This is a genomic window from Comamonas badia DSM 17552, from assembly GCF_000484635.1.
In the GTDB taxonomy this organism is placed as follows: Bacteria; Pseudomonadota; Gammaproteobacteria; order Burkholderiales; family Burkholderiaceae_C; genus Comamonas_C; species Comamonas_C badia.
Genome location: NZ_AXVM01000010.1, coordinates 1 through 48156 on the forward strand (window position 1 = coordinate 1; position 48156 = coordinate 48156).

At 65.9% G+C, this 48156-nt stretch carries 48 protein-coding genes and 2 pseudogenes; 24 read left to right on the forward strand and 26 right to left on the reverse strand.

Annotation, left to right across the window (positions count from 1 at the left end; translation table 11 throughout):
• Positions 1 to 53: 53 nt before the first annotated feature.
• The 13 genes and pseudogenes from K320_RS0116330 to K320_RS0116390 form a co-directional block, all read right to left on the reverse strand.
• Positions 54 to 326 (reverse strand): VirB3 family type IV secretion system protein, encoded by a 273-nt coding sequence (locus K320_RS0116330; protein ID WP_024539894.1) that lies wholly within the window; start codon positions 324 to 326, stop codon positions 54 to 56.
• Positions 323 to 709, reverse strand: coding sequence for a TrbC/VirB2 family protein (locus tag K320_RS0116335; protein WP_024539895.1), 387 nt, complete (start codon positions 707 to 709; stop codon positions 323 to 325). Before K320_RS0116335 ends, K320_RS0116330 begins: the two co-directional genes overlap by 4 nt.
• The gene (gene trbB, locus K320_RS0116340) at positions 706 to 1755 is read right to left on the reverse strand and encodes a P-type conjugative transfer ATPase TrbB (protein WP_029696260.1); all 1050 of its coding nucleotides are present in this window, start codon (positions 1753 to 1755) and stop codon (positions 706 to 708) included. Before trbB ends, K320_RS0116335 begins: the two co-directional genes overlap by 4 nt.
• Positions 1752 to 2216, reverse strand: a complete 465-nt coding sequence (locus K320_RS0116345) for a ribbon-helix-helix protein, CopG family (protein WP_024539897.1) — start codon at positions 2214 to 2216, stop codon at positions 1752 to 1754. The genes trbB and K320_RS0116345 overlap by 4 nt, the downstream gene beginning before the upstream one ends.
• Positions 2213 to 4219, reverse strand: coding sequence for a conjugal transfer protein TraG (locus K320_RS0116350; protein WP_024539898.1), 2007 nt, complete (start codon positions 4217 to 4219; stop codon positions 2213 to 2215). Before K320_RS0116350 ends, K320_RS0116345 begins: the two co-directional genes overlap by 4 nt.
• Before the next feature lie 243 nt (positions 4220 to 4462).
• Complete coding sequence (locus K320_RS0116355) at positions 4463 to 4690, reverse strand: EexN family lipoprotein (protein WP_013519655.1); 228 nt, start codon at positions 4688 to 4690, stop codon at positions 4463 to 4465.
• Positions 4691 to 4703: 13 nt separating this feature from the next.
• Positions 4704 to 5630, reverse strand: coding sequence for a LysR family transcriptional regulator (locus tag K320_RS0116360; RefSeq protein ID WP_013519656.1), 927 nt, complete (start codon positions 5628 to 5630; stop codon positions 4704 to 4706).
• A gap of 191 nt (positions 5631 to 5821) precedes the next feature.
• Positions 5822 to 7804 (reverse strand): esterase/lipase family protein, encoded by a 1983-nt coding sequence (locus K320_RS0116365; protein ID WP_342667238.1) that lies wholly within the window; start codon positions 7802 to 7804, stop codon positions 5822 to 5824.
• Between the two features lie 115 nt (positions 7805 to 7919).
• Positions 7920 to 8954: pseudogene (locus K320_RS0116370) on the reverse strand (bifunctional enoyl-CoA hydratase/phosphate acetyltransferase); the annotation flags it as partial.
• On the reverse strand, positions 8887 to 9450 hold the full coding sequence (locus K320_RS0116375; RefSeq protein ID WP_013519659.1) for a universal stress protein: 564 nt from the start codon (positions 9448 to 9450) through the stop codon (positions 8887 to 8889). The pseudogene K320_RS0116370 and the gene K320_RS0116375, both read right to left, overlap by 68 nt.
• Before the next feature lie 68 nt (positions 9451 to 9518).
• Positions 9519 to 10265, reverse strand: a complete 747-nt coding sequence (phbB, locus tag K320_RS0116380; protein ID WP_024539901.1) for an acetoacetyl-CoA reductase — start codon at positions 10263 to 10265, stop codon at positions 9519 to 9521.
• A gap of 10 nt (positions 10266 to 10275) precedes the next feature.
• Complete coding sequence (locus K320_RS0116385) at positions 10276 to 10719, reverse strand: hypothetical protein (protein WP_013519661.1); 444 nt, start codon at positions 10717 to 10719, stop codon at positions 10276 to 10278.
• 107 nt (positions 10720 to 10826) lie between these two features.
• Entirely contained in the window at positions 10827 to 12584 is a 1758-nt protein-coding gene (locus tag K320_RS0116390) for a PHA/PHB synthase family protein (protein ID WP_015912935.1), read from the reverse strand.
• 321 nt (positions 12585 to 12905) lie between these two features.
• Between K320_RS0116390 and K320_RS0116395 the strand changes: the two genes are divergently transcribed.
• The 15 genes from K320_RS0116395 (at position 12906) to K320_RS0116465 (ending at position 29895) form a co-directional block, all read left to right on the forward strand.
• Positions 12906 to 13514: a TetR/AcrR family transcriptional regulator gene (locus tag K320_RS0116395; protein WP_013519663.1), complete on the forward strand. Its 609-nt coding sequence runs from the start codon at positions 12906 to 12908 to the stop codon at positions 13512 to 13514.
• Between the two features lie 62 nt (positions 13515 to 13576).
• The gene (locus tag K320_RS0116400) at positions 13577 to 14002 is read left to right on the forward strand and encodes a hypothetical protein (RefSeq protein ID WP_425294492.1); all 426 of its coding nucleotides are present in this window, start codon (positions 13577 to 13579) and stop codon (positions 14000 to 14002) included.
• Positions 14003 to 14029: 27 nt separating this feature from the next.
• Complete coding sequence (gene hlyD / locus K320_RS0116405) at positions 14030 to 15070, forward strand: secretion protein HlyD (RefSeq protein WP_013519665.1); 1041 nt, start codon at positions 14030 to 14032, stop codon at positions 15068 to 15070.
• Position 15071: 1 nt separating this feature from the next.
• Positions 15072 to 16844, forward strand: coding sequence for an ATP-binding cassette domain-containing protein (locus K320_RS0116410; protein WP_013519666.1), 1773 nt, complete (start codon positions 15072 to 15074; stop codon positions 16842 to 16844).
• Positions 16841 to 18010 (forward strand): ABC transporter permease, encoded by a 1170-nt coding sequence (locus K320_RS0116415; protein ID WP_013519667.1) that lies wholly within the window; start codon positions 16841 to 16843, stop codon positions 18008 to 18010. Before K320_RS0116410 ends, K320_RS0116415 begins: the two co-directional genes overlap by 4 nt.
• 4 nt (positions 18011 to 18014) lie before the next feature.
• On the forward strand, positions 18015 to 19133 hold the full coding sequence (locus tag K320_RS0116420; RefSeq protein WP_013519668.1) for an ABC transporter permease: 1119 nt from the start codon (positions 18015 to 18017) through the stop codon (positions 19131 to 19133).
• Positions 19130 to 20779, forward strand: a complete 1650-nt coding sequence (locus tag K320_RS0116425) for an efflux transporter outer membrane subunit (protein ID WP_024539902.1) — start codon at positions 19130 to 19132, stop codon at positions 20777 to 20779. Before K320_RS0116420 ends, K320_RS0116425 begins: the two co-directional genes overlap by 4 nt.
• Entirely contained in the window at positions 20776 to 21927 is a 1152-nt protein-coding gene (yiaY, locus tag K320_RS0116430) for an L-threonine dehydrogenase (protein ID WP_013519670.1), read from the forward strand. The genes K320_RS0116425 and yiaY overlap by 4 nt, the downstream gene beginning before the upstream one ends.
• 53 nt (positions 21928 to 21980) lie before the next feature.
• Entirely contained in the window at positions 21981 to 22190 is a 210-nt protein-coding gene (locus tag K320_RS0116435) for a YgaP family membrane protein (RefSeq protein ID WP_013519671.1), read from the forward strand.
• 7 nt (positions 22191 to 22197) lie between these two features.
• Entirely contained in the window at positions 22198 to 23610 is a 1413-nt protein-coding gene (locus K320_RS0116440) for an MBL fold metallo-hydrolase RNA specificity domain-containing protein (protein ID WP_024539903.1), read from the forward strand.
• Positions 23607 to 24473, forward strand: coding sequence for an LOG family protein (locus K320_RS0116445; protein ID WP_013519673.1), 867 nt, complete (start codon positions 23607 to 23609; stop codon positions 24471 to 24473). Before K320_RS0116440 ends, K320_RS0116445 begins: the two co-directional genes overlap by 4 nt.
• On the forward strand, positions 24470 to 25669 hold the full coding sequence (locus K320_RS0116450; RefSeq protein WP_013519674.1) for a lipid A deacylase LpxR family protein: 1200 nt from the start codon (positions 24470 to 24472) through the stop codon (positions 25667 to 25669). The genes K320_RS0116445 and K320_RS0116450 overlap by 4 nt, the downstream gene beginning before the upstream one ends.
• A gap of 60 nt (positions 25670 to 25729) precedes the next feature.
• Complete coding sequence (locus K320_RS0116455) at positions 25730 to 26191, forward strand: cytochrome c (protein WP_024539904.1); 462 nt, start codon at positions 25730 to 25732, stop codon at positions 26189 to 26191.
• A gap of 39 nt (positions 26192 to 26230) precedes the next feature.
• Positions 26231 to 27439 (forward strand): acetate/propionate family kinase, encoded by a 1209-nt coding sequence (locus K320_RS0116460; RefSeq protein ID WP_024539905.1) that lies wholly within the window; start codon positions 26231 to 26233, stop codon positions 27437 to 27439.
• 83 nt (positions 27440 to 27522) lie between these two features.
• On the forward strand, positions 27523 to 29895 hold the full coding sequence (locus K320_RS0116465) for a phosphoketolase family protein (protein ID WP_024539906.1): 2373 nt from the start codon (positions 27523 to 27525) through the stop codon (positions 29893 to 29895).
• 91 nt (positions 29896 to 29986) lie between these two features.
• Here the strand turns inward: K320_RS0116465 and K320_RS18795 are convergent.
• The 5 genes and pseudogenes from K320_RS18795 to K320_RS0116490 all read right to left on the reverse strand — a co-directional run.
• Positions 29987 to 30377 (reverse strand): annotated as a pseudogene (locus K320_RS18795) (DUF3363 domain-containing protein); the annotation flags it as partial.
• A 30-nt stretch (positions 30378 to 30407) separates the two neighbouring features.
• Positions 30408 to 30887 (reverse strand): hypothetical protein, encoded by a 480-nt coding sequence (locus K320_RS0116475; protein WP_013519678.1) that lies wholly within the window; start codon positions 30885 to 30887, stop codon positions 30408 to 30410.
• Positions 30888 to 31010: 123 nt separating this feature from the next.
• The gene (locus tag K320_RS0116480; RefSeq protein WP_013519679.1) at positions 31011 to 31472 is read right to left on the reverse strand and encodes a Spy/CpxP family protein refolding chaperone; all 462 of its coding nucleotides are present in this window, start codon (positions 31470 to 31472) and stop codon (positions 31011 to 31013) included.
• A complete protein-coding gene (locus K320_RS0116485) occupies positions 31469 to 31936 on the reverse strand; it encodes an anti-sigma factor family protein (protein ID WP_013519680.1) in 468 nt (155 codons plus the stop codon). The genes K320_RS0116480 and K320_RS0116485 overlap by 4 nt, the downstream gene beginning before the upstream one ends.
• A gap of 15 nt (positions 31937 to 31951) precedes the next feature.
• The gene (locus K320_RS0116490; protein ID WP_013519681.1) at positions 31952 to 32506 is read right to left on the reverse strand and encodes a sigma-70 family RNA polymerase sigma factor; all 555 of its coding nucleotides are present in this window, start codon (positions 32504 to 32506) and stop codon (positions 31952 to 31954) included.
• Between the two features lie 258 nt (positions 32507 to 32764).
• Here K320_RS0116490 and K320_RS0116495 point away from each other — a divergent pair, with 258 nt between their 5' ends.
• The 9 genes from K320_RS0116495 to K320_RS0116535 all read left to right on the forward strand — a co-directional run bounded on the left by K320_RS0116495 (position 32765) and on the right by K320_RS0116535 (position 41407).
• The gene (locus K320_RS0116495; protein ID WP_024539908.1) at positions 32765 to 33175 is read left to right on the forward strand and encodes a PepSY domain-containing protein; all 411 of its coding nucleotides are present in this window, start codon (positions 32765 to 32767) and stop codon (positions 33173 to 33175) included.
• A 29-nt stretch (positions 33176 to 33204) separates the two neighbouring features.
• Positions 33205 to 33681: a DUF2271 domain-containing protein gene (locus tag K320_RS0116500; RefSeq protein WP_013519683.1), complete on the forward strand. Its 477-nt coding sequence runs from the start codon at positions 33205 to 33207 to the stop codon at positions 33679 to 33681.
• 10 nt (positions 33682 to 33691) lie between these two features.
• Positions 33692 to 35899 carry a PepSY domain-containing protein gene (locus K320_RS0116505; RefSeq protein ID WP_024539909.1) on the forward strand — a complete coding sequence of 736 codons (2208 nt, stop codon included), beginning with the start codon at positions 33692 to 33694 and terminating at the stop codon, positions 35897 to 35899.
• On the forward strand, positions 35880 to 36857 hold the full coding sequence (locus K320_RS0116510) for an FAD:protein FMN transferase (protein ID WP_024539910.1): 978 nt from the start codon (positions 35880 to 35882) through the stop codon (positions 36855 to 36857). The genes K320_RS0116505 and K320_RS0116510 overlap by 20 nt, the downstream gene beginning before the upstream one ends.
• Before the next feature lie 98 nt (positions 36858 to 36955).
• On the forward strand, positions 36956 to 37465 hold the full coding sequence (locus K320_RS19375) for a hypothetical protein (RefSeq protein ID WP_013519686.1): 510 nt from the start codon (positions 36956 to 36958) through the stop codon (positions 37463 to 37465).
• Positions 37466 to 37603: 138 nt separating this feature from the next.
• On the forward strand, positions 37604 to 38179 hold the full coding sequence (locus K320_RS0116520; protein WP_013519687.1) for a cytochrome b: 576 nt from the start codon (positions 37604 to 37606) through the stop codon (positions 38177 to 38179).
• A 138-nt stretch (positions 38180 to 38317) separates the two neighbouring features.
• A complete protein-coding gene (locus K320_RS0116525; protein WP_168727965.1) occupies positions 38318 to 39040 on the forward strand; it encodes a Crp/Fnr family transcriptional regulator in 723 nt (240 codons plus the stop codon).
• 110 nt (positions 39041 to 39150) lie between these two features.
• Positions 39151 to 39381: a heavy-metal-associated domain-containing protein gene (locus K320_RS0116530; RefSeq protein WP_013519689.1), complete on the forward strand. Its 231-nt coding sequence runs from the start codon at positions 39151 to 39153 to the stop codon at positions 39379 to 39381.
• A gap of 106 nt (positions 39382 to 39487) precedes the next feature.
• Positions 39488 to 41407 (forward strand): heavy metal translocating P-type ATPase, encoded by a 1920-nt coding sequence (locus K320_RS0116535; protein ID WP_024539912.1) that lies wholly within the window; start codon positions 39488 to 39490, stop codon positions 41405 to 41407.
• Positions 41408 to 41601: 194 nt separating this feature from the next.
• On the opposite strand, the gene K320_RS0116540 is transcribed toward K320_RS0116535, so the two are convergent.
• The 8 genes from K320_RS0116540 to K320_RS0116575 all read right to left on the reverse strand — a co-directional run.
• Positions 41602 to 43587: a relaxase/mobilization nuclease and DUF3363 domain-containing protein gene (locus tag K320_RS0116540; protein WP_024539913.1), complete on the reverse strand. Its 1986-nt coding sequence runs from the start codon at positions 43585 to 43587 to the stop codon at positions 41602 to 41604.
• A 460-nt stretch (positions 43588 to 44047) separates the two neighbouring features.
• A complete protein-coding gene (locus tag K320_RS0116545; RefSeq protein WP_024539914.1) occupies positions 44048 to 44635 on the reverse strand; it encodes a S26 family signal peptidase in 588 nt (195 codons plus the stop codon).
• On the reverse strand, positions 44632 to 45177 hold the full coding sequence (locus K320_RS0116550; protein WP_024539915.1) for a DUF2840 domain-containing protein: 546 nt from the start codon (positions 45175 to 45177) through the stop codon (positions 44632 to 44634). The genes K320_RS0116545 and K320_RS0116550 overlap by 4 nt, the downstream gene beginning before the upstream one ends.
• Entirely contained in the window at positions 45174 to 45458 is a 285-nt protein-coding gene (locus tag K320_RS0116555; RefSeq protein WP_024539916.1) for a hypothetical protein, read from the reverse strand. Before K320_RS0116555 ends, K320_RS0116550 begins: the two co-directional genes overlap by 4 nt.
• The gene (parA, locus tag K320_RS0116560) at positions 45455 to 46093 is read right to left on the reverse strand and encodes a ParA family partition ATPase (RefSeq protein WP_024539917.1); all 639 of its coding nucleotides are present in this window, start codon (positions 46091 to 46093) and stop codon (positions 45455 to 45457) included. Before parA ends, K320_RS0116555 begins: the two co-directional genes overlap by 4 nt.
• Positions 46094 to 46382: 289 nt before the next feature.
• Complete coding sequence (locus tag K320_RS0116565; protein ID WP_024539918.1) at positions 46383 to 47240, reverse strand: replication initiator protein A; 858 nt, start codon at positions 47238 to 47240, stop codon at positions 46383 to 46385.
• Positions 47241 to 47266: 26 nt separating this feature from the next.
• On the reverse strand, positions 47267 to 47548 hold the full coding sequence (locus K320_RS0116570) for a helix-turn-helix transcriptional regulator (protein ID WP_003107109.1): 282 nt from the start codon (positions 47546 to 47548) through the stop codon (positions 47267 to 47269).
• A gap of 83 nt (positions 47549 to 47631) precedes the next feature.
• Positions 47632 to 48156: DUF2285 domain-containing protein (locus tag K320_RS0116575; protein ID WP_024539919.1), on the reverse strand; the 525-nt coding region annotated here is incomplete at its 5' end.

Here is a 48156-nt window from a genome sequence, read left to right on the forward strand (position 1 = left end):
AGCAAGGCCGGGCGCTGGCGATATTCGGCGAGGTTCAGCATGGCGGTGTCCCCTCACACGTCCAGCAGCGGGCGGTGCTTGATGTGCCGGGCGAACACGGCCATGAACTGCGGATCGACGCGCGCTCCCCACACCGCCAGCGAATGGCCGACGATCCAGAGCACCACGCCCGGAATCCACAGGTGCAGCCCCAGCCCGACAGCGGCGGCCAGCGTGCCGTTGGCGATTGCCACGGTGCGCGGTGCGCCGCCCAGCAAGATCGGCTCGGTCAGCGAGCGGTGCAAAGGCACCTCGAACCCGGCCGCGAAGGTATCCGGGCTCTTCATACGACAGCCCCACCGGAGAAACTGAAGAACGACAGGAAGAAGCTCGAAGCGGCGAAGGCGACGCTCAAGCCGAACACGATCTGGATCAGCTTGCGAAAGCCGCCCGACGTGTCGCCGAAGGCGAGCGCGAGGCCCGTGGCGATGATGATGATGACCGCGACGATGCGCGCCACCGGCCCCTGGATGGATTCGAGGATGGATTGCAGCGGCCCTTCCCAGGGCATCGAGGAGCCGGCAGCCTGCGCAGTGCCCGCAAGCAGCAGCATGAAGGCAGCGAGCATCAAGCCTTGCATGGCCGGGCGAGCCAGGCCATCCAACCGCGCGGGACTGGAGCGGCGGGAAAGCGGATTTACAGAAATACGGAAAGCATCAACGTGCGTCATGGCAGTTCTCCAGAGTTGTCAGGGGACAGAGAAGAAAGGTCGGACTGCGGCAGCAGCTCGGGAAACGGTGTTTCCAGCGCATCCGCCAGTTGGTAGCCCACGCCGTCGAAGCCATTGAGGCGGGCAATGCTCTCGATGCGGCGCTTGCGCCCGCGTCCGGCGATGTGGATCACCACGTTGACCGCCTCGGCGATCAGCGCACGGGGCGGATTCACCGCCACTTCGAGAATCAGTTGCTCCAGGCGCAGCAGCGCGCCGAGCGCGGAACCGGCGTGGATCGTGGCGATGCCGCCGGGATGACCCGTGCCCCACACCTTGATAAGATCCAGCGCCTCGGCGCCGCGCACCTCACCCACGACAACGCGATCCGGGCGCAGGCGCATGGACGAACGCACCAGCTCCGTCATGGACACCACGCCTGCGCGCGTGCGCAGCGGTACGTGGTCGCGGGCCGCGCATTGCAGCTCCACCGTATCTTCGAGCACAAGCACGCGGTCGCCCGTGGCGGCAATCTCAGCCAGCAGCGCATTGGCGAGCGTGGTCTTTCCGCTGCTGGTGGCGCCGGCGATCAAGACGTTCTGCCGCTCGCGCACGGCGCGAACGAGAAAGCCCGCCTGGGCGGCGGTCATCATCCGGTCGATGATGTACCGCTCCAGCGGGATCACGCCGATGGCCCGCTTGCGCAGCGCGAAGGCTGGCCCCGGCGCGGCAGACGGCAAGATGCCCTCGAAGCGTTCGCCGGTTTCAGGCAGTTCGGCCGACAGCAGCGGCTGGCCGCGATGCACTTCCGCGCCGACGTGGGCGGCGACAAGGCGGATGATTCGCTCGCCATCGGCCTCGGACAGCTCCACGCCCATCGGCGCGCAGCCCGAGGACAGGCGATCAATCCATAGCGTCCGGTCGGGGTTGAGCATGATTTCCACCACGTCCGGGTCTTCGAGCGCGGTGGCGATCAGCGGCCCCATCGCCGTGCGTAGCATCTGGATCCGGCGGTCCAGCGAAGTGGCGGTCATGGACTGCCCTTCAATGGAAATTCGGGCGCTCATGACGCACGCTCCCACGCCTGCGCGTCCGCTGCCGCGTCCTCCATCCGCATGGGGTCGGGATGTAGTTCCTCCACCACGTCGCGCACCAGGCTGCGCCCGCGCAGCAGGTGGCGACCCAACTGCTCCACGAACTGCTCGAAGCGCGCCTTGCCCTGGGCGCGTGCAGCGTCCTGATGCGCTTCAGGTACGGGCGTGCTCACCGTGAGGAAGTAGCGGATGAACAGCGCCAGCGTTTCGATCTGGATGTTCTGGTCGCGCTCCATGCGCTCGGCCTGGCGCGACAGGCGATCCAGCCGCTTGGCAATGGCCGCCTCGCGCTGGTCGGCAGCATCTGGCGACAGCCACGATGCGAGCGCCGCCGCGACGATGGACGACTTGGAAACGCCTTTCTTGGCGGCCAGCTCGTCCAGGCGCTTGGCGTGCTCCGGCTGGATGAACAGGTTGAGGCGGTAGTGGCTCATAGCTCGATTCCGTCGTTGGGGTTCAGCGATGCCAGCCGGGCCGTGCGCTGCATGGCTGGATCAAGCTGGCGAGGAAGGGGAAGCGGCAGGTCGTCGTCGTCGAGCAGCGCGAGGTCGGCCGCAGGCGCGGCCAGCTCGGGGGCATAGGCAACGACTTCGGAGAGTTCGGGCTGACGGCGCGGGCCACCGTCGTCGGCTGAACCCAAGTTCTCCAGGCCATCGACGGATGCCGTGGCCGGCGCGGCGGGCACGGCGGGAATCGCCAGCGCGCTCCAGTCGTCAGGCCGCGATGGCGGGGCGTCGGCGTACTGCCCGCCTGCCAGCACGAGCGGTGGGAGCACGCGGCGCTTGAAGTTGCTGTCCGCGTAGTAGCGCAGCTTCTTGGCCTTGATGGGCGCCACGCCGGACACCATCACCACGGCTTCGTCGGGCGGAAGCTGCATCACTTCGCCCGGTGTCAACAGCGGGCGCGCGGTTTCCTGGCGTGACACCATCAGGTGGCCCAGCCACGGCGCGAGCCGGTGGCCCGCATAGTTGCGCTGCGCGCGCAATTCAGTGGCCGTGCCCAGCGTTTCGGAAATGCGCTTGGCCGTGCGTTCGTCGTTGGTGGCGAACGTCACGCGCACATGGCAGTTGTCGAGGATCGAATGGTTCTGACCGTAGGCCTTGTCGATCTGGTTGAGCGACTGCGCGATGAGGAAGCTGCGGATTCCATACCCCGCCATGAAGGCCAGCGCCGTCTCGAAGAAGTCCAGGCGCCCCAGCGCTGGGAACTCGTCAAGCATCAGCAGCAGCTTGTGGCGGCGCATGATGCCGTCGCTGCCGTCGAGCGATTCGGTGAGGCGCCGCCCGATCTGGTTGAGGATCAGGCGAATGAGCGGCTTCGTCCGCGAAATGTCCGACGGCGGCACCACCAGGTACAGCGATACCGGGTGCTCCGCAGAAATCAGGTCGGCGATGCGCCAGTCGCAGCGCGACGTGACCTCGGCCACCGTGGGGTCGCGGTACAGGCCGAGGAACGACATGGCCGTGGACAACACGCCGGAGCGCTCGTTGTCCGACTTGTTGAGCACTTCGCGCGCGGCGGATGCGACAACGGGGTGCGGTGCATCGCCAAGATGCCGCGTGGTCATCATCCGGTGCAGCGTCAGCTCGAATGGGCACGACGGATCGCTGAGGAAGTTGGCAACTCCGCGCAGCGTCTTGTCCTCGCCCGCATAGAGCACATGCAGGATGGCGCCGACCAGCAGCGCGTGGCTGGTTTTCTCCCAATGGTTGCGCTTCTCCAGCGCGCCTTCGGGATCGACCAGAATGTCCGCGATGTTCTGAACGTCACGCACTTCATGCGCGCCTCGCCGCACTTCGAGCAGCGGGTTATAGGCCGCCGACTTCGCATCGGTCGGGTTGAACAGCAAACAGTGCGAGAAGCGCGAGCGCCAACCTGCGGTGATCTGCCAGTTCTCGCCCTTGATGTCGTGGATGACGGCGGATGCAGGCCAGGAAAGCAGTGTCGGCACCACCAGGCCCACGCCCTTGCCCGAGCGCGTGGGCGCGAAGGTCAGGACGTGTTCCGGGCCTTCATGGCGCAGGTACTGGCGATCGTGCTGGCCGAGAAACACACCGGTCGGCTGTGTGAGGCCGGCCTTGCGAATGTCCTGCGCGTTCGCCCAGCGTGCCGAGCCGTAGGTCGTGACCAGGCGCGATTGCCGCGAGCGCCAGACCGACATGCCAATGGCGACCAGCACAGCGACGAGCCCGCTGCCGCCCGCCATCATGCCGCCAGTGTTGAAGACTTCCGGCGCGTAGGCATCGAAGACGAACCACCACTCAAACAGCTTCCACGGGTGGTAGACCGGCGTGCCAAGAAAATCGAACCACGGCGAGCCCAAGCGTAGCTGGTAACCCAGGGCAGTGGCTGTCCATTGTGTGGCTGCCCACACTCCGGCGATCACGATGCCGAATACCACGGCGATCTGACCGAACAGCACGTTCGTCCCTTGCATGACCTGGCCTCCGATTCCTCCTACGCGGATTGCTCATAGAAGAAGCGGCACTAAGGACGTGCCACAGGCGTCAGGATCGGTGCCGGGTCAGTGCCGGTCAAAGGCCGTTATGGCGGGGATTGAGGCTGAAAGAGCCAGATTTCGCGCGGAAGCGAAAGCAATAGAAACACCACAGACGCGAGCGCGTTGCGGCGTGGTGATGTATCAGCGAGAACTTCGTGCGGTAAAACGACGACAAGGAAGTTACTTGGATTTTTGCTCAGGCCGATCACCGAAGAAGCGCCGGTTGGCGGCTTCTGCCGCACGCAAGCAGAGTTCGTCGCCGACCTTCGATCGATCTTCCCTGCATTGGCGCTGGATCTCCTTGATGCGGTCGGGATTGGCGGCGAGCGCATCCACGGTTTCCGAAGGTTGGGAGGGGCCGCATGCGGTCAGCGCAGCAACCACCATCAGCAGCATCACTTTGTTCATGGGGTCAATCCTTTCATCGAGTGGATCGTGGATTCCCGATGCTGCTCAGAGATTCTGCTGAATCAATGGAGGCCACCCGGTCGATGAATCGGGCCAACATCTCTGGAGCCTCTGTATCGCGACACAGTAGATAGGTCGTCAGCATTGGCGGTTTACCCGCCAACGGCCGAGCCACTACACCAAGCTCACGGCTGGACGCAACGTGTGCCGCTCCGGCCAAGCCCAAGGCCAGCCCGGCGGAAACCAAGGTCATCATGAGGTCAAAAGAGGCAACGTGCTGAACGATGAGCGGCTCTCGTTCGTACTTGCGCAAGATTCGATCGACCTGACGTGCATGTCCTTCGCAAATCAATGGGTCGCCCAGCACCAGCGGGTAGTGCAGAACCTCCTCCAGCGGAATCTGCTTGAAGGCCAGAACAGGATGGCGAGCGGGCACCGCCACCATCAACTCATCCTCCCAGGCAGGCGTAACCACGATGCCATCACCTACGTCTTCGGCCATCGAAAATCCTGCGTCGTATAGCTCATCGTGCAGACCCTTGATTTGTTGGGCCATCGAAACTTCGAACAACCGAACCTCGACCTCGGGGTCTTCTTCGCGGCACTGCGCAAGTAGCGCCGGCAAGCGTGATGGCGTGATGCCGTCGGACAAGGCAATGCGCAATTGCCCGTGATAGCCATTGGAGGCAGACCTGACGCTATCGCGTGCTTGCTCCAGCGCAGCGAAGATGCGCGGTACGTGCTCCAACAGCAACCGACCCGCACGGGTCAATTGCGTGCTGCGAGTAGTGCGAACGAACAGGCGCGCACCAAGGTCTTCCTCCAGTTCCTTGATGGTGCGAGACAGCGGCGATTGATCGATGTGTAACCGTTCAGCGGCCCGAGCAAAATGAAGCTCTTCCGCGACTGCGGTAAAACATCGAAGGTGGCGTAGCTCCACTTCTGTCCTTCCTAGCGTGTCAGATCATCCACGTTCCGTGGGATGCAGCCGGATGCTCCGCTCGTGTGTGAACACCAAGGACGCCGCCCTTCCAAACCGAAAATATCCACGGTGCGATGCAAGCGATTCAGCCAAGACCACATAGTAAGTGATATGTTACTTACTATGCTTCGAAAAATCAATGACTGAACTCATCGTTGGGGTGGGCAACTCCCTCTCCGGACGGAAGACGAATCAGCGGCTGTCAACCGATGCTTGGAAATATCTTTGCGCAGGATTCGCCGGATTTCGACGACGGATGCCGCGGTCTCCTGCACGCTGTGTCCGGACACGATGATTTCTTCCGACTCGGCGCCCTCCAGATGCGCGCTTCGATAGGGAACCAAACCATCGTCCGATTCAGCGAGAGGGCCGTTAGCCTGCCGCCTGGCAATGATCGAGTGATAGGACACCTGATCCGAAATCGGAAGCTCGCTCGTAGCTTTGACGAAGGGGTCGTTTTCGTCGAGTTGGTCAATGCTGTTGGGGATGTTCTGCAAGATCGTGGCCTGTGCCGTGGCCATGATCTCCGCGCGAGCCGGGAAGGCGTCGCCGAGGGTTGACAGCAGCGTCAATGGCAAGCGGATCAATCCGGCCACCCAACGCCCAAGTCCCTGCCCGGCAACCACGGTTCCACGGTGCGGTGTGGCAACGAATATCACGCGATCAACACCTGGGAATGGCTGAAAGCGCAAAAGGGGGTCAAGTTGGGAACGGGTGCTCCCAAGACGGTTCAGATCGATTCTTGGATCCGATGCAGCCCACTCCCACAGCTGCTGGTCTGCCGTGGAAACCATCAGCCGCGCCAGCAGTCCTCCCATGCTGTGCCCAATCAACACCAGCCCGTGGGAAGCCAAGGTTTCCTCTTCAGGGTCGAAGTGATGCAAAGCTGCCGCCAGAACTTGGCGGATTGCTGCATGACTGGCTGGTACAGGCATATTCGTGGGGTAATAGATCTCCCACACTTGGAATTCGCATCGCAGCTCTTCATCGGCCAGAAGCTCATTGGCAACGTTGACCCATGCTTCGGGGCTGCTCGCCAGTCCATGCACCATCACGATGATGCGCCGCCGCGGGTCGAACGGCTGCATCAGATACAGATGCGGCTGATCGATGCCACGCTCACGCCCAAACAGCCCTCGCAAGGATTGCTGGTTGAATCCCGAACGCGCCAACCATAAGCCGTAGCCAGCCGTGAAGTTACCAGCCAGTGGAACGCGTTGGCCGTGGAGTTGCAGATAGTCCTGTACCAAGGGGTCATACACACCGACGACGAGTTCACGCGAGGCAAGCAGCTCATCGACGGTGAGTGCATCAAAACGAAGCACTACTGTCACGTTGGGCGTTGGCATTTCGCTCCAGGCGGGAAATACCCCCGGGCGCTCGTTACCGGCGGAAGATTCGTCTGATTCGTCCAGTGACTTCGGATCTGCCTCCGTTACGGCCACCAATTCCGCACCCAAGCCGTCCCTGCGATAGATGCCGCGCAGGCCTTGGAATGCCAGAGCGTTCGCAGGCAGCAACTCGCGTGGCGTGGTCGCATCGTTGGGCAGCCGGGCGTTCAAGTCGACTCGCAAAGCCCAGTCACCCAAGCGCAATGTCGCTTTGGTTTCGCCAGCATGTGCACGAAGTGCTTGGTGCTGTAGGCCAAACAATTGCGTGACCGTTTTTTGCACCGCATAGTTGTACCAATCGCGCACCTGCGTCTGCCGTTCCTCAAACGCGCGCTCGCCGGGCGAGCGCCTGGTGAAAAAGAGATACGCGTAAGCGTGCCGAGCCGTCTCGATCCAGGCGGAAGTAGAAACGATGCGACTATTTGGGACTGCCGTCGAGATCGACGTGGCATGCTGCAACCAGAGTTCAGCCAGTGCCGACAGCCTCGTTTCGCCGTCCAAGTCCTTCATCATGGTCAACGCCTCGATGCAAGTGAGCGAGGTGTTCGTTGCGCAAACTCGCTCATCGAGCCCGGTCACGCGGATTGTCTGCAAGGTCGGTGCGCTGAGTTTGCCTCTGCCGAGGAGATCGCCGCGTCGTAGGGCAACGTATTCATCCGGCGTCATCGCGCGTACAGCGACAGAAGGTTTGAATTCACTGACGACCGCGCAACCACCAAGTGCAAACGCGGCGGTGATCACGATCAACCAACGCCAGAGAGATGCAAGGAGCATATGCCTCACGATCGAGAGCTGCGTACCGGCACTGCAGAATCATTACCTGAAACGAACGGAACATTGCCCGTGAAATTGCATTTCATACGCGGCTCCCTTCGCCCTGAACAAAAGCACGCTGGCGATGCGCCAAGATCAGTGCAATGGCGCATGAAGCTATTCGCGTGCGGCGCGAGTCCGAGCGACTGGTGAGCACAATCGGCACGCGCGCGCCCATCACGATCCCCGCGCTATCGGCTTGGCCCATGTATTCCAGTTGCTTGGCCAGCATGTTGCCGCTTTCCAGGTCGGGAACGACCAGGATGTCGGCTTGCCCGGCCACGGCGGACTTGATGCCCTTGACGCGCGCGGCATCGGGAGAGACGGCGTTATCAAAGGCCAGTGGCCCGTCGAGCACACCTCCGGTGATCTGGCCACGATCGGCCATCTTGCACAGTGCCGCAGCATCCAGGGTTGAAAGCATGCGCGGGTTGACGGTTTCGACCGCCGCCAGGATCGCCACCTTGGGCTCGGCAATGCCGATGGCGCGCGCCAAGTCGATGGCGTTGCGCACGATGTCGGCCTTGATTTCGAGCGTCGGAGCGATATTGATGGCGGCGTCGGTGATGATGAAGGGCCGTGGGTAGCTGGCCGTCTGCATGATGTAGCAGTGCGTCAATCGGCGCTCGGTGCGCAGGCAGGCTTCGGGCGCCAGGATGGCACCCAGGTACTCATCGCTGTGCAAGCTGCCTTTCATCAGCGCCTGCACCTCGCCCTTGCCAGCCAGCCGGGCGGCGGTGGCCGCTGCGGCGTGGCTGTGCGGCACATCGACGACCTCGCTGTCTCCCAGTTCCAACCCCGTGTCGGCCGCAACGGCACGCAACTTGGCGAGCGGCGCCACCAATACTGGCGAGATGACGCCGGCATCGCGCGCGTCCAAGGCACCCCCCAAGCTGAGCGCGTCGCAAGGGTGCACCACCGCGGTGCGAACCGGGGCCATGGTTTTGACATGGGCGATAAGACGCTCGACACCACTTGGAGGATCGGCGCGAACGCCCTCAGGGGCTTGTTCATTCATGTGATTTCTTTGCCTTGCTTGCGCCAGTTGAACGCCAGCCTGACGTACCGATGTTGTCGCTGGCCTTCACTGGCGCCCGTGCGGCTGAAGATGGCGGGCCACCATCTCGGCTCGACTGGCGCACCAGCATTACCGGAACTGGCGCGATGCGCGCTACTTGCTCCGCATCGCTGCCCAGCAGCAGCCGGTTCATGCCGCGACGTCCGTGGGTGCCCAGGATGACCAGGTCGCAATCGTTGATCTCGGTCTGATGCGCGATCTGTTCCGACACGCGTTCGGTGCCGCTTTCAAGCAGCACCGTCTCTGTGGCAATTCCTTCCCGGCGGAGCCGACTCGCAGCCTCATCCAGCAACGTCTGGCCGGCTTTGAGGAAGCGTGGGCGGACATCCTTGATGTAGACCTCGGGACGTTCGAAACCCGTGCTGTGGCGGGTTGGTTCGACGATATGCAGCAAGATCACGGTGGCGCCGCTCAGGCGTGCCAGTTCTGCCGCATGATCGAGCGCCAGGAAGGATGTGGGACTGCCGTCCAGCGGCACCAGAAATCGGGAATACATGGAACTCCTCCGGGAGGCGCTGACTGCCGCGCGGGAAACCGCCCGCAAGGGCTGCGGGCTCTCCCGACTCATGACATGTGCTGGCCACCGTTCATCGCCACGTTGCTGCCCGTCATGAAAGCAGCAGCGTCACTGGCGATGAAGGCCACCAGCGCCGCGATCTCATCCGGCTGGCCGAGGCGACCCACCGGAATCGCTTCGATGACCTTCTGGCGCACGTCCTCGCGCACCGCCATCACCATTTCGGTGGCCAGATAGCCTGGCGAGACGGTGTTGACCGTCACGCCCTTGCGTGCCACCTCCTGCGCCAGCGCCTTGGTGAAGCCATGCACGCCAGCCTTGGCCGCCGAGTAATTGGTCTGGCCGAACTGACCCTTGCTGCCGTTGATGGACGAGACGTTGACGATGCGCCCCCAGCCACGCTCCACCATCGGATCGATGAATGGCTTGGTGACATTGAACATGGAGTCCAGGTTGGTGCGCAGCACGGCGTCCCAGCCGGCCTTGTCCATCTTGCGCAGGGTCGCGTCGCGGGTGATGCCGGCGTTGTTCACCAGGATGTCAACGTGGTGGCCGTCCGCCTGAATCTGACGCGCCAAGGCCTGGGTCGATTCCCAGTCGCCGACATCGACGCCGTAGGCCGTGAACCGGTAGCCTTTGGTGTCCTGCGCGTCAAGCCAGGCGGCGACCTTCTCGTTGCCGAGCGTGTGCGTGATGATGACGCGGTGGCCCGCGTCGTCCAGCGCGCGGGCAATGGCCGCGCCAAGGCCGCGATTGCCGCCAGTGACCAGGGCGGTTCGTCCCGAACTGCTCATATGCGCCTCCTCACTTTTTGGCCTTGCCCTGAGGCGCGGCGCCTGGCGCAGTCCAGGGCTGCGTCCATTGCTGAAAAAACTGCGCGAAAGAGGCTGTGCCGCCGCTGGCGCCGAATACCTCGGAGACAGATGCCTGCCAGGTGGTCAGCGCTTCGCGCAGGCCATCGGCGAATGCCGCCTGGCTCTTGGCAGCAGCCCGGCCGACCGCCTGTGTGTCGCCCATACGGCCTTGGCACAGGCGCCAGAACACCTCGGACGGCAAGGTGGCAAGCGCCTGCCAGTCCGCTGCCTGTTGGAGGTTCTGGATGCGCGAGGTGGTCTCCAGCACGCCACCGGCACTGAGCTGCTGCATGGCTTCGAGCCAGTGGTGGCCGCTTTCTTGAAGCAAGCGGGTGATCTGAAGCTGCAACTCGGCATTGGCCTTGTAGAGTTGGATGGGCAGTTCGCTGTTCATGTCAATGCTCCACGGTCATGATGTGCCCCTCCGGGGCGGGTGTAGGCCATGGCTGCGCAACGGCCCGATGAAAGTTGAGGGTGTATTCTTGGCGGTGTTTTGTCCTGTCATCGCATGGCCACATAGGTTCCCGGCGCATCGCCAAGCGGTGCTTGCGTCCCGCCCATGGCAGGCGGCGCGACGCGCCCGGCAGAGCGCTGGGCCAGCCATTGCTGCCATGCCGGCCACCAGGAGCCTTCGTTCATCGGGGTCTCGGCACGCCACAGTTGCGGATCGATATAGCGATCGCCGGCCGCACGGGTCGCAATCTGGAAGCTGCGCCGGGGGTGTCCCGGCTCGCTGACGACGCCGGCGTTGTGCCCCCCGCTGGTGAGAACAAAGGTCAGTTCCGCATCGCTGAGCAGGTGCATCTTGTACACGGACGGCCAGGGGGCGACGTGATCGCGCACCGTGCCGACGATGAACATGGGCACCTCGATGTCGGCCAGCGCCACGGGTCTCCCGCCGACGCGGTAGCGCCCCTCGGCCAGGTCGTTGTCCAGATACAGGCGCCGCAGGTACTCGCTGTGCATGCGGTACGGCATGCGGGTCACGTCGGCATTCCAGGCCATCAGGTCATTGAAGGTCTGACGCTCACCCAACAGGTATTCGCGCACCCGTCGCGACCAGATCAGGTCGCGTGAGTTGAGCATCTGGAACGCGCCAGCCATCTGCTTGCCGTCGAGATAGCCCTTGTCCCACATACCGGCTTCCAGCCATGCCAGTTGACTGTCGTCGATGAAAAGCGCGATCTCGCCCGACTCGCGGAAATCAGTCTCCGATGCCAGCAGCGTCAGGCTTTGCAGACGCTCGTCGCCATCGCGCGCCATCGCGGCGGCGGCGATCGCGAGCAAGGTGCCGCCCAGGCAATAGCCGACCGCCTGCACCTTGCGTTCGGGCACGATGGCCGTGACCGCATCCAATGCGTCCATGACCCCCAGCCAGCGGTAGTCCTCCAGGCCGAGGTCACGATCGGCCGCCGTCGGGTTCTTCCATGAAAGGATGAACACCGTGTGCCCCTGATCGACCAGGTACTTCACCATCGAGTTGTGCGGCGACAGGTCGAGGATGTAGTACTTCATGATCCAGGACGGCACGATCAGTACCGGCTCCGCATGCACATCCGGCGTCGTGGGTGAGTACTGGATCAACTCGATCAGGTGGTTTCGAAACACCACCTTGCCTGGGGTGACCGCCACGTCCTTGCCGACCTCGAACCCTTCGACCCCTGCAGGCGCATCGTCGAGCGCGAGGCGCCTTGCATCTTCCAGAAAGTTCATGGCGCCGCGCCACAGGTTTGCGCCCCCGCTTTGCGTGATGGCGTGCAGCACCTCGGGGTTGGTCCAGATGAAATTCGAAGGCGACCACATGTCCAGCCACTGCCGCCCGGCGAAAGTGACCATGTTCTCGTGATGGCGCGACACGCCACGCACGCCCGTGGTGGCGTTGTGCCACCACTGCTGCTGCAGCAAAAAGCCCTGGTGAATCACGTTGAAGGGCCACTGCTGCCAAGCCGGGGCGGCAAAGCGCCGATCCTGCTCCAGCGGTTCGATGCAGGTCGGGCAGTCGTGCGCACTGGCAACGCGCAAGGCATAGCGCGCAAGGCGCTGCTGCTTGTGCAAACCCTTTTCGATCAAGCTGCGTTGCTTGCCTGGTGAAAGGCTCAGGTGCAACGCCCAGTCGTACCAGGCCAGCAGGCCGGCCGCCGGTGACAGCCCACCCGTGCTGCGCGCCCGCCAGGCGTTCGCAAGCGTATCCAGGGTGTCAGGGCGACAGGCTTCGGGCTGCGCCAGATCGGCCTTGCCGTGTGTTGCGACGTTGCTCATCTCCAACCCTTCATTTAGCGAGTAACATATTACTATCTTATCGCTTACAGGAAAAGTTGCAAGCCTTCCGCAGGGGCGCCAAATTTTTCAGCCACCCAAAGCTCAATCACTACCGCTGCTGATGCTGCAGTCCGACGATCAAGCACTTTTCGATCTGTCTGGAAGGCCATACAGCTTCTTGAGTTGCATCAAGTTGACCGATCCGCTCTCCCCAGGAAAGGGCCCACAGTCCTGCCTCACCCGACAAGTTTCCGATCTTGCATCATGGTCATTTTGCGTGTTACGATAGTAATAGATCACTAACTACATGGAGTCCGAATCGTGAGTCAACGCCCCCAATACCTGTCCGCCGAAGATCGGCGTGCGGCCACAGTGCAAGCCGTGGTTGATCTGGCAGCCGAGCAGAACCCGGCCGAGATCACGACCACGGCGATTGCCGACCGAATGGGCCTGACACAGGGCGCGCTGTTTCGCCACTTCCCCACCAAGGAAGCCATCGTGGAAGCCACGATGTCGTGGGTCGGCGAACGTCTTCTGGTCAGCGTGGACAAGGCGGCCGAGGGCGCCGCATCTCCCGCCGCAGCGCTCGAAGCGATGTTCATCACGCACATCGACTTCGTGTCCAAGCACCCGGGCGTGCCACGCATGTTGTTCGGAGAGTTGCAGCGCTCTGGCGAAACGCTCGCCAAGCGCATGGTGCAAACCCTGATCCGCCAGTACGAGCAGCGCCTGCGTCGCCTGATGGAAGCGGGCAAGGCGCAGGGCGAGCTGAGCGCGGAGCTGGACGTGGACGCCGCCGCCGTGCTGTTCATCGGCACGATCCAGGGACTGGTCATGCAGTCCTTGCTGGCCGGCAAGGTCAGCCGGATTCGTCGCGATGCGCCCGCCGTGTTCGCCATCTATCGCCGTGGCATCGAAAGCGGCACATGAAGCGCCCGTCCAGTCCACAAGCGGCACGACGATCCAGCAAACCCTCCAAAGAACCGGGAGCCATGAACATGACTGCACACAGCGGGCGCGGAATCTGGATGCGTGTGATCGCCCTGATTGCCATCGCATTTGGTCTGCTGACCATCAGGGAAGGCGGCGCCGTTCTGTTTTTTGACGGCGCGGCGCGTGCCGCAGCCGGAAGCTACGTGCCGTTCGTGCTCTGGTTCAACTTCCTGGCCGGGTTTGCCTACGTCATCGCTGGCGCCGGATTGTGGATGCGCCGGCGCTGGGCCGCATGGATGTCGATGGCTATCGCGGTGGCAACGGCGCTCGTATTCCTGGCCTTCGGAGTGCATGTGGCGCTGGACGGCGCTTGGGAGCGGCGCACGCTCATTGCCATGACGCTGCGTACGTTGGTGTGGGTTGGCATTGCGGCCATGGCTTGGCGTCGATCAACAGCGCATGCACCGACCACGCGCGAGCACTGAGCATCTCTTTCCAGTGGAAACCCATCAATGACAACTCCGAACCTCCCTACAAGAAAAGCCCGTTGGGCCGTGATCATTGTTGCCCTGCTCGCCCTTGGCGGTGCACTGGCGTTCTGGTTCACGCGCGGCCATGACAACCAGGATGCATTGCGCCTCTATGGCAACGTCGACATCCGCGAGGTTCAACTGGCTTTCCGCCAGCCCGGGCGCATCACGCAAATGACTTTCGATGAGGGTGATGTCGTCACCGCCGGCGCGCGCCTGGCCACGCTCGACGCGCAGCCATATCAAGACGCCCTTGCAGCCGCGCAAGCCCAGGTGCAGGTGGCCCAGGCCGAGCTGGCCAAGCTGCGCCGCGGCCTGCGGCCGCAGGAAATCACCCAGGCACGCGAGGCGCTCAGACAAGCGCAGGCGCAGGCGCTTGACGCCGAGCGCAACTTCCAGCGCCAGAGCAGCCTGTTGGCGTCGGGCGCCAGCAGCCAGCGCACGGTCGATGCCGCACGCACTGCCAGGGATCAGGCGGCCGCGGGTGTCGAATCCGCCAAGGCCGCCCTGTCGCAGGCATCCGAAGGCTTTCGCAAGGAAGACATTGAGGCAGCGCAGGCTCGCCTTGCAGCCGCGCAGGCAGCCGCGGCGCAAGCCACCACTTCCCTGGCGGACACCGAACTGACGGCACCCAGCAACGGCACCATCATCGCGCGGGTGCGCGAGCCCGGCAGCATGGTGGCCAGCCAGAGCACGGTCTACAGCCTGAGTCTGGACAAGCCCGTGTACGTGCGCGCCTACGTGGGCGAACGGGATCTGGGCCGCATCGCACCGGGCACCGTGGTGCACGTCAGGAGCGATTCCGGGGAAAAGGTCTATCGCGGCCAGGTCGGCTTCATCTCGCCGCGCGCCGAGTTCACGCCAAAGACGGTGGAGACAACGGACTTGCGCACGGATCTGGTGTACCGCCTGCGCATCGTCATCGACGAGGCCGACAGCGATGCCGCCCTGCGCCAGGGCATGCCGGTGACGATCGCGGTCGATGCCAAGCCGGTCTCCGGCGCGCGCGCGGGGGAGCGTTGAGATGCAGGCAGACACCGCCATGGCCGCCACGCCGGCAAGCGCTGTCGCCGCTGCCGCCGTCGTCATCGAAGGGGTGGACAAGCATTTCGGCAAGGTGCAGGCCCTGCGCAGCTTGAGCGCGCACATCCACTACGGACGGCTGACGGGCCTGGTCGGCCCGGACGGCGCCGGCAAGACGACGCTGATGCGCATTCTGACCGGCCTGCTGGTGCCCAACGCCGGTCGCGTCACCCTGGCTGGCTTTGACGTGGTCAAGGACAACGACGCCATCCATGTCGCCAGCGGTTATATGCCGCAGCGCTTCGGCCTGTACGAAGACCTGTCGGTGATGGAGAACATGCGCCTGTATGCGCAGCTGCGCGGCATGGACGCGGATCGCAATGCCGATCTGTTTGCCGAGTTGCTGGACTTCACGCGGCTTGGGCCCTTTACCAAACGCTTGGCCGGCAAGCTCTCCGGCGGCATGAAGCAAAAGTTGGGGCTGGCCTGTGCGCTGATGGCGCGGCCCAAGGTGCTGCTGCTGGACGAGCCCGGCGTGGGCGTCGATCCGGTCAGCCGGCAGGATTTGTGGCGCATGGTGCAGGCACTGACCGATGAGGGCATGGCCGTGGTCTGGTCCACCGCCTACCTCGACGAGGCCGAGCGCTGCGAGAGCGTGCTGCTGTTGAACCAGGGGCAGCTCCTGTTCGATGGTCCACCGCAGCAACTCACCGCGCAACTTGAAGGCCGCAGCTTTCGCCTGGAAAACGTCGGCGCCGAGCGCCGGGCGGTTCTGACCGAGGCACTCGATCTGGAGAGCGTGAGCGACGGAGTGATCCAGGGCGCCGGGGTGCGGGTGGTGCTGCGCGAAGGTGCGCAGGTCAGCCAAATCCAGTCGCTGGCTGATCGGGCGCGAGTAGCGCTGGCGCCGGTACCCGCCCGCTTTGAAGATGCCTTCATCGATTTGCTCGGCGGCGGGCCCGGCGGCACCTCAACCTTGGCCGAACGGCTGTCACCGGTCGAACTGGGCTCCGAAATAGCCGTCTCCTGCCGCAATCTGACCAAGCGTTTCGGTGAGTTCACCGCCACCGACCAGGTCAGCTTCGAGGTGCAAAAGGGCGAAATCTTCGGTCTGCTCGGCCCCAATGGCGCCGGCAAGTCCACCACCTTCAAGATGCTGTGCGGCCTGTTGAAACCCACTGCTGGTGAAGCGCATGTGGTGGGCCATGATCTGCGCCGCGCCACCGGTGCAGCCAAGGGCCGGCTCGGCTACATGGCGCAGAAATTCTCGCTCTACGGTCTGCTGTCGGTGCAGCAGAACCTGGAATTTTCGGCCGGCGTTTACGGGCTGGAAGGCAACACCCGGCGCGAGCGCATTGCCGAGATGATCGAGACCTTCGATCTGGGGGAGTGGCTGTCCGCCACGCCCGATTCCCTGCCGCTGGGGCACAAGCAGCGCCTGGCGCTGGCCTGCTCGCTCATGCATCGGCCACCCGTGCTGTTCCTCGATGAGCCTACTTCGGGCGTGGACCCGATCACCCGGCGCGAGTTCTGGACCCACATCAACGGCCTGGCGCGCAAGGGCGTGACCATCATGGTCACCACCCACTTCATGGACGAGGCCGAATACTGCGACCGCGTCGCCATGCTCTCGCGCGCACGCCTGATCGCGTTGGACACGCCCGATGCGCTCAAGCGCGCCGCAGCCAATGTCGAACACCCCGACCCGACCATGGAGGACGCCTTCATTCACCTGGTGGAATCTGCCGACCGCGAGATGGAGGCCGCCGCATGAACGCTGTAGCACAACGCAAGGAAGGGGCTGCTTTGGAGCCGAGCGATTTGCGCCGCTTTGACCTGCGGCGGCTGATGGCCCTGGTCACCAAGGAAAGCTATCAGGCGCTGCGCGACCCCTCGACGCTCTTGATCGCCTTCGTGCTGCCGGTGGTGTTGCTGCTGCTGTTCGCCTATGCGGTGTCGCTGGATGCCAAGGAGGTCCGCGTCGGCGTCGTGCTGGAGTCGCCCGGTGCATCGGCGCAGTCGCTGGCCGCTGCCTTCTCGGGCACCCGCTTCTTGAAGACGCAATTCGCCCACGACCGGCGCGAGGTGGCAGACCAGCTCGTCTCCGGTGCGCTGCGCGGCTACGTCGTCATTCCGCAGGATTTCGAGCAGCGCCTGGCCCAGCGCGGAGCAGAACCGCTGGTGCAAATCATCACCGATGGCTCCTATCCCAACACCGCCAACTACGTCGAGAACTACGCCCGCGGCGTGGTGCAGACCTGGCGTGCCGGGCTGGATGTCGCGGCACCCGCGCAATCCGTCGTGCTGGAGCCACGCTACTGGTTCAACCCCGAGCTGGAAAGCCGTCGCGCGCTGATTCCCGGGGCCATTGCCATCGTCATGACCATCATCGGCACCATGCTGACCGCGCTGGTGGTGGCGCGCGAATGGGAGCGCGGCACCATGGAAGCGGTGCTGTCCACGCCCGCGTCGGTGGCCGAAATCCTGATCGGCAAGCTGCTGCCGTACTTCGTGCTCGGCATGCTGTCCACGCTGGGCGCGGCGGCCTTAGCCGTGTTCGTGTTCGGCGTGCCGATGCGCGGCTCTCTGGCGGCGCTGCTGCTCTTGTCGGCGGTGTTCATGGTGCCGGCGCTGGGCCAGGGCCTCTTGATTTCGTCGCTGGCGCGCAACCAGTTCCTGGCGGCGCAGATCGCCCTGTTCACGGGCTTTCTGCCGGCCTTCATGCTCTCAGGCTTTCTGTACGAGATCGATGCGATGCCAGCGCCGATCCGCGCCATCACTCGGGCGGTTCCGGCGCGCTACTTCGTCGATTCGCTCAAGACCGTGTTCCTGGCCGGCGACATCTGGGCCGTCTTCCTGCCCAACCTGGCGGCCATGGCGGCGATTGGGGCGCTGTTTTTCCTGATCGCCAAGCGCGCCACGCGCAAGAACCTGGAGTGACGCGATGTTGACCTCTGCCTTCTCGTTCACCCGCCTGCGCGCCCAATTCATCAAGGAAGTGCTCAGCGTGCTGCGCGACCCGCGCAGCCGCATGGTGGTATTCGTACCGCCGATCCTGCAACTGCTGGTATTCGCCTTTGCAGCCACACTGGAAGTGCGCAACGTCGACATCGCCGTCTACAACCAGGACGCCGGGCGTTGGTCGCACGAACTGGTGCAGCGCCTGGACAGCGCCCGCTTCATCACCCACGTGCGGCACGTGGACAGCCAGCGGCTGTTGCACGAGATGATCGACCGCGGCGAGGTGATCGCCGCGCTCGCCATTCCCGTGGATTTCTCGCGCACCATCGCCGCCGGCGACAGCGGCCGCGCCCAGGTTCTGGTCGATGGCCGGCGCAGCAACTCGGGCCAGATCACCGTCGCCTACCTGTCCACCATCGCCGCCGATGTCGGCGCCGAGGTCGTGCCCGACGCGCAGGCGCCGACGCCCGTGGTCGTGCGCCACTGGTTCAACCCCAACCTGGTCTACCGCTGGTTCATCGTGCCTGGGCTCACGGGCATCCTGGCGCTGTTCAGCGCGCTGCTCATCACCTCGCTGTCGATCGCGCGCGAACGCGAACTGGGCACCTTCGACCAGTTGCTGGTATCGCCCACCTCGACGCCGGAGATCATTGTTTCCAAGTCGCTGCCTGCGCTGGCGATCGGCACGCTCTTGGGCCTGTTCATGATCAGCGCCGGCGTGTTCCTGTTCGGCATCCCGTTCACCGGCTCGTTCGCGCTGCTGCTCGCCAGCCTGGTGCTGTTCATCCTGTCGGTGGTCGGCATCGGCCTGATGATTTCCGCAGTCAGCATGACCCAGCAGCAGGCCATCCTGGGGGCGTTCGCCATTGGCGTGCCGGCGGTGCTGATGTCGGGCTTTGCGACGCCGGTGGAAAACATGCCGCTCGTCCTGCAGTGGCTGGCCCAGGCCATTCCGCTGACCCACTTCCTCATCATCGTCGAAGGCAGCTTCCTCAAGGCCATGCCGCCCGGCGACATTCTCGCCAGCCTCTGGCCGCTGGCGCTCATCGCCCTCGCCACGCTGACGATGGCCACCGTATTCGTCCGAGGACGCCTGCAATGAAAACCAAAACCCGCCACCTCTCCTCGCGCACGCCAGCCGCACCGCCGGCGTCCAGGCGCTTGCGCCCGCTCGGGCTGGCCCTGTCCTGCGTGCTGCTGACCGCCTGTGCGGCCGTGGGCCCCGACTACCGCGAGCCGCCTCCTGTGGACATCGGCAGCGGTTGGACCTTGCCTCTGGCGAGCGAATCGCAGTCCGCGGACCTGGCCCGCTGGTGGTCCGCGTTGGACGACCCCATCCTTGACCGCCTGATGGGCACGGCACTGGCACAGAACCTGGATCTGCGCCAAGCCGCGGCACGCATCGACGAGGCGCGCGCCCTGCGCGACCGCGTGGCTGGCGACCAGATGCCCACCGTGAGCGCGGGCACCAGCGTGAACCGACGCGGGCAAAGCAAGAACGGCCCCTTGCCCGTGGGCTCGATTCCCGGCATGGACGCCACCCAGACCATCTACGATGCGGGCTTCGATGCGGCCTGGGAGGCCGATCTATTCGGCGCCAAGCGCCGCGCCCTGGAAGGCGCCAGCGCCCGCCTGCAAGCCACCGAAGTCGAAGCACAGGGTGTGCGCATGCGCATCGTGGCCGAGGTCGCACGCACCTGGTTCACCGCCGTTGGTGCTGGATACGAACTGCATGCACAACAAGCCACGCTGGATACGCTGCAGCAGACCTTGGAGCTGGTGCGCCTGCGGCATGCATTGGGCGACGCATCCGCCGCCGATGTGGAGGCGGCTTATGCGCAGTGGACTGCCGTCAACGCACTGCTGCCGGACATCCAGGCCCGCCAGCGCGCCGCGGTGCTGGGCCTGGGCGTGCTCTTGGGCGCTCCACCGGAGCGTGAACTGGCATTGCTCGACGGCCCCTTGGCACCGTGCACGCTGCGGGCCCTGCCGGTGGGCGAACGTGCTGATCTTCTGCGCCGCCGCCCTGACGTGCTGGCCGCGGAACGGCGTCTGGCGGCGAGTTCTGCCGACATCGGCGTGGCCACGGCCGAGCTGTTCCCCAAGCTCTCCATCGGTGTCGGCGGCGGGTTTCAGGCGCTCAGCACGGGCAACTGGTTCGATGCATCCAGTTCACGGTTTTCCATCCTGCCGCTGATTTCCTGGCGTCTGTTCGATGGTGGCCGCGTGCGTGCCGAGATTCGGGCACGCGAGGCCGCCGAGCAGCAGGCGGCGTTGGCCTATGAGCAGGCGGTGTTGGCGGCGCTGGGTGACGCCGAGCGTGCGCTGGGCGACTACCACGGCGGGCTGGACACGTTGGAGCGCCGTGCCATGGCCCTGGATGCGGCACGAACCAGCTACGGCTACGCCAAGGCTCGCTACGCCGCGGGCGATGTTGCACTGGTGGAGCTGCTGGCCGCCCAGCGCAGCCTGCACGAAGCCGAGACTGCGGCCGCACGTGCGCATACCAGCGCCGCCGTGCAATTGGTGGCGCTGTACAAGGCGCTCGGGGGCGGCTGGGAGGTATCCAACATGACGCCAAGCGCCGCCCATTCGCCTACAGGCGCCGCCGCACCCACGCCTCGTGCAAGTCGCTCCGGCATGCCTGCAAGCGCCGCCGCGACGGAACACCTCACAAGCCAAAGCGCGGAACGCGAAACCCTTACTCACTTGATCATCAACAGGCCAACCGAAGGAGCCAAGCCATGACCACCACCGCCTTTTTCATTCCGCCCGTGAACCTGATGGGCGCGGGCTGTCTTCGTGATGCAGCCAAGGCCATCCAGTCCTATGGCTTCAGGAAAGCGCTGATCGTGACCGACCTTCCCTTGGTTCGTCTCGGACTGGTCGGCAACGTGCGCGACCTTCTTGCCAGCCACGGCGTGGATACCCTGGTTTTTCATGGAGTGCAGCCCAACCCGACGACCAAGAACGTGGCCGATGGGCTGAAGCAACTGCGCGACAACGATTGTGATTTCGTCATCTCGCTCGGCGGCGGTTCGCCGCACGACTGCGCCAAGGGAATCGCATTGGTCGCTGCCAATGGCGGAACGATCAAGGACTACGAGGGACTTGACCAGTCGGCCAAGCCGCAGCTGCCCTTGGTGGCGATCAACACCACGGCTGGAACGGCCAGCGAAATGACGCGCTTTTGCATCATCACCGACGAGGCGCGCCACGTGAAGATGGCGATCGTCGACAAGCACACGACGCCCATTCTCTCGGTCAACGACCCCGAGCTGATGCTGCTCAAACCCGCCAGCTTGACCGCCGCCACCGGCATGGATGCCCTTACGCACGCGGTGGAGGCCTATGTTTCAACCATTGCCACGCCGATCACCGATGCCTGCGCACTCAAGGCCGTGGCATTGATAAGCCAATGGCTGCGCAAGGCGGTGGCTGACGGGCGAAACGTCGAAGCGCGCGAACAGATGGCCTATGCGCAGTTCCTCGCCGGCATGGCCTTCAACAATGCCTCGCTGGGCTACGTGCACGCCATGGCGCATCAACTGGGCGGCTTCTACGACCTGCCGCACGGTGTGTGCAACGCCGTCCTGCTGCCGCACGTGCAGGCCTACAACAAGCAGGTCGCTGCGGGACGCCTCGCCGACATCGCCCGCGCGATGGGGGAAAAGACCGATGGCCTGGGCGACGAGGCCGCCGCGGATCTGTGCCTATTGGCGATTCGCCAATTGTCCGCCGACATCGGCATTCCCCACGGGCTGTCACAGCTTGGCGTTCAGGCCAAGGACTTTCCCACCCTGGCCACCAATGCGCTCAAGGACGCGTGCGGACTGACCAATCCAATACAGGCGTCGCACGAGGAAATCAGTGCCATTTTCGCGGCGGCCATGTAGCCGTCGGCGTGATTTCCCGAACCCGTTCTATCCCACCATCAAGGAGTGCCTCCATGCAAACGAACGTAGGAAACCTCGATCGCATCGCGCGCGTCGTCATCGGCCTGATCCTGCTCAGCTTGCCGTTGTGGCTGGATTCGCCATGGCGGTGGCTGGGGCTCATCGGAATCATGCCGCTGATTACCGGCCTGGCGGGTCGCTGTCCGGGCTATCGCCTGCTCGGCGTGAACACCTGTCCAATGCAAAAGAAGAAGCCCGAGTGAGCATCCCATGAAACTGAAATTTCTGGGTGCTGCGCGCGAAGTCACCGGGTCGTGCTTCCTGGTGGAGGCGGCGGGCCTGCGCTTCCTGGTGGATTGCGGCATGGTTCAAGGGGGCTCTGCGGCGGCGGCGCGCAACCGCGAGCCATTTCCGTTCGACCCGGCAGCTATCGATTTCGTGCTCCTGACCCATGCCCACATCGACCACAGCGGGCTATTGCCCAAACTCACCCGCGCCGGGTTCAAAGGGGCCATCTACACCACTCCCGCCACGGTTGATCTGCTGGGCGTGATGCTGCCCGACAGTGCACACATCCAGGAGAGCGATGCAAAACGCAGTGCCAAGCGGTTCCGCGGAAAGGACCCGCTGCCGCCGCTGTACACGCTGCAGGATGCGCGCGAATGCCTGCAGCAGGTACGAGGCATCGAATACGACTGGGAGTTCGCGCCCCGGGTCGGGGTGCGCGCGCGCTTTCGCGATGCCGGGCACATCCTCGGTTCGGCCATCATCGAAGTCTGGGTCACCGAGTACGGCTACCCGACAAAACTGGTATTCAGCGGCGACCTTGGCCAGCCGGGACGCCCGATATTGCGCGACCCGACACCCATCGAGGACGCCGACATCCTCGTCATCGAGTCCACCTATGGCAACCGCCAGCACAAGGACTTTTCGGCAACCGAAGAGGAGATGATCGGCATCGTCGAGAAAACCCTGTTCGAACGCGGTGGCAACGTCATCGTGCCGGCCTTCGCGGTCGGTCGAACCCAGGAAGTCCTGTACCACCTGCACCGTCTCACCAGCGAGGGGCGGCTGCGGCAACCGAGGGTATTCGTTGATTCGCCGATGGCCACGGAAGCCACGCGCATCACGCGCGAGCACCTTGAGCTGTTCGACGAGCAGGCCAAGCGCTTGGCCGGGTGGCACGCGCGCGGCGAAAACCTGCCGTATCTGCATTTCACGGAAAGCGCCGACGAATCCATGGCGCTGAACCAGATTCGTTCGGGCGCGATCATCATTTCCGCCAGCGGCATGTGCGACGCGGGACGCATCCGGCACCACCTGCGCCACAATTTGCCGCGCAAGGAATGCAGCGTCCTGTTCTCCGGCTTTCAGGCGCAGGGAACACTGGGCCGCCAACTGGTCGATGGCGCGGCGCGCGTGCGCATCTTCGGCGACGACATTCCGGTGCGCGCGGCGATCCACAGTGTCGATGGGCTCTCGGCGCACGCCGACCAACCAGCCCTGATGGCCTGGGCCCGAGGCTTCAAGCAAGCCCCCGAGCAAACCTTTGTAGTGCATGGGGAGCCGTCCGCCGCGCAGGCTTTGGCGGAACTCCTGCAACAGCAGCTTGGCTGGCAGGTCTCGGTGCCCGAGCGCGGCCGGGTCGTTCCGTGGCCGGATTTTCTGGTGGTCGAGCGATGACACCGCCCGCTGATCCTGACGAGCGCCTGCGCGCCATCCTCGATTCACCCACATACCGCCTTGCGTATGAAGACATCGATTTGCTTGGCCAGGACGATCTGCGCCCGCTGCGTCTCCAACTCGAACTGCTCAAGCCCGAACGCATCTTGCGTGAGCAAGGCGTGCATTCGACCGTGGTGGTGTTTGGCAGTGCGCGCGTAAGCGATGCTGCCACTGCACGCGACCGGCTCGCTGTGCTGGAGCAGCGAGCGGGCACCATGCCAGGGAATTCGACGCTTGGGCGGGAACTAGTCTTGGCCCGTCGCCGCGTGGAACAGGCACGCTATTACGAAGAGGCACAGCGCTTCGCTCAACTGATCTCTGCTCGTTTCCAGCAGGAGGGACGATGCGATTTCGTCGTCATCACCGGTGGCGGCCCCGGCATCATGGAGGCAGCCAATCGCGGTGCTTTCGATGCCGGGGCTCGCTCGATCGGCCTCAACATCACGTTGCCGCACGAACAAGCGCCGAACCCCTACATGTGTCCGGAGCTGGCGTTCCGGTTCCACTATTTCGCGCTACGCAAAATGCATTTCTTGCTGCATGCGAAAGGTCTGGTGGCCTTCCCCGGTGGCTATGGAACGCTCGACGAACTGTTCGAGGTGCTGACCCTGATCCAGACCGGGAAGATGCAACGGATTCCGGTGGTTCTTGTCGGTCGCGACTTCTGGAGCCGAGCCGTTGATTTCGATCTTCTGCTCGACGAAGGCTACGTATCGCCGTCCGATCTCGACTTGTTTACCTGCGTCGACAAAGCCGAGGAAATCATGGGTGCCTTGGAACGCTTTTACGTCGATAGGGCAACAGATGGCGCGCCATCATGATGCGCATCGGCAGCCTTCACGCGCGGCTGTCCAAGGCCAATGCGCAATGGTCGATGCGCAGTATCACGCCGCTGATTGCGTGCGCGGTACTCGGCTCGACTGCCGCCCGTGGCGCGGAGCCCGCATCCTCGGATGGTATTTCCCGCTGCCTGCCAGAGCACGCCTTGCACTGGAGAGGTGGAACCCTGCGCCTGGAGAACGATTTGTTCACGGGCACCGACCGCAACTACACCAACGGTGTGGCGCTGAGCGTGGTTTCGCGCGATCTGCAAGGCGCGCTCCGCCCGGAGTGTCTGCCCCAACCGATTGCCTGGTACACCCGCTTCATCGGCTGGGCTGATCCCGAGTTCTGGCGCGACTCTGGCGCCCAATCGGCATCGCAAAACATCGTCGTGCGCTTCGGCCAGTCCATGTACACGCCCGAGGACAAGACGCGCACCGATCTGATTTCCGACGATCGCCCGTACGCCGGCCTGCTGTACCTGGGTTTGGCATGGAATCACCGCGTCCACCCACAGGCCGCCAGCTATGAAATACTTGATGTGCGCGAACTGACCCTGGGCGTGATTGGCCCCTGGTCGTTGGCGGAGCAATCGCAGGATCTGGTGCATCGGGTGCGGGGCATCGATCGTTTTCGCGGCTGGGACAACCAGTTGCGCAACGAACCCGCGTTCCAGATGGCGATGGAGCGCAAGTTCAAGTCGTACACAGAGGGTGCCGTCCGGCCGGGGTGGAGCGGCGACGTGATCGGCAGCTATGCCCTGCGGATCGGAAACATCGAAACCGCAGCCAGCACCGGCATGGAATTGCGTGCGGGCTGGAACATTCCGAACGACTTCGGCAGCTATCCGATTCGGCCCGGCGCGGAGAATCGCCCGCCCTCGGGCGTTTCCGACCTGCGCAGAACAGAGCCTCAATCAGCGCGCGCGCCCAAACCCGGAGCGCATGCATTCCTGAATCTGGAGGCCAAAGCCGTTGCCTGGGATTTCTCGCTCGACGGGAATCTGTTTCGGCACAGCCATCACGTCAGTCGACGACCCTGGGTCGCTCAGGCAGCCATTGGCATCAGCAGCCAATGGATTGTTGCCGGGCATGGCGTGCGGCTTGCCGTGATGCGCGTCTGGAGAACCCGCGAGTTCGACCAGCAGATCGGCCATCACGCCTTCGGATCGATTGCGTTGAGCATGGAATTTTGAAATCCCGAAGCCATGCGCCCGCCTGCGAAGCATTCACCAACAACCTCCATGGAGAATCCCGTGAGTTACCTCTTGAACCCTCGACAGCTTTTGACGATCACGTTGTCAGTAGCCTTGGCCACCGCCACCACGGGACTGGGCGCGCAGTCCGCTGACGCTGCAAAGCCGATGGCGCTTCGCAGCGTCATGGAGCGACTTGGCCGTGACATGCAAGCCGTCACCGGTGCGATTTCCAAGGAGGAATGGACACTGGTCGCCGAGTTGGCGCCCAAAATCGCCAAGCATGCCGAGCCACCTCTGGGCGAAAAGATGCGCATTCTTGGCTGGCTTGGCACGGATGCCGGGAAATTCCGGGGTTTCGATGGACAGGTCCAGGACGCTGCGAGCGCCATGGGGGATGCCGCCAAGCGCGGCGACGGCCAGGCCGTTATCGCCGCATTCTCCAAGACACAACAAAGCTGCCTCGCTTGTCACCAAAGCTTCCGACAATCGTTCGTGGAACAGTTTTATGGGAGTCGCTGACACGCATTTGTCCCAGGCCGGTTTGTATGGGGCATCACGATGAGCAACTCCCAGCCGAGCCACATCCTGGTGCTCAATTGCGGCTCCTCAAGCATCAAGTTCGCCTTGTTCGATGCACAGGCGTGCCCGTTGCCGCGCCAGCCGCTGTGGCACGGCAAGGTGCAAGGGATTGCTGGGCCCGCGCCTGAGTACAGCGACAGTGGCACTGCGCAGCAGCGCATCCATCTGGACCACGAACACCCTCACACCGCCGCTCTGGCGTTGATTCAAGCGCGCATCGTGGCCCGACTCGATGGCCGCCGCATCGTGGCCATCGCGCATCGTGTCGTCCATGGCGGCAGCAGGTACTTCGAGCCAACCGTGGTGACCGATGGCTCCATCGCGGAGCTGCGGGCCTTGATTCCTTTGGCGCCGTTGCACCAACCCTTTCCCCTGAAGGCCATGAGTTTGCTGTTCGAGCAGTGGCCCGGAATTGTTCAGGTAGCGTGCTTCGATACAGCCTTTCACCGCACGGCGCCGAAGGTGGAGCAGATCCTACCGCTGCCGTACTCGGCCTGGGAACGCGGTCTGCGCCGCTACGGCTTTCACGGCCTTTCATACGACTACATGAGCCACGTCCTGCCCGAGCGCCACGGTGATCTGGCACGCGGCCGCACCATCGTCGCGCACCTCGGCAGCGGGGCCAGCCTGTGCGCGATGCAGAACCTGCAAAGCATCGCCACCACGATGGGATTTTCCGCGCTCGACGGCCTGATGATGGGCACCCGTACCGGCTCGCTCGATCCGGGCGCCCTGCTCTACCTGATGGAGATCGAAAAGCTCTCACTGGAAGAAGTAGGCCGCACGCTCTACAACCAGTCCGGCCTGCTCGGTGTTTCCGGGATTTCGGCCGAGCCGCGCGTGGTGGTGAAGCACGAGAGCGATTCCGGCGAAGTCGGCGAACGCGCCCGCATCGCGTTGGCGCTCTACGTGCGCCGTATCGTGCGGGAGATTGGCGCACTGATCGCAGTCATTGGCGGCCTGGATCTGCTCGTGTTCACTGCCGGTGTCGGTGAGCACAACGCCTTCGTGCGCGAGCGCGTCTGCCGCGACCTGGCATTTATCGGCATCAAGCTGGATGCCGATGCCAACGCCATCGATGCCCCGGTTATCTCCACCACCGACAGCCGGGTGCTGGCCGCGGTGGAGCCTACCAACGAGGAATGGATCACAGCGCGCTATACGCAGGATTTGATAGGCGGCGCGTGATGTCCCAGCCAGGCCGAGCGCGCTCAACTCAACTGACTCTGTAGCCACGCAGGGATTCATCGACATCAAAGAGGGGAAATCGCATGACCACCGCTTCCACCATCCGCCAGTGCTGGCTCGCCGGCCACGGCCCCATCGTCCATCGCGACGAGACCATCAAGCGCATGGAAACTCTGGTGGCCCGTTTGATCGTCGACGGCCGTGTTGCCGACGAGACGACGGCCTACACCCTGCTTGCCGCCGCCGACCGCCTGAGCTGCGTGGCCATGAACGTGGTCGCGCACATGACCTATGCGCGCCGCATCGACCTTTCCGGCGCGGCGCTGTCAGCCGAGGACTTCAAGCCCACGCCCGAAGGCCACACCGGCGGCTCGCTGAACATGGTGCAGGCCTTCGTCGGCTACCTGCTGGCCAACGCGCTCACCGGCAGCACACGCGGCTGGATCATGGGCCAGGGCCATTGTGTCGCCGCCATCGAAGCGGTCAATGCGCTGACCGGCGATGTCTCGCCCGCGCAGCGGGGCCGCTACGACCGCAGCGAGCAAGGCCTGTCGCGCCTGTGTGCCGATTTCTATTCCTATGCCATCGATGCGCAGGGCCGCCCGGCCGTGCCGCTGGGCAGCCATGCCGGCCCCAACACCGCCGGTGCCGTGTCCGAAGGCGGCTACCTCGGCTTTGCCGAACTGCAGTACATCCACATGCCGCTGCCTGGCGAATCGCTGGTCGCCTTCCTCAGTGACGGCGCCTTCGAGGAGCAGCGTGGCCCGGACTGGGCGCCGCGCTGGTGGCGCGCGCAAGACAGCGGCTTCGCTGTACCGGTGATGATCCTCAACGGCCGCCGCATCGAGCAGCGCACCCAGATCATGCAGGAAGGGGGTGCGCAATGGCTGGCCGACGACGTGCGCCACAACGGCTTCGACCCGGTGATCGTCGATGGCCGTGACCCGGCCGCGATCGCCTGGGCAATCGTCGAAGCCGAGGGCGCGCTGCGTGCGTTTGCCGCCGATCCGGATCGCCGCTATCCGGCGCCTCTGCCCTACGTGATCGCCGAGACCGAGAAGGGCTTCGGCTTTCCCGGTGCTGGCAGCAACGTCGCGCACAACCTGCCGTTGGGCGGCAACCCCCACACCGATGTCGCCATGCGTGGGCGGTTCAACGAAAGCGCGGCTGCGCTCTTCGTTGCTCCGGTCGAACTCGACGCGACGCTCACCGCCTTCGCAACCCACGCCGCCCAGCAGCGCCCGCTGGAAAGCGCGCATCCGATGGCGCACCGCCACCCCGCTGCGCCCAGGCTGCCCGAACCGCGCTGGGAAATATCAGGCAGCGAAGGCAGTGCGATGACGGCGCTGGATCAGTGGTTCGTTGAATTCGCCAAAGCCAATCCCGAGCTGCGCATGCGCATCGGCAACCCTGACGAATTGGCCAGCAACAAGATGGGCGGCACGCTGGCGCTGCTCAAGCACCGCGTCAACGAGCCCGAACCCGGTGTGCCTGAGGATTTGCACGGCGCCGTCATCACCGCGCTCAACGAAGAGGCCGTGGCCGCCGCCGCACTCGGCAACAAGGGTGGACTGAACCTGATCGTCAGCTACGAGGCCTTCGCCGTAAAAATGCTCGGCCTGATGCGGCAGGAAATCATCTTCGCCCGCCACCTGCGTCAGGTCGGCCAGCCCGCCGGCTGGCTGTCGGTGCCACTCATCGTCACCTCGCACACCTGGGAGAACGCCAAAAACGAACAGTCGCACCAAGACCCGACGATCGGCGAAGCCCTGCTGGGCGAGATGTCGGACACCTCGCGCGTGTTGTTCCCGGTGGATGGCAACACTGCGGTCGCCGCGCTGCGCGAAATCTATGCCGGACGCGGGCAACTGGCCTGCCTCATCGTTTCCAAGCGCGACGTGGAGAACCGCTTCGATGCCGAATCGGCGCAACGCCTGATCCGTGACGGCGCGGCCCATCTGATCGGTGACCCCGCCGAGGCCGAAGTGCAGCTCATCGCGCTGGGTGCCTACCAACTCGACGAGGCGATCAAGGCGCAGCAGCACCTTGCCGGGATGGGCAAGCGCGCCTGCGTCACCGTCATCCTGGAACCTGGCCGCCTGCGCATCCCGCGCGATGCCATGGAAGCGGAGTTCGTCGATGAAGACGCCACTGTCAGCACGCTGTTCCCGCAAGGCCTGCCGCGCGTGATCCTCACCCACACGCGCCCCGAGCCCATGCTCGGCATTCTGCGCCGCATCGACAACGGCCCGACCAGGACGCACGCCCTCGGCTACATCAGCCGCGGCGGCACCTTCGATGTCCCCGGCATGCCGTTCGCCAACCGCTGTACCTGGGCGCATACGGTGGATGCCGCAGCGACCGTGGCCGGCTGGAATCGTGAAGCACTGCTCGACCCTGCGCAGCGCGCGGCTCTTGATGGCACCGGCGATCCCAAAGATTTATTGAGCCCGTGAGTCAGGTACGCGAATCCTGTGCCGGTCATGAAGTGCGCCGGCAGCTCCAGGCCGGTGGAGGCGATGTCCTCGCGGTCTGCGCCAGTTCTCAACTGCGCAACGTGCCCAGCAGGTTGCATGTCAGGATCACGCATCGCCTGCACCGCTTATCCAGTCCCTGTTCGTCCAGGGAGTCGGCGCGCTGCTGCATCGCCTGCTTGGTTCCCTCACCGGAGCCCAGGTTGCTCAGGCCCGCCCTGCTGCCATTCGAGCCGGGTGGCCCCGATCACGCGGGCCTGCCGCTCGATGGGCAGGTACGATTTCAGCTCAATGGCCACACCACCCAGACGCTGCACGTCATGGCGGCGGCCCTGCTCGGGCTGATCGTTCGGCACCTTCCATAGCCCTTCGACCACGCGCTCCATGGTGCTGGCACGGCGTGGTGCCTCCAAGTGCCCGAACGTGGCTAGACACTTTGCACGGGGGCGAATGGGCCTGCCTTGGGCATACCCTCACCCTGCTTGGCATGTCCTTCAATGGGGCAGCTTGACGGCCTTCCAGCCGCTGTGGCTGAAATACTTGCCGTAGGCGTTGGAGGCCTGCGCGACCTGCACCACGCCGGCGGCGCGCTTGCCTTCTCCGTGCTTGCCCTGGGCGGCCTCGGCGCCCGCCACCAGGTCGGCCACGATGATGTGCAGCTGGGCGTCCGCCTCGGGGGGCAACTTGCAGTTTTCCACCATGTAGGCGACCTGCTGGCCGACGGCGTTGCCGAAGGCGTCGTAGTCGGCCGCCGTGGCCTTGCCTGCATGGGCCGCGGGCAGGATTTTCGTCACCGATGCATGGACGGCCGTCATGGCCTGGCGCAGCGGCGCGTCGGTGTCCCATTTCTTGCCGGCGTTGAGTTGCAACTGGTGGGTTTCGGCGCTGCCGTGGCTGTCGTGCGCGCTCGCGGCCATCGAGGTCAGGGGGACTGCCAGGGCGGCGGCCAGCAGCAGTGTGGTGAGTTGTTTCATGGAAATGCTCCGTTGAAAGTTGAACCATGCAAGGTGGCCGTGCGGGTTGCCTGGCTGCCTTGCCCTCTTCAACGAAGCGCGCGTCTGAATGTTCCATGTGTTTTGCATCTTTGGTGCACGGCCTTATTTGCGGTGCAGCAGCTCCTCCTCGGTCGCCTCCTGCGCGTAGCGACCCAGCAACAGCTGCAGCAGGCGCTCGCGCTGGGCGGTGTCCAGCAGCTCGCGCTCGGCCAGCAATTGGGTGATCACGCGCTGCTGCTGCGCGGCCTGCAGGCGGGCAATGGCGGCTTGCTCGGCGTCGATGGCCGCGCGGTCGGGTGCGGCGGCGAAGATGTGGCGCACCAGGGCTTCGCGGCGGTGGCGTATGTCGTCCCAGTTGGATGACAGGTCGTGCAGGAACGGCGCCTCCAGCGCCTCCCAGCGCGTGCGTTGCCCGGGCGTGAGCGCCAGGTAGTCCGGCAGGTGCACGGCCGGCGCCGGGGGCGGCGCCACGCGGGCAGGGCGCAGCACGAGCGCCGCAAGAATGCCCAGGTTGAGCGCCAGCGAGACGGCCAGCAGGGTGCGGATCCAGGTGGGGTGTTTCATGGCAGATTCCTTGGCAGTCGGCAAATCTCGGTGGCGGCGCACAGCCCGCCCGGCGGCACGGGGTCGAACACGCGCGCCATGGCGGGGTCGGCGGCCGCAAACGTGGTAGGAATGGCTGCCCCCGTGCCCAGCAGCAGCCCGCCCATCCACAGGCCCGAGACCAGCGCCGCGCCAGCCGCCAGGCCCGTGGGCATCCAGCCCAGAAGGTCCCAGCCGGCACGCCGGGGCCTGGCGGCGCGCGGTGGCCGCCGGTCGCGCAGGCGCTCCTGCAGCTGCGCCGCGAGATCGAAGCCCAGCGTGGGCGATGGCAGGGCGTGCAGTTCCTGGCGCAGCGCCCGCAGCGCATCGAGCTGCTGGCTGCAGACAGGGCAGGCCCGCAGGTGGCTCTGCAGCGCGGCCTGTCTGCGCGCGGGCAGGGCGTGATCGACAAAGGCGGAAAGGTCTTCGATGCGTGGGCAGGTCATGGTGGCTCCTTGCGGTCAGCGTGGCATGTGCTGCAGCAGCCCGGCGCGGGCGCGGGCGATGCGGGATTTGACGGTGCCCAGGCCGATGCCCAGCACCTGGGCAATGTCCTCGTAGGGCATGTCCTCGATGTCGCGCAACAGCAGGATCTCACGGTGCTCCACCGACAGCCGCGCCAGCGCGCGCTCCAGCTCCGCGATGCGCTGGCGCGCCTGCAGCATGGCCTCGGGCGTGGGCGTATCCGCCGGTACCTGCTGATGCAGCGCGTCGTCTAGCGCCACGAACTCCACGTGCCGCGCGCGACGCAGCCGGTCCAGTGCCTGGTTGCGCGCGATGCGGAACAGCCACGTGGACAGCTGCGCCTGCGGGCGCCAGCTGGGCAGTGCCTGGTAGACGCTCAGAAAGGTTTCCTGGGTCAACTCGCGCGCATCCTCCTGTGACCGAGTCATGCGCACCAGAAAGCGGTAGATGCGATCCTGGTTGCGCGTCACCAGCTCAGAGAACGCCGCGACCTCCCCGCGCTGGGCGCGGGCAATGCAGTCAGTCTCGTCAAACTGGCTCGGTTGGGGCATTGGGGCGTTAACGCATGAGGAGCGCAAAAGTTCCATCTTCGGGCAAGCCCTGACGAACCCGTCTTCGTCAGTCCAGCCAGACTCGCGATTCGCTTCATGCTTCTCATCAATACGTCCGATGGGGGCATGTGGCAACGTGAACTGACCGTTGGCTCGATCGGATGAACACGAGGTGAACAGAAGGTTCAGTGTTGATTCACCCCCGGTTCGTCAAAATTATTGGCATCAACAGCTCTGATGCTGTGAAAGGAACCGACGATGAAACGAAACCTACACCTCAAGCCCCGGCTGGCCACCCTGGTGCTGGCCGTCGCGGCGCTGCCAGCGGTGGCATCCAGCGACTGCGATGTCCCGGCCGCGCGATGGCAGTCGCGCGAAGCGGTGCGCCAGATGGCGGCGCAGCAGGGCTGGCAGGTCGAGCGACTGAAGATTGACGACGGCTGCTACGAAATCCGTGGCACCGACGCCCAGGGCCAGCGCTTCAAGGCCAAGCTCGACCCCGAGACCCTGCAGGTGCTGAAGATCAAGTCGCGCGAGCGCGATGACCACCACAAAGACCGGGACCGGGAGCGCGAGCGCCGGCGCGACCACACGCCGCAGGATGCGGGCACTGCCCCTTCCTCACCCCTCTTTACCCCGGGCAGCGCGCCGCGCGGCCAGGTGCAATGAATCGCCTCCCCTCTTTCCAGGAGAACCCTATGTCCAAACCCCTGATCACCGCCATTGCCGCAGCTTGCGCGCTTGCCGTGCCCGCCCTCGGCCAGGCGCGCGAAGTCACCATTGCCACCCAGCTCAAGAACTACGGCGGCGACGGCGCCTACCTGGCGGTCTACCTGACCGATGCCAAGGGCGCCTACGCCGGCACGCTCTGGGTGGCCGGCGGCAAGGCCAAGTACTACAAGCACCTGGCGGACTGGAGCCGCCTGTCGGCCGGCGACGCCAAACGTCTCAATGGCGTGACCGGCGCCAGCGTCGGCGCGGGCCGCACGCTCAGGGTGACGGCCGATCTGGCCGACGCGCTGATCGACGCCGGCTACGAGATCCGCATCGACGCCGCCGTGGAAGACATGCGTGACAGCCCCTCCGAGGTGCGGCTGCCCCTGACGGCGGCGGGCGCCGGCAAGGCGCAGGCCGGCAAGCAGTACATCCAGTCGGCCAGCTTCCAGCTGAAGTAAGGAGCAAGGCATGAACTGGAAAGCCGTCCACCGATGGCTGGGTCTGAGCCTGGGCACCGTGGCCCTGGTGCTGGGCCTGTCCGGTGCCCTGCTGGCCCTGGATCCGGTGCAGGAGGCCTGGCAGGCGCCGACAGCACCGGCCGACCTGCCGGTGGCCACGCTGGTGCAACAGGTGCAGCAGGCCATGCCCGGCGTCGAGGAAATCCGTCGCCTGCCCTCGGGCGCCGTCGCCGCCTTCGGCTTCGACGGCGACCAAGCGCAGGCGCGCTACGTCGATGCAACCAGCGGCCAGCTGCTTGGCAACTACCAGCCCTCCAGCATGCCGCGCTGGGTCAAGAACCTGCACCGCGCGCTGCTGCTGCTGGGCGATGGTGGGCGCTGGGGCGCCGCGGCCACGGCGCTGGCCATGGTCTTGCTGTCGATTTCCGGCCTGGTGCTGCTCGTGCGCCGCATGGGCGGCTGGCGCCATGTGGCAGGCCGGGTGCGCGGCACCCTGGCGCAGCGCCTGCACGTACTGGCGGGCCGGGTGGTGCTGGCCCTGCTGCTGCTGTCCTCGATCACGGCGCTGACCATGAGCGCCTCGACACTCGGCCTGCTCGAACTGGAAGCCGGGCCCGAGCCCGACGTTGTTTCCAGCGCCAGCACGGGGGCCGACCTGGCGCCGGCGCAGCTACCGCTGCTGCGCGACCTCGGCGTCGGCGATCTGCACCGCGTCAACCTCCCCGATGCGGGCGACCCCACCGACACCTGGCAGGTGGCGACCACGCGCGGCCAAGGCTGGATTGACCGCCACAGCGGCGATACCTTGGCCTGGCAGGAGGCGACGTTGGCGCAGCGGCTGGACGACTGGGCCCGCGTGCTGCACACCGGCGAGAGCGCCTGGCCGTGGGCCGTGGTGATGGGCCTCGCGGGCCTCTGCGTGCTGCTGTTCTGGGCGAGCGGCGTGCTGATCTGGTGGCAGGGGCGCCGCAACGCGGTGCACATCGCCGACAACTCCCGCCTGCAGCAGGCCGAGGTGCTGATCTTCGTCGCCAGCGAGGGCGGCAGCACCTGGGGCTTTGCCCAGGCCTTGCATGCCGCGCTGGTACGCGCCGGGCGACGCGTGCACAGCAGCGCACTGGAGCACTTCCAGATCACGCCCACGGCGCAGCAGGTCTTCATCCTGGCGGCCACGCATGGCGATGGCCAGCCGCCGGCGCATGCGTGTCATGCGCTGGAGCGCATTGCCGCGCAGGGCGGCAGCGGCGTGCCGGTGACGGTGCTGGGTTTTGGCGATCGCCAATACCCGGCGTTCTGCGCATATGCACAGGCCGTCGAGCAGGCGCTGCGTGCCCAGGGGCATGCGAGCCTACTGCCGCTGGAGCTGATCCACCAGCAGTCGGCGCAGCAGTTCGCCCGCTGGGGCGAGGCACTGGCGCAGGCCCTGGGCCAGCCGCTGGCGATCGATTACCGACCCCGTCTGCCCGCCACCACCGCGCTGACGCTCGTCGAGCGGCGCGACTACCCCGGCCAGGCCGATCGGCCCACGGCCATCCTGCGCTTTGCCTGGCCGCGCCAGCCGTGGTTTGCGCGTCTGCTCGGCTGCGGCCTGGGCCGCTTCGAGGCGGGCGACCTGGTAGGTATCGTGCCACCGGGGAACGCGGTGGCGCGCTATTACTCGCTGGCGTCGGGCAGCGCCGACGGCTTTCTGGAAATCTGCGTGCGCCAGTGGCCCGGCGGCGTGTGCTCGGCGCACCTGCTGGGGCTCAAGCCGGGCGACAGCACGCAGGCCTTCATCCGTGCCAACCCGGGCTTTACCCTCAGCGGTCGACCGCCGAGCGTGCTGCTGATCGGCGCTGGCACCGGCGTGGCACCGCTGGCAGGCTTCATTCGGCGCAACGACGAGCGCACGCCGATGCACCTGTACTTCGGCGCGCGCGACCCGGCCACCGACTACTACTTCGGCTCCGAGATCGCGCGCTGGCAGGCCGAGCAGCGCGTGGCCAGCGTCAACACCATCTTCTCGCGCGTGCCCGGCGGCGGCTACGTGCAGGAAATCCTGCAACGCGACGCCGAACGCCTGCGCAAATTGCTGGCCGCCGGCGCCGCGGTGCGCGTGTGCGGCAGCCGCCCCATGGCCCAGGGCGTGGGCGAGGTGCTCGATGCGCTGCTGGCGCCGCTGGGCCTTGACGTGAACGCACTGAAGGCCAAGGGGCGCTATGCCGAAGACCTGTTCTGAGCCCTTGCACCGGCTGCAACTGCACGGGCCGACCATGGCCACGCGCTGGGCCGTGAGCTGCGATGTGCCGCCTGTGCTGGACACGAACGCACTGTGCCAGGCGCTGGCCGAAGCGGTCGAACAAGTCGATGCCCAGATGTCGCCCTGGCAGCCGGAAAGCGCACTGAATCAGCTCAACCGTGCGCCGGTAGGCGATTGGCTGGCACTGCCGGCGCAGATCCTTGAGGTGCTGGCCCGCGCGCTCGAAGTCTGCCGCCTGAGCGACGGAGCGTTTGATCCCGCCGTCGGCGCACTGGTCGATGCCTGGGGCTTTGGCGCGGCATGCGACACGCCGGACGCCGAGGCCATCCGCGCCGCGCGCAATGCCAAACGCCTGCCGACACCGCAAGCCCTTGAGCTGGACTTGGCCGCCGGCCTGGCGCGCAAGCACTCGCCACTGCAGCTCGATTTGTGCGGCATCGCCAAAGGCTATGCCGTGGATCGTATGTGTGCCGTGCTCACCGGACACGGCGTGTGCCACGCCCTGGTCGCACTGGACGGCGAGCTGCGCGCCATCGGCCCCCAGGCCAGCGGCGCGCCCTGGGCGGTGGCGCTGGAGAGCCCGCGTGCAGGCCTGCGCGCCGCGCACGGGGTGATCGAGCTGCAGGACCTGGCCGTGGCCACGTCGGGCGATTACCGGCACTTCGTCCAGGTGGGCCAGGCACGCCTGGCGCACAGCATGGACGGGCGCAGCGGCAAGCCGGTGAACAACGGCGTCGCCAGCGTCACCGTGCTGGCGCCCCGTTGCATGGACGCCGACGCCTGGGCCACCGCCTTGCTGGTGGCGGGCTCGGGCCAGGGCCTGGCCTTGGCGCATCGGCACGGCCTGGATGCCTTGTGGCTGCTGCGCCGGGGCGAGGCGCTGGTCGAGTTGGGCTCGGGCCGCTTCGCCGCTGCCGCATCGGCGGGTACGGCATGAACGGCGGGTGAAGAGGCTGTTCAGCACCGGTTCACCCACACCCGCGCAGACTGCAGCCACAGTCGATCGTGACTGCATTGCAACTCAAGGAGAACGTCATGCAAGTCGCCACCACCATCGCCTCCATCGGCATCGCCGCGGCCCTGCTGGGCAACACCGCCCTGGCCGGCGATCATTCCGATCGCACGCAGCGCCACGCCAGCCGCGCCGAGCGCATCGAAGCGCTGAACGCACCCTGGCAGGCCATTCCCAACTCGGCCGAGGCAGGCTCGCCCGGACATGGCTGGCAGTATTTCTTCAACCCGCAGGCAGCGCGCGCGGTCGTCATCAGCCCTGATGGCCATTACTACTTGAGCCGCGGCAAGGGGCTGCGCTGGATCGCCGCAGCCCAACCAGCGGCGGAAACGGCAACGGCGCCCTGGCAGGCCATCGCCAACCAGGCCCAGGCCGGCATGCCCGGGTTTGGCTGGCAGTACTTCTTCGACTCGATCGCACCCCGTGCGGTGGTGATCAGTCCCGACGGCCACTACTACCTCAGCCAGGGCGATGGGCTGCGTTGGGTGGCTATGGCGCAGCAGCCAACCGGTCGCGACGCATCCATCGGCTGACAAACGGTGCTGCAAGCAGGGGCAGCAAGAATCCATCAGCTGCTTTTTCAGAACCGGAACGAGGGTTGGCATCGTGGCAGCCTCGCCTGCAAAAGCGCGGGCTGCCACGTTCACGCCCGCATCCACATTGAGAGCCTCATGTCCAGAACCACTGAACGCTACCATCCAACGCTCATCACACTGCACTGGCTGACGCTGCTGCTGATGGTCGGTGTCTATGCCTTGATCGAGCTGCACGATGGCCTGCCCAAGGGCAGTGCCGAGCGGGCGCTGGCCAAGAGCTGGCATGAAAGCCTGGGCATCCTGGTTTTCGCAGTCGTCGTATTGGTTCGGCTGCCGCTGCGGTGGATGCTGGGTCAACCCAGTGAGCTTGCCGGTACGCCCGCGTGGCAGTCCCGCTTGGCCCATGTCATGCACTGGGCGCTTTACGGCCTGCTCATCGCGGCGCCCGTTCTCGGCTATCTGAGCCTGAACGCCAAGGGCGCGCCCGTGTCCTTGTTCGGACTCGAACTGCCTGGGCTGATGGCGCCTGACAAGGCGCTTGCAGGCGGCCTCAAAGAAGTCCACGAGGCAATCGGCACACTCGGGTACTGGCTGATCGGCCTACACGCTGCAGCGGCGCTGGTGCATCACTACCTGATGCACGACACGACGCTGGCACGCATGGGCCTGGGGCGGGCTCGACTTGACCCAAACTCCAGAGACAGCCGCTGACCGGCTGCCGCAAAACCCTTGCCAGCTCCGGATCTGGACGCCGGCCGGAACACCGGCAGATCGGCTCAAGACGCCGCGAACTTATTCCACAGCACGATGAAACAAGCCATAAACAAACGCCGCCAAATCCCCCTGTCCATGCCAGACCCGGACCCGGCGGCCTGCTCGCTGGACATGCGCATGGCCGTTTGCCGCAAAGTCCCTCTTTTTGCCGATCTCGACGACGGGCAACTGGCGCAGGTCAACCGGCATTGCCAGGCCCAGAACTTCGCGGCCGGGGAGCCCGTCTACCTGGAAGGCGATGCCGCGACGCACATTTACGTGGTGGCGATCGGCGCCGTCAAGACCACGCGGCTGGCGGCCGATGGGCGCCAGTCGCTGATTGACTTGCTCACCCCAGGCGATTTCTTTGGCGCGCTGCCGGCGCTGGGCCAGCAGTTCTACGCCGACAGCGCCACCGCCTTGACGCCGGCCTGCCTGCTGGGCCTGGATGCGCCTGAGTACGACGCCATCCTGCAAGAAATTCCGCAAGTCGCTGTGGCCACGCTCAAGGGCGTGGCGCACCGGCTGACGCAGTCGCAGCACGCCATTCACATGCTGGCCGGGGCGCCGCTGGAGCAGCGCCTGGCAGCCTTGCTGCTGGTTCTTGCCGACAAGGTCGGCAAGCCCTGGAACGAGGCCATGCTGCTGGACGTGCCGCTGGCGCGCGAGGACCTGGCCGCCATGGCCGGCGCGGCCACCGAATCGGTCAGCCGCTTGCTCAGCCAGTGGCAGCGCGAGGGCTGGATCGACGCCGGCCGGCGCTGGGTCGCCATCGTCGATGCGGCGCGCTTGGAGCAAGTGCGCGACGGCATGGTTTGAGTCAGCGCCAAAGTCGGCTGCTGTTGATTGACGTTTCTCATGGAGCAATACGGCGGGCCTGCCTACAGTGAAGGCATCCCTCAACCAGACCGTCATACAAGGAAAAAACCATGACCAACACCAACACCCGCACCACCTTGCGCGCCGAGGGTTTTTCCTGCCCGTCCTGCGTGACCAAGATCGAGAAAAGCGTCGGCGCGATGGCGGGCGTGAGCCACGTCAAGGTGCACTTCGCATCGGCGCGCATCGAAGTCGACCACCACCCCGAAACCGTCAGCGCGGACGATCTCATCGCCGCCATCGCCAAGGTGGGCTACACCGCGCGCGCCTCGGCGTTCTGACGCACCACCATGGCCCCCGCGCCGCTCACTCCACGAGCAGCACACCGCCGCGCCCGGCGGCGGTGGCTGCCCCTGTCCCGCTTGACCACCTTCGGAGGCCAACCCCATGAACAAGATCAACGCATGGATCAACGGCCGCTGGACGACTCCCGCCTTGTCCGGCCTGCTGATCCTGGCTTCATTCACCGCATCCAAGGGCTACGGCGCTGCCCTGGCGGCCCAGTGGCTGATGGTCGCCGCCGCCTTCGTCGCCGGCGCGCCCATCGTGCGCAACGCCGTGCGTGCGCTGGCCGTGCGCCATATCAGCATCGACCTGCTGGTGAGCATCGCCGCCGTCGGCGCCCTCGTCATCGGCGAGTACTGGGAGGCGGCGGCCGTCACCTTCCTGTTCGCCATCGGCCACGCGCTGGAATCGGCCACCCTGAACAAGACCCGCGCGGCGCTGGCCGAGCTGATTGCCGTGGCGCCGGACACGGCCATCGTCATGCGCAAGGGCGAGCAGGTGGAAATCCCCGCCGCCAGCGTCGCCATGGGCGAGGTGGTGCTGGTCAAGAACGGCGCCAAGGTGCCGGTCGATGGCGAGGTGATCGCCGGCACTGGCGCGTTGGACGAGGCATCGATCACCGGCGAGTCGATCCCGGTGGAAAAGTCCAAGGGCGACCACGTCTTCGCCGGCACCATCTCGCGCGGCGGCTTCCTGCAGGTGCTGGCCACCGGCATCGGCGCCGACACCACGCTGGCGCGCATCATTCACCGCGTGGAAGACGCGCAGGACGCCAAGGCGCGCACGCAGAAATTCATGGACCGGTTTTCATCCTGGTACACCCCCGCCGTCGTCGTGCTGGCGCTGCTGGCCGGCCTCATCAGCGGCAGCGTGGTGCTGGGCCTGACCCTGCTGGTGGTGGCCTGCCCCGGGGCGCTGGTGATCTCCATTCCCGTGTCCATCGTCGCCGGCATTGGCCGCTCGGCACGCGACGGCATTCTGATCAAGGGCGGCGAGTTCCTGGAGATCGCGGCCAAGATCGACGTCGTGGCCGTGGACAAGACCGGCACGCTGACCAAGGGCCGGCCGCAGCTCACCGACGTGGTGGCGCTGGCGCCGGGCGTGGACAAAAACCAGGTGCTGGCCTGGGCCGCGCGCGCCGAGGCCGGCTCCGAGCACCCGCTGGCGCGGCCCATCCTGGAAGCGGCGGAGCAAGCCGGCATCCCGGTGGCCGCGCTGCCCGAGCACATCGAGCCCGTGATCGGCAAGGGCATCACCGCGCGCGTCGATGGCAAGCGGGTGCTGATCGGCAACCTGGCCTTGCTGGAGCAGTTCGGCGTCGCCGATACCGTGGGCGCGGACCGCCAGGCGCACGAACTCGCCACCCAGGGGCGCACGCCCATGATCGTTGCCGTGGACGACCAGGTGCTGGGCGTGATCGCCGTGGCCGACGAGATCCGGCGCGACGCCGCCGCCATGGTGGCCGCGCTGCACAAGGCGGGCGTGAAGAAGGTCGTCATGCTCACCGGCGACGTGAAGCCGGTGGCCGATGCCGTCGCCGCCGCCACCGGCATCGACGAGGTGCACGCCGGGCTGCTGCCCGAGGACAAGCTCGACATCGTCGCCCGCCTGCAGCGGGCCGGCCACGTCGTCGCGATGGTTGGCGACGGCGTCAACGACGCGCCGGCGCTGGCCACCGCCGACGTCGGCGTGGCCATGGGCGCAGCCGGCTCGGCCGTGGCGGTGGAGACCGCCGACATCGCGCTCATGGGCGACGACCTGCTCAAGCTGCCCGAGGCCATCTCGCTGGCGCGGCGCACGCTCTCCAACATCCGCCAGAACATCGTCATCGCTCTAGCGACCGTCGGCCTCCTGCTGACCGGTGTGCTGATGGGTGGGGTGACCATGGCCGCCGGCATGCTGTTCCACGAAGGCTCGGTATTGATCGTGATTGCCAATGCCATGCGGCTGCTGCGGCGCGCGACACCGGCGCACTCAGCGCCCTTGTCGACAGTGGCGAGAGAGTCGGCTCCATCCATTTGAGCGGTGCACATGATCGTTGCCTCGGCCTCTGGCATCTCGGTGCCAGAGGCCTTGTTCCCATCCCAGCCGCTGCACTGCCGCAAGAATCTTGCCGGAACCTGAGTGTTCGATGAATTCAGAAACAAGAAAGGACGAAATTAATGGGCACAAAACCCTCTTGCAGCTTGAGACTGCACGTTATGTTCTCGCTCAGTTCATCTGATCGACATCCCACGTCCCCGCCCCATATCCCACGACGCAACGCCATCGCGCATAGTCGTCGCAATCTGCTGCCCCAGCCGCTGCTCGATCACCGGCTTCCACGGCACCAGGCTGAAACCCATGCCGTCATCAAGCATGGCGTAGCGTCCGCTGGCGAGCATGACCGAGCGCCGGTAGATGCCGGCCACGCGCTGTCCATCTGACACCGGTCGATGCTCCAGGCCAGTTTCGGCCGCAATATCCTTGGCGGCCTGCGCCAGTTCCCGATTACGCAGCGTGCCCAGCAGGTTGCGCGCCAGGATCACGCGTTGCCCGCGCCGCTCGGCCAGCCCCTGTTCGGCCAGGAAGTCGGCTCGCTTCTGCAGCGCATCCTTGACCTCACTGCCAAAGCCCAGGTCGCCCAGGCCTGAGCCACCGCCGATCAACTGCTGGTCGAGCCAAGTGGCGCCGATCACGCTCGCCTGTCGCGCGATGGGCAGGTGCGATTTCAGCTCAACGGCCACGCCGCCCAAGCGCTGCGCGTCGTAGCGGCGGCCTTGCTCGGGCAGGTCGCCCGGCACGTTCCATAGCCCTTCGGCCACGCGCTCCACGATGCCCGCCCGGCGCAGGGCTTCCAGCCGGCGGACATGGGCGGCCACGACCTCCTGCGGGTCGCGTCCGGGGACGGCCTGGCCCTGTGCCACCGCCAAGTGGTGGTCGGTGCGGTACAGGCCACCGCTCGCCAGTGCGGCGATGTTCTTGTCGGCGGCGCGCACGTCGGCCGATCCCTTCACCTCCACCACGGCACCGGCTGGGTAGTTCGCCAGCTCGTCGCGGGCGTTGAGCGCGACGTAGTGGGCCTTGCCATCCACCCCGTCGATGACCAGATAGCCCCGGTCTCGCAGCTCGTCGGCCAGCCCCTTCGCGGCCACGCGGCCGAGGATGGTTCGGCCGTCGTCTCCCGGCTCGAACACCGCCAGCTCGCGCGACTCGCCGCGCATGGCCCGCTGCATGGTGCGGATGATGTCGCCACGCTCGCCCAAGACGCGCAGGGTCTTTTCGGCGTCGGCATGGACGGCCCAGGTGCCGGGCTGCACTTCATCGGCCAGGCCCAGACGTTGCAAACGCTGCAGGCGGCCGATCAGCAATAGGCGCTGGCGTTGCAGCCGCGGCTCGTTGAAGCGTTCAATCTGCACTTGACCGCCGTCGCCAAGCTCGCGCTTCAGCGTGCGATCCAGGCTCGTCCACCGTTCCTGCTCCACCTCACACTGCAAGGTCTGCTGGATCTCCAGCTCGGTGCGCGGCCCCAGCCACTCGGTCGCCAGCTCAGACGCACGATGCCGGAAGCCATCGGCGATGTAATCGCCCGCGATGATGAGATCTTTGCCGGTATCGTCGCGCCCGCGCACGATCAGGTGGGTGTGCGGGTTGTCGGTGTTCCAGTGATCGACCGCCACCCATTCCAGCCGCGTGCCCAGGTCGGCTTCCATTCGATTCATCAGGTGTCGCGTGTAGGTACGCAGATCTTCCAACTCGGCCCCATCCTCGGGCGAGACGATGAAGCGGAAATGGTGCCGGTCGTCGGCGCAGCGTTCCTTGAAGGCATCCAGATCGGCGGCATCGGTCTGCGGCCCATAGGCCCGGCCCGGCTCGCCATCGCGCCCCACGCCATCGCGCTCGATGTAGCGCAGGTGCTTGGCGAGCGACTGCGGACTGGCCTGGCGCTGGTTGACCAACAGCGTCTTGATGGTCACACGCCGAGATAGGGGCGTCAGCTTCGCCCCCGCGAAGCGCGCCGCCGTGTGGCCGCGCCCGAGGCGCGACCCGGGGCGCTGGCCGGTGCCACGCGCCGATGCCGGACGGCGCACCGAGGACTTGCCGCTGCCGGCCTTGCCTGCCTGCTTGAGCACCTTGGAAACGAAGCTCTGACCCTGGCCCTTGCCTCGGTTCTTCGGGGCGCTGGGGCGGATGCGGAAATCGTCGTCGCGGCGGTCGGTCATGGCTGTGCTCCCTGCAAACTCCGGCGTGTCCGGTCGTGCGAAGCACGCGGACATGCCTGCATTGGCGCGGGCCTCGCGCCCCACGCGGCACGGCGGCAAAGCCGCTGCGTGCCGCGCAACCCCCATGTGCAGACTGGCTTTCGACGCGGCCTGGTGCCGCGTCCTTTTGTCTTGCCTTCCGCCTTTGCCCCTCGCTGACGCTCCGGGCAGCGGCGGCCCGGCGGCGCTGCTGCGTGAGCAGCCGGCGCGCCGGCGAACGCGGCGACGGCCGCAGGCCGGCAGCGTTCGAGGCAAGACGCCTGCACGTGGGGTGGCTGCGCCGAAGGCAGCGCGAAGTGCGGTGCCCAATGCGCAGGATTGGCACCCGCACTGCATGCGCGACGACACGGCGACAGCCAGCAGAACGACACGCCCGATCGCACGACAAGATGCACACCAACGTGCAGCAAGTCGGCCGCCATCATGGGCGTGTCTCCAGCCAGACCGGGTGCGCGACGCCGATCACGGCGGATGCGCTGACCGGCCCGAAATACCGGCTGTCGAACGACGCCGGATTGGTCACACTGAGCAGGAACAGTTCGCCAGGCCGAAGCTGCCGGCACTGCGGCCAGGATGGCAGCGGACGGCCCAGCCGGTCGGCGGGCCGAACGGCAGCCACCGGCACGCCGTCGATCCACACCAGCGCATCGAAAACGCAAACCTGCTGTGGCGCGACTGCGCCCACGCGCTTGAGCAGCGGCACGCGCGCCGGCAGGTAGCCGCGCTGCGCGGCCAGCGCGGCGGCGTCTGGCGGCAGTGTGGTCAGGACGATGCTGTCCACGGACAATGGACGTGGCAGCGAGCCGGGCCGATGGCGCAGCGGATCGACGCGATACCAGCCCACGGGAACGCTGTCGGACGGGTTGTAGATCAGGCGCGGGAATGGATGCACGAAGGACGCCCAGGCCAGCGCAGCGAGGCCGCAGGCGGCGAGGCCCGCGAGCACGATGCGGGCGCGCAGGCGCGAGCGAGGACGCGGCGCGAGGCCCGTAGTGGAAACGGCGGTCATGGCAGCGTCCTCCCGGCCAGCCAGGCGGCGTGCCGCTCGGCGGTGTATTCGGGCAGCGGCAGGCGCGCGGCGAGCCGGTTGGCGAGCGTGCGCCAGTACGCGGGCGAGACGGCGACAGGCGCGATGCCCAGTGCCTCGATGGCGTCGATGCGCTCCAGCACGGCGCGCACCTGCCCGTCGCCCTCGGCGTGCAGCAGCAGGCGCGCGCCCGGCTGCACGCCGGGAATGCGCTGCGCCGCATCGAGCGGCGTGCAAGCCTGCATCACCATGAGCTGCCAGCGAATCGTGCCGTAGTCGTTAGCCTGCCAGCGGATGCGGCAGAACATGGCGCCCGGCAGGAACACCGCGCAGCGCCGCCAGCGGTCGAGCTGGCGCGTGCGCGCAGGTTCGCCGAAGCGCAGGTAGAGCTTGAAGCGCGGTTCGATATAGGCCAACGCCACGCGCGTCAGCGGCGCGCTGGCAGACTGGACGGAAGGGGCTGCGAGCGCAGCGGTGGTCGCGAAGGCAATGGATACATTGGCAAGCGAAGCGGATGCGTTCATGGCGTGTTCTCCCTGCGGTGTTCTGAAAACTCGCGCTCCAGCAGGCCGCGCAGCAGGTCGGCCACGGTCACGCCTTGCGTGAAGGCCGACACCTTGATGCGCGCCCGCATGGCGGGCGTGATGTCGAGGGTCAGGCGGGCGGTGTAGAGGTCGCCCTTGCCCAGCGCATCGGCATCGCCCTGGCGAATCCACGCCTCGGCGTGCGGATTCGCGGGCGGACGCGCGCCGATGCCGACGCGCTTTGCCGCACGTTTGCTGTTCGGCGGTGGCTTCGCTGTCATGTCGTCCACCGCAGCAGTTCGTCCACCAGGGCGGTGATTTCCCGTGCGGCGGCGCTGTCCGGTGCCGTCTCGCGCGCAAGCCGGCCAGCGGCCACGCTGACGGCGAACACGATGCGCTGGCACACCTCGGCGCGTAGCGCCGGCAGCGGCTGTTCGGCCAGCGATTGCCGCGCTTCCCTGCCGATGATGGTGGTGCTGACGCGCCGATTGATGACGAAGGCCGCGCGGAGCAGCGGCCGGAACACCTGCGCCTCGCGGATCAGCGTCACCATCTCGGCGCTGGCCCACAGGTCGTAGGGGCTGGGCTGCACCGGGATCAGCACGCGCTCGGCCGCCAGCAGCGCGGAGCGCGCCAAGGCGGCGATGCGCGGCGGCCCGTCGATGACGACGTGATCGGCCCGCCTGGCGAGTTCTGGCGCCTCCTGATGCAGCGTTTCGCGTGCGAGGCCCACGGCGCTGAACAGCCGTGGCAAGCCTTGCTGGCTTCTGCGCTGCGTCCAGTCCAGGGATGAACCCTGCGGGTCGGCGTCCAGCAGCACGACGTGCTGGCCACGCATCGCCAGCTCGCCGGCGATGTGCGTGGCGAGCGTGGTCTTGCCCACGCCGCCTTTCTGATTGAGCATCGCGACGATCATGGCCTGGCCCTCCATGCTGGAAAGCCTTGCTTGGAGTCGCCTGCAAAACCTGCCGACTGGCGGCCGGTTTTGTCTGCCGTTTGTGGCCGCGTGGTGGTTGTCCACCGCAGCGGCGCTTCTCTACTAAAAGTTAGAGAAATTAAGTTAGGGAAGTTAGAGGACGCGCAAACCCAATGCTGGCACGGGTTTGCGGCCGATCGGCACGCCTGATAGCACGATAGTCCCACGCCTGATAGCACGATACCCCGCACGCCTGATAGCACGACACCATTCACAGGCTGTCCCGAAGTTATCCCCGTGCCGTCTGCGGCACGGGCCGAAACGTCAGCAGCTCCATGCCGTTGTCCGGCATCCTCTCGATGCCCAGGACATAGCCGGGCAGCGACTGCCGCGCGACCAGCGCGCGCAGGTCGCAGGCGAAGTCGTAGGGCTTCGCGGTGCTGCCGGACTTCTGGTGCAGGTAGCGGAAGTCGAATTGCCAGCCGTATTCCTGCTTGCCGCCGTGCTTGCGCACCAGCCGGTACAGCCACCGCTCGATGCCGCCGGTCAGCCGGAAATACGCCGGGTCGATGGTCAGCACCAGGGCGGCGTCGAGCACGCCCGCATAGAACCAGTCGGGCAGGATCAGCTCGATGCCCAGCGGCGTGCCATTGGCATCGGCCAGCTCCTTCCATTCGTTGATCCACGAAAACCGATGCAAGCGTCGCCCGGTCGTCTCGCGGATGGACGTGGCCACCGTGGTCGATTGCAGCCGATCCAGCGCGGCCTTGAGGCGCTGGTAGTCGTGCAGCGACTTGCCGCGCCCGATGAAACGCAGGATCTCGTAGGGCGTGGCGCGCATCAGCCGCGAGGGCCGCAGGCCCGCGTCCTTCGCCTCCACGATCTGCGAGGCCGCCCAGATCAGCACGTCCGCATCCCAAATTGTGGCGATGCCGTGCTCCTGCGTGCCCTCCACGCGGATCGTAACGTTGCCCGCGCGGAAGTCGATGGGCTTGACCCGCTTGGACTTCGCCAAAGAGAAGAACGGATAAGCCATCAAATCCTGGCTGTCGCGCGGCGCCATGTCGCCGGGCAAGGCGCGGAACAGGTCGAGCTGTTCGCGCTCCTGCATCGGCCGCTGCCGGGATGGCAGCGCGGTGCTGGACATGGCGATGGCCTCCCGCACTCCAGCGGTCAGCGCGCACGGCTGTCGGCCGAGTGGTGCTCGGCGTATTCGGGATCGGAGGTCGTCTCGAAACTGCGGTCGGCGGCCCAGGCATCGAGGTCGGCCACGGCGTACATGACGCGCCGCCCGAACTTGCGAAAGCGCGGGCCGCCACCGATCACGCGCTGCTTCTCCAGCGTGCGCGGCGACAGGCGCAGGTACTCGGCGGCTTCGTCGTTGGTGAGATAGCGTTGGGGCTGCGCGGCAGCGGTCGAGACAGTGGCGGCAGGCCGCAAGGGAGCGGGACGCATGGTGTGAACCTCCATCGGTTGAAAACGCCCGGTCGCACGACGCGACCGGATGGAGGCAGTCTCAGAAAACGCGGCCCTCCTGCTCAGGGTCGTTTTGCACTCCCTTCAAAACGACCCTTCTCAAGCGGCGGAAGCTGTGCTAGGCGGCGATAGCCGCCGCGCATCAGCGCGTCGCCGCGCCGCACGAGGCGGCGCACCTTGGAGCGCAGGCCGCCGTCGCTGTACCAATCGGCCACGGCGTCGGCACCGAACAGCCCTTCGCCCACATCGCGCAAGGACGCGCCCGCCAGGGTTGCGTCGAACGCCTGCAAGGTGTGCAGCTCCATCAATGCGGCGGGCGTTGGCCGGGGATTGACGATGAACAGGGCCGTGCCCAGCGAATGACGGCGCGCAGGCGCAAGAGCACCGCCGCGGTGGGCCTGGACCACGGCCATGCCGTCTTCCAGGCCGGGCGCCAGGGCGAAGCGCAGGCAATGGCCTGGGCTGCGCGCGATCAGCGCCAGCCCCTTACCGTCGTGGAGCAGTTGCTTGTGGCCGGGAAGGTGCCAGAACGCGAACACCGCGGCGTCGGGGGGTGGATCGGCGTCGGGATGGAGCTGCACCACGGC

What these genes read in the sequence shown, in the direction of transcription:
- K320_RS0116330 (WP_024539894.1), bottom strand. Translation starts at nt 326, where the DNA reads ATGAAGAGCCCGGATACCTTCGCGGCCGGGTTCGAGGTGCCTTTGCAC.
- K320_RS0116335 (WP_024539895.1), bottom strand. Translation starts at nt 709, where the DNA reads ATGACGCACGTTGATGCTTTCCGTATTTCTGTAAATCCGCTTTCCCGC.
- trbB (WP_029696260.1), bottom strand. Translation starts at nt 1,755, where the DNA reads ATGAGCGCCCGAATTTCCATTGAAGGGCAGTCCATGACCGCCACTTCG.
- K320_RS0116345 (WP_024539897.1), bottom strand. Translation starts at nt 2,216, where the DNA reads ATGAGCCACTACCGCCTCAACCTGTTCATCCAGCCGGAGCACGCCAAG.
- K320_RS0116350 (WP_024539898.1), bottom strand. Translation starts at nt 4,219, where the DNA reads ATGCAAGGGACGAACGTGCTGTTCGGTCAGATCGCCGTGGTATTCGGC.
- K320_RS0116355 (WP_013519655.1), bottom strand. Translation starts at nt 4,690, where the DNA reads ATGAACAAAGTGATGCTGCTGATGGTGGTTGCTGCGCTGACCGCATGC.
- K320_RS0116375 (WP_013519659.1), bottom strand. Translation starts at nt 9,450, where the DNA reads ATGTATTCCCGATTTCTGGTGCCGCTGGACGGCAGTCCCACATCCTTC.
- phbB (WP_024539901.1), bottom strand. Translation starts at nt 10,265, where the DNA reads ATGAGCAGTTCGGGACGAACCGCCCTGGTCACTGGCGGCAATCGCGGC.
- K320_RS0116385 (WP_013519661.1), bottom strand. Translation starts at nt 10,719, where the DNA reads ATGAACAGCGAACTGCCCATCCAACTCTACAAGGCCAATGCCGAGTTG.
- K320_RS0116390 (WP_015912935.1), bottom strand. Translation starts at nt 12,584, where the DNA reads ATGAGCAACGTCGCAACACACGGCAAGGCCGATCTGGCGCAGCCCGAA.
- K320_RS0116400 (WP_425294492.1), top strand. Translation starts at nt 13,577, where the DNA reads ATGAACATGACTGCACACAGCGGGCGCGGAATCTGGATGCGTGTGATC.
- hlyD (WP_013519665.1), top strand. Translation starts at nt 14,030, where the DNA reads ATGACAACTCCGAACCTCCCTACAAGAAAAGCCCGTTGGGCCGTGATC.
- K320_RS0116410 (WP_013519666.1), top strand. Translation starts at nt 15,072, where the DNA reads ATGCAGGCAGACACCGCCATGGCCGCCACGCCGGCAAGCGCTGTCGCC.
- K320_RS0116415 (WP_013519667.1), top strand. Translation starts at nt 16,841, where the DNA reads ATGAACGCTGTAGCACAACGCAAGGAAGGGGCTGCTTTGGAGCCGAGC.
- K320_RS0116420 (WP_013519668.1), top strand. Translation starts at nt 18,015, where the DNA reads ATGTTGACCTCTGCCTTCTCGTTCACCCGCCTGCGCGCCCAATTCATC.
- K320_RS0116425 (WP_024539902.1), top strand. Translation starts at nt 19,130, where the DNA reads ATGAAAACCAAAACCCGCCACCTCTCCTCGCGCACGCCAGCCGCACCG.
- yiaY (WP_013519670.1), top strand. Translation starts at nt 20,776, where the DNA reads ATGACCACCACCGCCTTTTTCATTCCGCCCGTGAACCTGATGGGCGCG.
- K320_RS0116435 (WP_013519671.1), top strand. Translation starts at nt 21,981, where the DNA reads ATGCAAACGAACGTAGGAAACCTCGATCGCATCGCGCGCGTCGTCATC.
- K320_RS0116440 (WP_024539903.1), top strand. Translation starts at nt 22,198, where the DNA reads ATGAAACTGAAATTTCTGGGTGCTGCGCGCGAAGTCACCGGGTCGTGC.
- K320_RS0116445 (WP_013519673.1), top strand. Translation starts at nt 23,607, where the DNA reads ATGACACCGCCCGCTGATCCTGACGAGCGCCTGCGCGCCATCCTCGAT.
- K320_RS0116450 (WP_013519674.1), top strand. Translation starts at nt 24,470, where the DNA reads ATGATGCGCATCGGCAGCCTTCACGCGCGGCTGTCCAAGGCCAATGCG.
- K320_RS0116460 (WP_024539905.1), top strand. Translation starts at nt 26,231, where the DNA reads ATGAGCAACTCCCAGCCGAGCCACATCCTGGTGCTCAATTGCGGCTCC.
- K320_RS0116465 (WP_024539906.1), top strand. Translation starts at nt 27,523, where the DNA reads ATGACCACCGCTTCCACCATCCGCCAGTGCTGGCTCGCCGGCCACGGC.
- K320_RS0116475 (WP_013519678.1), bottom strand. Translation starts at nt 30,887, where the DNA reads ATGAAACAACTCACCACACTGCTGCTGGCCGCCGCCCTGGCAGTCCCC.
- K320_RS0116480 (WP_013519679.1), bottom strand. Translation starts at nt 31,472, where the DNA reads ATGAAACACCCCACCTGGATCCGCACCCTGCTGGCCGTCTCGCTGGCG.
- K320_RS0116485 (WP_013519680.1), bottom strand. Translation starts at nt 31,936, where the DNA reads ATGACCTGCCCACGCATCGAAGACCTTTCCGCCTTTGTCGATCACGCC.
- K320_RS0116490 (WP_013519681.1), bottom strand. Translation starts at nt 32,506, where the DNA reads ATGCCCCAACCGAGCCAGTTTGACGAGACTGACTGCATTGCCCGCGCC.
- K320_RS0116495 (WP_024539908.1), top strand. Translation starts at nt 32,765, where the DNA reads ATGAAACGAAACCTACACCTCAAGCCCCGGCTGGCCACCCTGGTGCTG.
- K320_RS0116500 (WP_013519683.1), top strand. Translation starts at nt 33,205, where the DNA reads ATGTCCAAACCCCTGATCACCGCCATTGCCGCAGCTTGCGCGCTTGCC.
- K320_RS0116505 (WP_024539909.1), top strand. Translation starts at nt 33,692, where the DNA reads ATGAACTGGAAAGCCGTCCACCGATGGCTGGGTCTGAGCCTGGGCACC.
- K320_RS0116510 (WP_024539910.1), top strand. Translation starts at nt 35,880, where the DNA reads ATGCCGAAGACCTGTTCTGAGCCCTTGCACCGGCTGCAACTGCACGGG.
- K320_RS19375 (WP_013519686.1), top strand. Translation starts at nt 36,956, where the DNA reads ATGCAAGTCGCCACCACCATCGCCTCCATCGGCATCGCCGCGGCCCTG.
- K320_RS0116520 (WP_013519687.1), top strand. Translation starts at nt 37,604, where the DNA reads ATGTCCAGAACCACTGAACGCTACCATCCAACGCTCATCACACTGCAC.
- K320_RS0116525 (WP_168727965.1), top strand. Translation starts at nt 38,318, where the DNA reads ATGCCAGACCCGGACCCGGCGGCCTGCTCGCTGGACATGCGCATGGCC.
- K320_RS0116530 (WP_013519689.1), top strand. Translation starts at nt 39,151, where the DNA reads ATGACCAACACCAACACCCGCACCACCTTGCGCGCCGAGGGTTTTTCC.
- K320_RS0116535 (WP_024539912.1), top strand. Translation starts at nt 39,488, where the DNA reads ATGAACAAGATCAACGCATGGATCAACGGCCGCTGGACGACTCCCGCC.
- K320_RS0116540 (WP_024539913.1), bottom strand. Translation starts at nt 43,587, where the DNA reads ATGACCGACCGCCGCGACGACGATTTCCGCATCCGCCCCAGCGCCCCG.
- K320_RS0116545 (WP_024539914.1), bottom strand. Translation starts at nt 44,635, where the DNA reads ATGACCGCCGTTTCCACTACGGGCCTCGCGCCGCGTCCTCGCTCGCGC.
- K320_RS0116550 (WP_024539915.1), bottom strand. Translation starts at nt 45,177, where the DNA reads ATGAACGCATCCGCTTCGCTTGCCAATGTATCCATTGCCTTCGCGACC.
- K320_RS0116555 (WP_024539916.1), bottom strand. Translation starts at nt 45,458, where the DNA reads ATGACAGCGAAGCCACCGCCGAACAGCAAACGTGCGGCAAAGCGCGTC.
- parA (WP_024539917.1), bottom strand. Translation starts at nt 46,093, where the DNA reads ATGATCGTCGCGATGCTCAATCAGAAAGGCGGCGTGGGCAAGACCACG.
- K320_RS0116565 (WP_024539918.1), bottom strand. Translation starts at nt 47,240, where the DNA reads ATGTCCAGCACCGCGCTGCCATCCCGGCAGCGGCCGATGCAGGAGCGC.
- K320_RS0116570 (WP_003107109.1), bottom strand. Translation starts at nt 47,548, where the DNA reads ATGCGTCCCGCTCCCTTGCGGCCTGCCGCCACTGTCTCGACCGCTGCC.